This is a genomic window from Algoriphagus algorifonticola (genome assembly GCF_007655305.1).
GTDB classification, from domain to species: Bacteria; Bacteroidota; Bacteroidia; order Cytophagales; family Cyclobacteriaceae; genus Algoriphagus; species Algoriphagus algorifonticola.
This window is the reverse complement of sequence record NZ_VLOG01000066.1, coordinates 1-57,671: the sequence shown is the minus strand read 5'-3', so window position 1 is coordinate 57,671 and position 57,671 is coordinate 1. Positions and strand designations below refer to the sequence as shown.

General features: G+C 39.9%; 57 protein-coding genes and 2 pseudogenes (1 of these 59 running past the window's edge). 22 read left to right on the top strand and 37 right to left on the bottom strand.

What is annotated here, in order from left to right; translation table 11 throughout:
* The 3 genes from guaB to FL972_RS19035 all read right to left on the bottom strand — a co-directional run.
* On the bottom strand, positions 1-397 hold the start of the coding sequence (gene guaB, locus FL972_RS19045; RefSeq protein ID WP_091653184.1) for an IMP dehydrogenase. Its footprint begins 1,082 nt before the window's first position; the window shows 397 of its 1,479 coding nt (coding positions 1-397); its start codon is at positions 395-397; its stop codon lies off the left edge, out of view.
* 218 nt (positions 398-615) lie between these two features.
* Positions 616-1,548 (bottom strand): lytic transglycosylase domain-containing protein, encoded by a 933-nt coding sequence (locus tag FL972_RS19040; RefSeq protein WP_144607563.1) that lies wholly within the window; start codon positions 1,546-1,548, stop codon positions 616-618.
* Positions 1,548-2,270, bottom strand: a complete 723-nt coding sequence (locus FL972_RS19035; protein ID WP_091653188.1) for an LOG family protein — start codon at positions 2,268-2,270, stop codon at positions 1,548-1,550. Before FL972_RS19035 ends, FL972_RS19040 begins: the two co-directional genes overlap by 1 nt.
* Before the next feature lie 171 nt (positions 2,271-2,441).
* Between FL972_RS19035 and FL972_RS19030 the strand changes: the two genes are divergently transcribed.
* From FL972_RS19030 to FL972_RS19015, 4 genes are all read left to right on the top strand, one after another.
* Positions 2,442-3,041, top strand: coding sequence for a YkgJ family cysteine cluster protein (locus FL972_RS19030; protein WP_144607562.1), 600 nt, complete (start codon positions 2,442-2,444; stop codon positions 3,039-3,041).
* Positions 3,042-3,108: 67 nt separating this feature from the next.
* Positions 3,109-3,468, top strand: a complete 360-nt coding sequence (locus FL972_RS19025; protein WP_144607561.1) for a phage holin family protein — start codon at positions 3,109-3,111, stop codon at positions 3,466-3,468.
* Complete coding sequence (locus FL972_RS19020; RefSeq protein ID WP_144607560.1) at positions 3,461-3,844, top strand: hypothetical protein; 384 nt, start codon at positions 3,461-3,463, stop codon at positions 3,842-3,844. The genes FL972_RS19025 and FL972_RS19020 overlap by 8 nt, the downstream gene beginning before the upstream one ends.
* Positions 3,816-4,589, top strand: a complete 774-nt coding sequence (locus FL972_RS19015; RefSeq protein WP_250161397.1) for a geranylgeranylglyceryl/heptaprenylglyceryl phosphate synthase — start codon at positions 3,816-3,818, stop codon at positions 4,587-4,589. Before FL972_RS19020 ends, FL972_RS19015 begins: the two co-directional genes overlap by 29 nt.
* On the opposite strand, the gene FL972_RS19010 is transcribed toward FL972_RS19015, so the two are convergent.
* From FL972_RS19010 to panC, 6 genes are all read right to left on the bottom strand, one after another.
* Entirely contained in the window at positions 4,575-5,501 is a 927-nt protein-coding gene (locus tag FL972_RS19010) for a helix-turn-helix domain-containing protein (RefSeq protein WP_144607559.1), read from the bottom strand. The genes FL972_RS19015 and FL972_RS19010 overlap by 15 nt on opposite strands.
* A 139-nt stretch (positions 5,502-5,640) precedes the next feature.
* A complete protein-coding gene (locus FL972_RS19005) occupies positions 5,641-6,780 on the bottom strand; it encodes an acyl-CoA dehydrogenase (RefSeq protein ID WP_144607558.1) in 1,140 nt (379 codons plus the stop codon).
* A gap of 96 nt (positions 6,781-6,876) precedes the next feature.
* Positions 6,877-7,566 (bottom strand): zinc metallopeptidase, encoded by a 690-nt coding sequence (locus tag FL972_RS19000; protein WP_144607557.1) that lies wholly within the window; start codon positions 7,564-7,566, stop codon positions 6,877-6,879.
* 31 nt (positions 7,567-7,597) lie between these two features.
* Positions 7,598-8,602: a lysylphosphatidylglycerol synthase transmembrane domain-containing protein gene (locus tag FL972_RS18995; RefSeq protein ID WP_144607556.1), complete on the bottom strand. Its 1,005-nt coding sequence runs from the start codon at positions 8,600-8,602 to the stop codon at positions 7,598-7,600.
* The gene (panD, locus tag FL972_RS18990) at positions 8,602-8,949 is read right to left on the bottom strand and encodes an aspartate 1-decarboxylase (RefSeq protein ID WP_091653210.1); all 348 of its coding nucleotides are present in this window, start codon (positions 8,947-8,949) and stop codon (positions 8,602-8,604) included. Before panD ends, FL972_RS18995 begins: the two co-directional genes overlap by 1 nt.
* Before the next feature lie 25 nt (positions 8,950-8,974).
* Positions 8,975-9,823, bottom strand: a complete 849-nt coding sequence (panC, locus tag FL972_RS18985) for a pantoate--beta-alanine ligase (protein ID WP_144607555.1) — start codon at positions 9,821-9,823, stop codon at positions 8,975-8,977.
* 126 nt (positions 9,824-9,949) lie between these two features.
* On the opposite strand from panC, the gene FL972_RS18980 reads away from it, so the two are divergent.
* The 3 genes from FL972_RS18980 to glmS all read left to right on the top strand — a co-directional run bounded on the left by FL972_RS18980 (position 9,950) and on the right by glmS (position 14,046).
* Positions 9,950-10,762 carry a glycogen/starch synthase gene (locus FL972_RS18980; protein WP_091653215.1) on the top strand — a complete coding sequence of 271 codons (813 nt, stop codon included), beginning with the start codon at positions 9,950-9,952 and terminating at the stop codon, positions 10,760-10,762.
* Positions 10,752-12,083, top strand: a complete 1,332-nt coding sequence (locus FL972_RS18975; RefSeq protein ID WP_186300154.1) for a DUF4270 family protein — start codon at positions 10,752-10,754, stop codon at positions 12,081-12,083. Before FL972_RS18980 ends, FL972_RS18975 begins: the two co-directional genes overlap by 11 nt.
* A 121-nt stretch (positions 12,084-12,204) precedes the next feature.
* Positions 12,205-14,046, top strand: coding sequence for a glutamine--fructose-6-phosphate transaminase (isomerizing) (gene glmS / locus FL972_RS18970; RefSeq protein ID WP_091653220.1), 1,842 nt, complete (start codon positions 12,205-12,207; stop codon positions 14,044-14,046).
* Between the two features lie 36 nt (positions 14,047-14,082).
* Here glmS and FL972_RS18965 read toward each other — a convergent pair whose 3' ends face one another.
* The gene (locus FL972_RS18965) at positions 14,083-14,313 is read right to left on the bottom strand and encodes a Kazal-type serine protease inhibitor family protein (protein WP_144607553.1); all 231 of its coding nucleotides are present in this window, start codon (positions 14,311-14,313) and stop codon (positions 14,083-14,085) included.
* Positions 14,314-14,555: 242 nt separating this feature from the next.
* Here FL972_RS18965 and prfA point away from each other — a divergent pair, with 242 nt between their 5' ends.
* Together prfA and FL972_RS18955 are read left to right on the top strand one after the other, a co-directional pair.
* Positions 14,556-15,632 (top strand): peptide chain release factor 1, encoded by a 1,077-nt coding sequence (prfA, locus tag FL972_RS18960; RefSeq protein WP_144607552.1) that lies wholly within the window; start codon positions 14,556-14,558, stop codon positions 15,630-15,632.
* Between the two features lie 84 nt (positions 15,633-15,716).
* Positions 15,717-16,241: a GNAT family N-acetyltransferase gene (locus FL972_RS18955; RefSeq protein WP_144607551.1), complete on the top strand. Its 525-nt coding sequence runs from the start codon at positions 15,717-15,719 to the stop codon at positions 16,239-16,241.
* A gap of 15 nt (positions 16,242-16,256) precedes the next feature.
* On the opposite strand, the gene FL972_RS18950 is transcribed toward FL972_RS18955, so the two are convergent.
* On the bottom strand, positions 16,257-17,480 hold the full coding sequence (locus tag FL972_RS18950) for a cystathionine gamma-synthase family protein (protein ID WP_144607550.1): 1,224 nt from the start codon (positions 17,478-17,480) through the stop codon (positions 16,257-16,259).
* A gap of 214 nt (positions 17,481-17,694) precedes the next feature.
* Entirely contained in the window at positions 17,695-20,508 is a 2,814-nt protein-coding gene (locus tag FL972_RS18945) for a YCF48-related protein (protein ID WP_144607549.1), read from the bottom strand.
* Positions 20,509-20,661: 153 nt separating this feature from the next.
* Between FL972_RS18945 and FL972_RS18940 the strand changes: the two genes are divergently transcribed.
* From FL972_RS18940 to FL972_RS18915, 6 genes are all read left to right on the top strand, one after another.
* Positions 20,662-21,312, top strand: coding sequence for a Tll0287-like domain-containing protein (locus FL972_RS18940; protein WP_144607548.1), 651 nt, complete (start codon positions 20,662-20,664; stop codon positions 21,310-21,312).
* 60 nt (positions 21,313-21,372) lie between these two features.
* Positions 21,373-22,359 carry a formylglycine-generating enzyme family protein gene (locus FL972_RS18935; protein ID WP_250161396.1) on the top strand — a complete coding sequence of 329 codons (987 nt, stop codon included), beginning with the start codon at positions 21,373-21,375 and terminating at the stop codon, positions 22,357-22,359.
* Between the two features lie 49 nt (positions 22,360-22,408).
* Complete coding sequence (locus FL972_RS18930) at positions 22,409-23,692, top strand: Gfo/Idh/MocA family protein (protein WP_394344578.1); 1,284 nt, start codon at positions 22,409-22,411, stop codon at positions 23,690-23,692.
* A gap of 299 nt (positions 23,693-23,991) precedes the next feature.
* Positions 23,992-24,903 (top strand): hydroxypyruvate isomerase family protein, encoded by a 912-nt coding sequence (locus tag FL972_RS18925; RefSeq protein ID WP_144607546.1) that lies wholly within the window; start codon positions 23,992-23,994, stop codon positions 24,901-24,903.
* A gap of 6 nt (positions 24,904-24,909) precedes the next feature.
* A complete protein-coding gene (locus tag FL972_RS18920; RefSeq protein WP_186300153.1) occupies positions 24,910-25,953 on the top strand; it encodes a YCF48-related protein in 1,044 nt (347 codons plus the stop codon).
* Between the two features lie 161 nt (positions 25,954-26,114).
* Positions 26,115-26,849 carry a 1-(5-phosphoribosyl)-5-[(5-phosphoribosylamino)methylideneamino]imidazole-4-carboxamide isomerase gene (locus tag FL972_RS18915; protein ID WP_144607545.1) on the top strand — a complete coding sequence of 245 codons (735 nt, stop codon included), beginning with the start codon at positions 26,115-26,117 and terminating at the stop codon, positions 26,847-26,849.
* 47 nt (positions 26,850-26,896) lie between these two features.
* Here the strand turns inward: FL972_RS18915 and FL972_RS18910 are convergent, their stop codons facing one another.
* Positions 26,897-27,250, bottom strand: coding sequence for a hypothetical protein (locus tag FL972_RS18910; RefSeq protein ID WP_144607544.1), 354 nt, complete (start codon positions 27,248-27,250; stop codon positions 26,897-26,899).
* Between the two features lie 72 nt (positions 27,251-27,322).
* On the opposite strand from FL972_RS18910, the gene FL972_RS18905 reads away from it, so the two are divergent.
* Positions 27,323-27,661, top strand: a complete 339-nt coding sequence (locus FL972_RS18905) for a tRNA-binding protein (protein WP_091653249.1) — start codon at positions 27,323-27,325, stop codon at positions 27,659-27,661.
* Between the two features lie 10 nt (positions 27,662-27,671).
* Positions 27,672-29,177, top strand: a complete 1,506-nt coding sequence (locus FL972_RS18900) for a S10 family peptidase (protein WP_144607543.1) — start codon at positions 27,672-27,674, stop codon at positions 29,175-29,177.
* 3 nt (positions 29,178-29,180) lie between these two features.
* On the opposite strand, the gene FL972_RS18895 is transcribed toward FL972_RS18900, so the two are convergent.
* The 5 genes from FL972_RS18895 to tpiA all read right to left on the bottom strand — a co-directional run bounded on the left by FL972_RS18895 (position 29,181) and on the right by tpiA (position 35,236).
* A complete protein-coding gene (locus tag FL972_RS18895) occupies positions 29,181-30,710 on the bottom strand; it encodes a GH3 auxin-responsive promoter family protein (protein WP_144607542.1) in 1,530 nt (509 codons plus the stop codon).
* Positions 30,710-31,450 carry an LPS export ABC transporter ATP-binding protein gene (gene lptB, locus FL972_RS18890; RefSeq protein ID WP_144607541.1) on the bottom strand — a complete coding sequence of 247 codons (741 nt, stop codon included), beginning with the start codon at positions 31,448-31,450 and terminating at the stop codon, positions 30,710-30,712. Before lptB ends, FL972_RS18895 begins: the two co-directional genes overlap by 1 nt.
* A 181-nt stretch (positions 31,451-31,631) precedes the next feature.
* The gene (recJ, locus tag FL972_RS18885; RefSeq protein WP_091653257.1) at positions 31,632-33,356 is read right to left on the bottom strand and encodes a single-stranded-DNA-specific exonuclease RecJ; all 1,725 of its coding nucleotides are present in this window, start codon (positions 33,354-33,356) and stop codon (positions 31,632-31,634) included.
* Positions 33,357-33,642: 286 nt separating this feature from the next.
* Complete coding sequence (prmA, locus tag FL972_RS18875) at positions 33,643-34,470, bottom strand: 50S ribosomal protein L11 methyltransferase (RefSeq protein WP_144607539.1); 828 nt, start codon at positions 34,468-34,470, stop codon at positions 33,643-33,645.
* A gap of 4 nt (positions 34,471-34,474) precedes the next feature.
* On the bottom strand, positions 34,475-35,236 hold the full coding sequence (tpiA, locus tag FL972_RS18870) for a triose-phosphate isomerase (RefSeq protein ID WP_144607538.1): 762 nt from the start codon (positions 35,234-35,236) through the stop codon (positions 34,475-34,477).
* Between the two features lie 68 nt (positions 35,237-35,304).
* On the opposite strand from tpiA, the gene FL972_RS18865 reads away from it, so the two are divergent.
* On the top strand, positions 35,305-35,805 hold the full coding sequence (locus FL972_RS18865) for a regulatory protein RecX (RefSeq protein ID WP_144607537.1): 501 nt from the start codon (positions 35,305-35,307) through the stop codon (positions 35,803-35,805).
* 15 nt (positions 35,806-35,820) lie between these two features.
* Here the strand turns inward: FL972_RS18865 and FL972_RS18860 are convergent, their stop codons facing one another.
* Genes FL972_RS18860 through crtD form a run of 3 tightly spaced genes read right to left on the bottom strand, consistent with a single transcriptional unit; the run spans position 35,821 to position 37,908 of the window.
* Positions 35,821-36,174 carry a DUF5615 family PIN-like protein gene (locus FL972_RS18860; protein WP_144607536.1) on the bottom strand — a complete coding sequence of 118 codons (354 nt, stop codon included), beginning with the start codon at positions 36,172-36,174 and terminating at the stop codon, positions 35,821-35,823.
* Complete coding sequence (locus FL972_RS18855; protein WP_144607535.1) at positions 36,171-36,413, bottom strand: DUF433 domain-containing protein; 243 nt, start codon at positions 36,411-36,413, stop codon at positions 36,171-36,173. The genes FL972_RS18860 and FL972_RS18855 overlap by 4 nt, the downstream gene beginning before the upstream one ends.
* 31 nt (positions 36,414-36,444) lie before the next feature.
* Positions 36,445-37,908 carry a 1-hydroxycarotenoid 3,4-desaturase CrtD gene (gene crtD, locus FL972_RS18850; RefSeq protein ID WP_144607534.1) on the bottom strand — a complete coding sequence of 488 codons (1,464 nt, stop codon included), beginning with the start codon at positions 37,906-37,908 and terminating at the stop codon, positions 36,445-36,447.
* A 210-nt stretch (positions 37,909-38,118) separates the two neighbouring features.
* Here crtD and FL972_RS18845 point away from each other — a divergent pair, with 210 nt between their 5' ends.
* Entirely contained in the window at positions 38,119-39,132 is a 1,014-nt protein-coding gene (locus tag FL972_RS18845; protein ID WP_144607533.1) for a hypothetical protein, read from the top strand.
* 59 nt (positions 39,133-39,191) lie between these two features.
* Here FL972_RS18845 and FL972_RS18840 read toward each other — a convergent pair whose 3' ends face one another.
* Positions 39,192-40,541 carry a S8 family serine peptidase gene (locus FL972_RS18840; RefSeq protein WP_250161395.1) on the bottom strand — a complete coding sequence of 450 codons (1,350 nt, stop codon included), beginning with the start codon at positions 40,539-40,541 and terminating at the stop codon, positions 39,192-39,194.
* 395 nt (positions 40,542-40,936) lie between these two features.
* On the opposite strand from FL972_RS18840, the gene FL972_RS18835 reads away from it, so the two are divergent.
* Positions 40,937-41,974, top strand: coding sequence for a hypothetical protein (locus tag FL972_RS18835; protein WP_144607532.1), 1,038 nt, complete (start codon positions 40,937-40,939; stop codon positions 41,972-41,974).
* A 171-nt stretch (positions 41,975-42,145) separates the two neighbouring features.
* Here FL972_RS18835 and FL972_RS18830 read toward each other — a convergent pair.
* The 5 genes and pseudogenes from FL972_RS18830 to FL972_RS18810 all read right to left on the bottom strand — a co-directional run.
* A pseudogene (locus FL972_RS18830) lies at positions 42,146-42,427 on the bottom strand (His/Gly/Thr/Pro-type tRNA ligase C-terminal domain-containing protein); the annotation flags it as partial.
* A 159-nt stretch (positions 42,428-42,586) separates the two neighbouring features.
* Complete coding sequence (locus FL972_RS18825) at positions 42,587-42,874, bottom strand: type II toxin-antitoxin system RelE/ParE family toxin (RefSeq protein ID WP_144607531.1); 288 nt, start codon at positions 42,872-42,874, stop codon at positions 42,587-42,589.
* Positions 42,867-43,106: a ribbon-helix-helix domain-containing protein gene (locus tag FL972_RS18820; RefSeq protein WP_144607530.1), complete on the bottom strand. Its 240-nt coding sequence runs from the start codon at positions 43,104-43,106 to the stop codon at positions 42,867-42,869. Before FL972_RS18820 ends, FL972_RS18825 begins: the two co-directional genes overlap by 8 nt.
* A 208-nt stretch (positions 43,107-43,314) precedes the next feature.
* Positions 43,315-44,781 carry a glycine--tRNA ligase gene (locus FL972_RS18815; RefSeq protein ID WP_144607529.1) on the bottom strand — a complete coding sequence of 489 codons (1,467 nt, stop codon included), beginning with the start codon at positions 44,779-44,781 and terminating at the stop codon, positions 43,315-43,317.
* A gap of 628 nt (positions 44,782-45,409) precedes the next feature.
* The gene (locus FL972_RS18810) at positions 45,410-45,847 is read right to left on the bottom strand and encodes an outer membrane insertion C- signal (RefSeq protein WP_144607528.1); all 438 of its coding nucleotides are present in this window, start codon (positions 45,845-45,847) and stop codon (positions 45,410-45,412) included.
* Between the two features lie 274 nt (positions 45,848-46,121).
* Between FL972_RS18810 and FL972_RS18805 the strand changes: the two genes are divergently transcribed.
* Entirely contained in the window at positions 46,122-46,757 is a 636-nt protein-coding gene (locus tag FL972_RS18805; protein ID WP_144607527.1) for a hypothetical protein, read from the top strand.
* Positions 46,758-46,815: 58 nt separating this feature from the next.
* The gene (locus tag FL972_RS18800; RefSeq protein ID WP_144607526.1) at positions 46,816-47,490 is read left to right on the top strand and encodes a hypothetical protein; all 675 of its coding nucleotides are present in this window, start codon (positions 46,816-46,818) and stop codon (positions 47,488-47,490) included.
* Between the two features lie 264 nt (positions 47,491-47,754).
* Here FL972_RS18800 and FL972_RS18795 read toward each other — a convergent pair whose 3' ends face one another.
* From FL972_RS18795 to FL972_RS19485, 10 genes and pseudogenes are all read right to left on the bottom strand, one after another.
* Positions 47,755-48,321, bottom strand: a complete 567-nt coding sequence (locus FL972_RS18795) for a hypothetical protein (protein ID WP_144607525.1) — start codon at positions 48,319-48,321, stop codon at positions 47,755-47,757.
* Positions 48,322-48,592: 271 nt separating this feature from the next.
* The gene (locus tag FL972_RS18790; RefSeq protein WP_144607524.1) at positions 48,593-49,147 is read right to left on the bottom strand and encodes a hypothetical protein; all 555 of its coding nucleotides are present in this window, start codon (positions 49,145-49,147) and stop codon (positions 48,593-48,595) included.
* A gap of 277 nt (positions 49,148-49,424) precedes the next feature.
* Positions 49,425-49,865, bottom strand: coding sequence for a hypothetical protein (locus FL972_RS18785; protein WP_144607523.1), 441 nt, complete (start codon positions 49,863-49,865; stop codon positions 49,425-49,427).
* 67 nt (positions 49,866-49,932) lie between these two features.
* Positions 49,933-50,088: a hypothetical protein gene (locus FL972_RS19490; RefSeq protein ID WP_186300152.1), complete on the bottom strand. Its 156-nt coding sequence runs from the start codon at positions 50,086-50,088 to the stop codon at positions 49,933-49,935.
* A gap of 134 nt (positions 50,089-50,222) precedes the next feature.
* Positions 50,223-50,663: a hypothetical protein gene (locus FL972_RS18780; protein WP_144607522.1), complete on the bottom strand. Its 441-nt coding sequence runs from the start codon at positions 50,661-50,663 to the stop codon at positions 50,223-50,225.
* Between the two features lie 73 nt (positions 50,664-50,736).
* On the bottom strand, positions 50,737-52,308 hold the full coding sequence (locus FL972_RS18775; protein WP_144607521.1) for a hypothetical protein: 1,572 nt from the start codon (positions 52,306-52,308) through the stop codon (positions 50,737-50,739).
* A 210-nt stretch (positions 52,309-52,518) separates the two neighbouring features.
* Positions 52,519-54,228: a GMC oxidoreductase gene (locus tag FL972_RS18770; protein WP_144607520.1), complete on the bottom strand. Its 1,710-nt coding sequence runs from the start codon at positions 54,226-54,228 to the stop codon at positions 52,519-52,521.
* On the bottom strand, positions 54,221-54,781 hold the full coding sequence (locus FL972_RS18765) for a gluconate 2-dehydrogenase subunit 3 family protein (RefSeq protein ID WP_144607519.1): 561 nt from the start codon (positions 54,779-54,781) through the stop codon (positions 54,221-54,223). The genes FL972_RS18770 and FL972_RS18765 overlap by 8 nt, the downstream gene beginning before the upstream one ends.
* A gap of 96 nt (positions 54,782-54,877) precedes the next feature.
* Positions 54,878-56,908 carry an alpha-L-fucosidase gene (locus FL972_RS18760; RefSeq protein WP_144607518.1) on the bottom strand — a complete coding sequence of 677 codons (2,031 nt, stop codon included), beginning with the start codon at positions 56,906-56,908 and terminating at the stop codon, positions 54,878-54,880.
* A 421-nt stretch (positions 56,909-57,329) separates the two neighbouring features.
* A pseudogene (locus tag FL972_RS19485) lies at positions 57,330-57,671 on the bottom strand (REP-associated tyrosine transposase); the annotation flags it as partial.

Here is a 57,671-nt window from a genome sequence, read left to right as displayed (position 1 = left end):
CGCGATCTTCATCGACAACAGGAATACCTCCAATGTGAAATTCACGCATGATATTTTCAGCGTCCCTCACTTTTGCATCGATATGAAGCGTGATAGGATCCAAGATCATACCTGCCTGAGAACGCTTCACCTTTCTCACTTGAGCGGCTTGCTTCTCAATAGACATGTTTTTATGAATGAAGCCTAAACCTCCTTCCAAAGCGATAGCAATGGCGAGTTCGGCCTCAGTCACTGTGTCCATAGCAGCAGAGACAAGAGGAATGTTTAATCTGATTTTTTTGGTGAGTTGGGTAGAAGTGTTGGTCTCGCGAGGAAGAACTTCTGAATACCCTGGGACTAAGAGCACGTCATCGTAAGTGAGTGCTTCGAAGAGAAATTTATCGGAGTTTCGATTCATAGCAAATATCGGTTGTAGGTAACCCTATTTGCCCGTCAAAGATACAAACAAAACTTTTGTCTGAATAACCTTGAGAAAAAAATCTTTTGAAATCTCAGGTTTCTTAAGTCTTTTTTAGAATTTTCTTGAAGAAAGTAGGCTTTTCAGGCTTTACAGAAAGCTTTCTCTAGCATCAATGCTTCCCGAATTTCTTTAGTTCAAATCATTGAAATAGATATTTACTCCGGAAGTAAGACTTCATAGGAATTCCCTCTTCTGACATTTAGGTCTCGATCTCTAAGCCATGGATTGTAGAGCTTTAACTCTTTGTAGGAAGAGCCTTGTTGTTTGGCCCACTCTGCGAGATTTTTAATATCATCAGATACAGTGATGGATTTTAATTTAGGATTGGTATAGTAATCTTCCCTCCTCAATCCGAATCCATATTTCTTGGGGTTTTCAAAGATGACTTTAAAGGCAAGAATTCTGAAAATGTATCTACTCGTTTCATCATTGAGCAATAGGTCGTAATAACCTTCCTGTAATTGCTCGTTCTGACGGCGGGAAAGACCACTTTGTCCCATGTTATAGCTTGCTGCCACGGCGGTCCAATTCCCAAATTTCTGATGGGCTTTATTCAAGTATTTCGCTGCTGCAACAGTTGATTTTTGCCAATGATAGCGCTCATCCACATCTCTGCTTACCTCCAAGCCATACTCTTTAGCGGTATCTTCCATGAATTGCCAGAATCCTTTAGCTCCTGCAGAAGAGGTAGCATTCATCAACGCAGATTCTGCTATTGCGAGGTATTTGAAATCATCAGGAATCCCATTTTCTTTCAATATTTGGCTGATTTCATCCAGGTATTTTCCTGATCTCTTCATCAACAATACCATATTGGATTGCCAATAGGCATTGACATAAATTTCCCTCTCCAACCTTTCATACACATCCTGGATTTCTAAAGGAACTTTCTCACCTGCAAAACTCAATTCCTTGGGTATTTCAAAGATTCGCACAGAGTCTGCCGGTAAGGTTGGCAGACTCATCGGAATCAAAGCTTCTTCTGTGTCTTGTGGAACTGAGCCATCCGTACTTTTCCAGATAACAGCTATTCCAATCAGACAGGTGAACAATAATCCATAGATGATAATAAGGTGGTAGCTCTTCATTAAAAGTTGGGACTCAATAGATACTTGCTGTAGAAATCATCAATTACGCGGACTGCTTCAGTAGCATCTTCCACTACTGAAAAAAGGTCCAAATCCTCTTCATTGATATACTTATGACTCAAAAGAGTTTTTTTGATCCAGTCTACCAGTCCTTCCCAATAATCTTTTCCGACAAGTACGATAGGGAAGCGTCCAATTTTATTTGTTTGAATTAAGGTAAGGGCTTCGAAAAGCTCATCCATGGTTCCAAATCCTCCCGGTAGAACCACAAATCCTTGTGAATACCGAATAAACATTACTTTTCTCACAAAAAAGTAATCAAAGGTGATCAGCTTATCCCGGTCAATGTAAATGTTGTTAAATTGCTCGAAAGGCAAAACAATGTTCAAACCCACTGATTTACCTCCTTCAGAATGGGCTCCTTTATTACCAGCTTCCATGATACCCGGGCCACCTCCTGTGATCACCCCGTATCCATGGCGTACCAGTTTGGCAGCAATGTCCTCTGCCATTTTGTAGTGGCTATGATCTCTTGGAGTCCTTGCCGAACCAAAAATTGACACGCAAGGTCCTATTTTGGCAAGCTTTTCAAAGCCCTCCACAAATTCAGACATTACTTTAAAAATTGCCCAAGAATCCGCGCTTTTGATCTCGCTCCAATCGCGTTCTTTAAATGCTTTTCTGATTTTATCTTCTTGCTGCTTATCCTCTAGATTGCTCATAACATATTTACTTTTAGTAAGAAAACGATGACACACCGAAATAGTCGGCCAAAACCCCCGCAAAAAAGAAGCAGAAACCCTAAGCAATTGATTTTCAGTAATAAAAAATATTACCTGACGGGAATCATACCGGCTTGTTTACGCTTACTTTTGCGTGAAATTAAATAACGCTTGAATTTAGCAGAAAAATCCCTCTTGGTACAGCAATTATTTGCTGAGCTTGAGACAGAGTCCAAACAATTTGCCACAGAGAGTGGACTTTCTTGTATTTCGGGTTGTGGCTTTTGCTGTGCAAACCCAAAGATCCCAGCCTCTATTTTAGAATTTTTACCTCTAGCCTTAGACCTTCATGAAAAGGGCGTTGCTGAAGCAAGCCTTCGCCTTCTGGAAACTCAAGAAAATGGTGGAAACTGCATTCTCTACCGTCCACAAAACGAGGATGGAAGTAAGGGTTTTTGTGGCAATTATCAGAACAGAGGCATGATTTGTAGAGTATTTGCCAGCTCTGCGAGAAGAACTAAAACAGGACAAAAGGAATTGATTATCTGTAAACCCATCAAAGAATCCCAAGTTGATCGATTCCAGGAAGTTAATTTATTGATCAACGAGAATCTGCATATTCCCATGGCAACAGCCTACTACACTCAGCTACGGGATATCGACGAATCTCTTTGTGACCATTATCCTGTCAATGAGGCGATTCGAAGAGCCTTAGAACTTGTTTTGAGATTTAAATTTTACGAAGAAGGGGAGAGAGCTGAGGAAGTATGATTTTTTTGCTCGTCGCAATTAAATTATATTAGTGTTCTTAATAAAAATTACATTTTTAATAATAGGCATGCTCAAAGTATCTGAAATAGTACAAACTGTCAAAAGTTTGATCGAAACCAGGGTCAATATGGTGAAGCAGGAAGTTCAAGAAGAATTTCTTGGAATCATATCCCGGACCATTCTTTTGGTGGTACTTGGTGGCCTGACGCTATTAGTACTTTTGTTTTTCAGTTTGTCATTGGCTTTTTATCTCAGCACAAAATTTGAGTCTCCTTTTATTGGTTTCTTATTAGTTGGTCTGTTTTATCTGATTCTCTTGGTTGCATTGTATTTGGGACGCTACTCCATAGGCATTCAATCCAAAGTGCAGGGAGGTTTAAGGAATTTTATTTTTAGCAAAATCAAACTCAAAAAGAAAGATGAGTAATGAATTGGAAAAACAAGCTGAAGAATTGGAGCAAACGCTTCAAAAACAGCTAGACCTTCTCAAACGAGATTCCGAGGATTGGTTGAAAGTAGGCGGAGCCGTACTGGCTGGGGGCCTACTTGCTTACGCGATTGTGAAAGCCACTAGAAAGAAAAAGAATAAAAAGACCCAAAAAGCCCTTGAGGTATTGGAGCGGGAAGGCCTGTTGGATAAGGATTTGGAAGAAAAATTGACCAAAACAAAAAAATCCAGTTTCTGGCCTAGCATGAGTCAAAGATTGTTGATATTAGGTCTGGCTTTGGCTAAGGAAAAATATTTCAAAGACTTATTTACAAAGGAAAAGGCTGATGGGAAGGAAGAAGAAGGCTCTTTCTAAGAGTTTCCACAGACTTTTTGAAAAAAAACAGAAAGGAATTGCCTGGCTGATTGATCCTGCCAAATTTGACAAAAATCTTATCCCGCATATAAAATCAATCAGAGACTCTCAGCTTGATTTTATTTTTATTGGAGGAAGTAAATACCGGGAAAAAAACTTCGATGAAATTGTCTTTGAAATAAAAAATGCTGCGGGTAATATCCCTGTGCTGATTTTTCCTGGTTCCAAGGTGCAGGTCTCCAATCATGCTGATGGCATTTTATTTTTAAGCCTACTATCCGGAAGAAATCCGGAATTTCTGATCTCCCAACAAATTGCTGCTGCAGAATCCATTTACCATTCCGATTTAGAAGTACTTCCAACAGCTTATCTCTTAGTCAATGATGGAGAGCTCAAAAGTGTTCACAGGGAATCGAATACACTTCCGATTTTGAATAAATCAATCAAAGAAGTAGTGAAGACTGCCTTGGCAGGTAAGTTTATGGGAATGGATCTGTGCTTTTTGGATGCTGGAAGTGGTGCTGCCTCTTCGGTAGCTACGGAAGTAATTCAGGAAGTCAAAAAATATTTGAAGGGCCCACTCATTGTCGGAGGTGGATTAGATAACCTTCAGAAAATTCATTTGGGATTTGAAGCCGGAGCAGATGTCATTGTCATCGGAAACCAAATAGAAAAGGACCCCCATTTTCTAACAGAGGTCCTTTCTTTTAAAGATTGGTATAATCAAAGTTTACACGTTAATTAAAGATTCTCTGCGTCTCATTTTTCCTGCAGGAACTCCATACATCATCTTAAATCGTCTACAGAAGTAAGCAGTATCTTTGTACCCAACTTCCTTTCCAATGTCCCGAATGGATTTTTTGGTTGTTCTCAATAAGTCAACTGCTGCTTCCATTCTTTGGTATTCTATGTAATCCTGAGGATTGATTCCTGTCAGCATTTTGAAATATTGGCCCACATAGTCTTCTGAGACATTGGCCACCTGAGCCAATACTTTATTGGATAAATCTCCACCTAGGTTTGATTTGATGAATTTGAACAACTCAATCAACCTCGGGTCTTTGAAATAGGTAACATTGGTAGAAAGCTCTTCCAGGAACAAACGATTTTTCAGAATATGTCTCAACAGCTCAATCACCAACACCTCTGTTAAGGCTCTTAAAGTTCTCTCTTTTCCTACACTGCTTTGCTCCAGCTCCTTCATGATATCTTCGATCAACATTCCTATTCTATCATTGAATCGTATAATGAAAGCAGGAATATCTAAGGAATTGAAAAAGTTTACAACATCGAAAACCTTGGATTCAAAGCTAACAATCGAAACACAGTCTTCCTGAACATTGCGAATATCCTTAAAACTGATACTCTGAAGATACTTCTTTTTGTTTTCCAGGAAATTGTCCATTGATACCTCAGCCTTTTTGGATCCTCCACCAAAAGTCAGCGAGGTCTTTTTTTCTCCTGGAAGAAAAAGAACTTCGCCTTCATTGAGTATTTCCTGATCCTCTCCAAACTTCAAGCTTCCGTGATGAAGCAAGATGAGCATATTGTCAAATTCCTTGTGGTCGGCTATAGAAATGGGCTTTTCAATCTGAAAATTGTTTCCCCTTAAAAACCTTACATTTACCGATTCGATGACCTTGTTGTAATATTCCATGATTTTATTGCAGAAAAATTGAGATACAAAAATATAATTTTTCCATTTAAAAAAACGAATATTTTTACAGGATCCGTTAAAATAAATTAAAAAAGGCGCAATTATATTCAATTGCGCCCTTCAAAAAGTAAAAAGAAGACTATTTAAGCAGTCCTCGAGATATGACTATTTTTTGAATTTCTGAGGTCCCCTCATATATCTGGGTAATTTTAGCATCTCTCATCAGCCTTTCTACATGATATTCTTTCACATAACCGTACCCTCCATGAACTTGTACAGCTTCCACTGTTACATTCATGGCAACCTCAGATGCATATAGTTTGGCCATAGCGGATGCATGTGCATAATCTTCGCCCTGATCTTTTAACCAAGCCGCTTTGTATACGAGCATTCGGGCAGCCTCAATCTGAGTAGCCATATCAGCCAATTTGAACTGTATGGCTTGATGCTGACTAATTGGCTTCCCAAAAGCTTTTCTTTCCTTGGAATATGCTACAGACATCTCATAGGCTCCGGCAGCGATTCCTAATGCCTGAGCAGCGATTCCAATTCTACCTCCATTTAAGGTTTCCATGGCAAAATTGAACCCAAATCCTTCCTCCCCAATTCTATTGGAAGCAGGAACTTTCACATCCGTAAACATCAATGAGTGGGTATCACTTCCTCTGATTCCGAGTTTGTCCTCTTTCTTCCCAATTACAAATCCTTCCCATCCTTTTTCCACGATGAATACCGAGATCCCTTTATGTCCCTTGCTGGCGTCTGTTTGGGCAATAACCAAATAAACACTTGCAGAAGAACCGTTTGTAATCCAGTTTTTGGTTCCGTTTAGAATATAATAATCACCCTCTTTAGTGGCTTCTGTTCTTTGAGAAGTAGCATCTGAACCTGCTTCCGGTTCGGAAAGGCAGAATGCACCTAAAACTTCGCCCGTAGCTAGTTTCTTCAGGTATTTTTCTTTTTGTTCTTCTGTCCCGTACTTTTCCAAACCCCAGCACACCAAAGAATTGTTTACTGACATAGAGACTGAAGCAGAGGCATCGATTTTTGACAACTCTTCCATAGCTAGGACATAAGCAATGGTATCCATTCCCCCACCGTTATATTTTGGGTCCACCATCATTCCCATAAATCCAAGCTCGCTCATTTTTTTGATTTGCTCAGTTGGAAACTTAGCTTCAGTATCTCTTTCTATTACCCCAGGCAAAAGTTCAGTATTTGCAAATTCTCTTGCCGCCTCCTGCACTGCTAGGTGCTCTTCTGTCAGTTGAAAATTCATTTTTATTTATCGGGTTTATTTTCGTTTGCGGAATTTATAGTAAAAAAAGAAAAGGGGCAAAATGTTGCCCCTTTCCGAATTTTATTTTGATTTGAATCAATCCCGATTGCCAAAGAAAATAAATATGTAGTAAGCTAAAGTAGCTAATGATGCAAGAGCAGCAACCACATAAGTCATGGCAGCCCATTTCAATGCGTCTTTAGACATGGCATATTCAGTTCGGGTGACGATGTTTCGGTTTTGAACCCATGCCAGAGCTCGGTTAGATGCGTCAAATTCAACAGGAAGGGTAACCAAGGTGAATAAGGTCATGACACCATAAGCACCTACTACAATATATCCGATGAATTGATAGGGCAGACCTAAGGCAAATCCACCGAACAAAGAGGCAATTAAGACTACGTTAAGAATCTTTCCGGAAATATTCTGCAAAGGAACAAGCTTGGATCTAAGTGTGAGCCAGGTGTAAGAGGTAGCATGCTGTACTGCGTGTCCACATTCGTGAGCTGAAACAGCAGCTGCGGCGGCATTTCTTCCATAATATACATCAGGACTCAAGTTTACTGTTCTATTCATAGGGTTATAGTGGTCTGTCAATTGCCCCTCAACAGAAACCACCTGAACATCATGAATATTATGATCTGCCAACATAAGTTTGGCGATCTCAGCACCCGAAAGGTTGGCCTCCAGAGCAGTCTGAGAATACTTTTTAAACTTGCTTTTCAGCTTGCTGCTGACTACAAAGCCAGCGATTGCAAATACGACTACAATTAATATCAGTAACATAATTTTTTTGTTTGCAGAAATGAATACGAAGTTAGCTTTTGTCAGGTTTTATCCAAGCTGGTTTTTGAATCATAATGACCCAGCTAATTAAGCCGGCCACCAAAACCAAAATTACCTGTGTGCCATGAATAATGGCTGCAAAGATTTTCCCGTCTACTTCTGATATTCCCAACTGTATCAAAATAAAGGCCACCAATGCATGAAAGGTTCCTATACCCCCTTGAACCGGTGCAACCATGCCAATACTTCCCATTACCATGACTAGGAGCACTTCGCCGCTGGACAAATTGGCAGTACTTTGAATCCCTAATGCAACTGTATACATGGTTAAAAAATAAATCAACCAAATGACTACAGAGCTCAACCAAAAACCCATGGGATTTTTTAGAGTCGAGATTCCTTTTATGCCTGAATACAATTCTCGAAGAAAGTGCTGGATCTTTTGTATAAATCCGTTGTCTCGAAAACGTCTTAGAATGAAATAAATGACCAAACAGAAAACCAAAATTCCGCCCAGCAGCAAAGGAAGGTTTTGAACTAGTTTAGCTCCTAAGTTATCCAGGTCTACCAATTGACCAGCTAGATTCAAGAAAAGCTCATTTTCCACCAAAAAAGCCAATAGAATAGTAGCAATCAAAAATAATAGGTCTATAGATCGCTCTAAGATGACCGTCCCTAAAAGATGACCAATGGAAATCCCATTGGTTCGGGATAGGACCCCGCATCGTGCTACTTCTCCGGCTCTCGGAACAATCATATTGGCCAGATAGCCGACCATTACGGCATGATAGGCGTCGGAAAGAGTTACTTTTTTTCCTTCATTTTCTTGAATGAGCAGTGTCCACCTCCAGCCTCTCAAAGCATAACCTCCCAAAGCAATGGCTAATGATAAACCTATCCAAGCCCAATTACTGGAAAAAATCTGTTCCACCAGGCTATTGAACTCAATGTCCTTATACAAAAACCAAAAAATCCAGACTGCGATCGCCAAAGAGATCAAAATCTGGATTGTTTGTTTGATTCTAGGGTGTAACATCAGATCAATCGGTTTTGATCATCTGGAAAAATCACCACTGGTTTAAATTTCTTCGCTTCTTCAAAGTCCATTCCTGCATAGCTGATAATGATGACTATATCTCCAACAGCAGCTTTTCTTGCTGCAGGACCATTGAGGCAGATCTGTCCACTTCCTCTTTCCCCTTTGATCACATAAGTTTCCAGCCTTTCTCCATTATTAACATTGACGATTTGGACTTTTTCGTTTTCAATGAGATTGGCCGCATCCATCAAGTCTTCGTCGATGGTAATTGAACCGACATAGTGCAATTCCGCCTGAGTGATTTTCACCCGGTGGATTTTTGACTTCATGATTTGAATTTGCATTGGCTTAGTTTTTCCGGCCGCAAAATTAAGAATTAATTATGAGGTTATCGATCAATCGAATTTCTCCCACATAAGCGGCAGCACAAATTGCCATTTTTTGATGTGGGTCAAACTGCTTTTTTATTTCAAAAGCCTCTCTTTCTACCAATTCGAAATACTCGAGTTTCACGGATTCTTGTTCTTGAAACTGTCGGAAGATTTGTTCTTGTACAACTAACCACTCCTTGCCTTCTTTCAGTTCCTTCGCCGCTACCGATAAACTTTCAAAAATGATTAAGGCTGTTTTTCTCTCCAGATCAGATAAGCGTCTATTTCTTGAAGACATGGCAAGTCCATCCTCTTCTCTTCTGGTAGGCACTACAATTATTTCAATAGGAAAAGAAAGGTCTCTCACCAAGGTTTGAATGATTGCCACTTGCTGTAAATCTTTTTGACCAAAAAAGGCAAGATCGGGACGAATGATGTGAAACAGCTTGGACACAATCACTCCAACTCCATTAAAATGTCCTGGGCGAAAGGCCCCCTCTAAAATCCTTTCAAGGTGGCCAAAATTTAATTTGAGCACCGGAGAACTGGGGTACATCGTGCCAACTTCTGGTAAAAACACATAATGGACTCCTGCTGATTCCAAAAGGTCGAGGTCCTCCTTTACACTGGAAGGGTATTTTTCGAAGTCTTCCTGATTATTGAACTGAGTAGGATTGACGAAAATGGAAACTACTGTACAATCTGCCTGAGCTCCACATTTTTTTACTAAATCCAAATGCCCTTGATGCAGGGCACCCATTGTCGGCACGAGACCTATGGATTTATTTGATTGAATGAATTGGAGCCTGATTTTGTTCCAATCGGCCCCTGTACGGAATACCTGCACGGGATAGGGGATACTTTTGGGTAAATAGAGGCAAAACTAGATTAATATCCAGAAAAACAAGGCATTTCAGGCTTTTTTTATTATATTTGTGCCGTTGTTTATCACTTTACATAAAAAATATATAGCATGTCTAAATTACGTATCCTCTACGTTGCCAGTGAAATCAACCCTTTTCTCCAGACTTCAGAAGTAGCCAATTTCCTACGAACACTTCCTCAAGCCATGCAAGAGCGTGGTATGGAAATCCGTATTTTGGTACCTCGGTTTGGATTGATCAATGAGCGAAAAAACAGACTTCATGAAGTTGTAAGACTTTCTGGAATTAACATTGCTGTTGGTGAAGAAGAAAAGCCGTTGGTGATCAAGGTAGCCTCCATTCCGAATGCTAAGCTTCAGGTTTACTTCATCGATAATGAGGACTACTTCCAGCGAAAGAGCGTATTCCATGACAAGCAGCAAAAATTCTATGAAGACAATGACGAGAGAGCCATTTTCTTCTGTAAGGGAGTAATCGAAACTGTCAAGAAATTGGGATGGGCACCAGATATTGTACATTGCAATGACTGGATGACTTCCTTGATTCCAATGTATTTGAAGACGACTTACAAGAATGAGCCATTATTCAAAGACACTAAATCAGTTTTTGCTATCTACAACAACGGATTTTCTCATACCTTTGGCGATGATTTGTTAAACAAGGTTAAGATGGTGGACATTGATGACACTATTTTAGCACCTTTGGAAAGCAAAGACTTCGAAGGCTTTATTCGTATGGGTATGGAATATGCCGATTTAGTAGTGAAGGGCGGAGAAGTTTCTGACGAATTAACTCAATTAATAGAAGATTTCTCAAAAGATAAGAAGTTTGAAATCAGCATTGACGAAGAAGAACAAGCTCACGAAGAGCTTTACGGCATATACACAAATCTTGCGGGCTAAATTAGCCTGCTTGGGATTACTATTTACAATTCTAATTAGTTCTTGTTCCGATCCAGCTTCCGTAGGACTCGAATTAGCTCCGGGAAACAACCAAGTGGGTGTTTTTTTCGCTGAATTCGATCTACCTGCGGAAGTTGTGTTATTGGACTCTTTTAACACCACCAATCAAGGATTATTGGTAGTTGGTGAAGAAGTTGATCCATATTTTGGAAAAACCACAGGAATTGGATACTCGAGAATGTATTTCGATTCCAGAGCGGAAAGACCAAAAAGCGAAGCCATTTTGGACTCTATTTTTTTCCGTTTGGATGTGGTTAGTGTTAATGGTCGGAACTTAGATCAACCAAAATACTTTAGTATTCATAGGCTGGCAGAGCCAATTTTAGACACCTCCTATTATAATTTCAACGAATTACGATTTGAGGAACAGCCATTGGCCTTTTCTAGTGTAAATTTTGGTGAAACAAAAGATACAACCTTAACATTTCCAGTAGATCAAGATTTCGCTGAGGATTTATTTGGAAAATTAAAAAGGGGAACAGAATTCAATGATATTTTCAGTTTTAGAAGATACTTTCCAGGAATTGCAGTCAAATCTGGGGAAGGTCAGAATACGACTATTGGAGTAAACCTTGGGTTTGAAACCAAATTCGATATTTATTACCATTATCAGGGAGATACGTTATCTCAAGTTTACGAAATCAATACTTCCTCGTCTAGGAGTTTTAATGGAGTAAAAAGTGACAGAAATGGTACTCCAACATCGATAATTACTGAACCTGGTAAAGCTTACAATACCGGAGATTTAGTTGGGCTTAAAGCGAATCTCGGGATTGCCATGAAAGTTAATACAGCTCCGTTTGATAATTTCTTAGACACTTTAAATGGGGCTATTTTCCAGCAAGTAGAATTTGTTTTAGGAGAAATAAATGAAGTTCCAACTGGTCAAAACCCTCCTTCTTTTTTTGTAAGCTACTTTACAGATGGAACTAACGAGCGATTAAGCCGGGCAAGTGATAAGCAGCCATTGACAGTTCAAAGGGATGGTCAACCTCAGATAGAGTTGATTTCAGAAGGTAATGAGGAGCCTGCTGTAAGGGCACCAGCAATAGGCCGATACAACTCAAATGATAAGGTGTACAGTATGTTAATTACTTCTTATACCAACGCATTATACAGAAATCAGCTTCAAAGAAAAGACTGGTTATTGTACGGTAACTCTCCAGAAACAAATGGAGATGACTTTAAAAGATCTTTCAGACAATTTATTGTCAATAAGAACAGAATCAAAGTCAAAGCCATCTATTCAAAAATCAAATAAAAAACTGCTTTTTAAGAAGCTAAAAGAGTCCACTTTCAAATTTTAAGAAAGTGGATTCTTTTTTTTGGCATGAAAGCTGTTTCTTTGTGCAAGTTCTAGAAAACAAAAAGAATTTTTCAATATGTGTGGAATTGTAGCATATGTGGGGCAGCAAGAAGCTCTTCCCATTATTATCAAAGGTCTAAGAAGATTAGAGTATAGAGGATACGATAGTGCAGGCGTTGCTTTGCTGGATCATAATGGCCTTAGTATTTATAAAAAGAAAGGAAAGGTCTCTGAGTTGGAAAAACACTTGGAGTCCAATGGTGATATCAAATCCAATATTGGAATCGGTCATACAAGATGGGCTACTCACGGTGAACCTAATGATGTAAATGCTCACCCTCATTATTCTTCTTCCGAAAAACTAGCAATGATCCACAATGGGATTATTGAGAATTATGAGGTCCTAAAGAAAGACTTGATTCAGAAAGGATATAAGTTTCATTCAGAAACTGATACTGAGGTATTCATCAAATTCATTGAGGACATTCAGCTTCATAATAAATGCTCTTTAGAAGAAGCATTGCGGCTGGCACTGCACAAGGTGGTAGGCGCTTATGCTATCGTTCTGATCAACAAAGAAGAGCCTGATACCCTCATTGCAGCTAGAAAAGGTTCTCCTTTGGTTATCGGTGTTGGAGAAGATGAGTATTTCCTGGCCTCCGATGCAACCCCTATTATTGAGTATACCAACAAGGTGGTTTATTTGGATGATTACGAAATAGCTGTAATCCGTAATAATAGGCTTCAGGTAAAAACCATAGAAAACGTAGAGACCAATCCATACATCAATCAATTGGAGATGGAATTGGAAGCGATTGAAAAGGGAGGCTATGATCACTTCATGTTGAAGGAGATCTATGAGCAGCCCAAATCCATCGCTGACTGTTTGAGAGGAAGATTGGATGCAAAATCCGGAAGATTGGTTTTAGGTGGTCTACGTGATTACATGAACAAATTCCAAAATGCTGAGCGGATTATCATCACGGCTTGCGGTACATCCTGGCATGCAGGCTTGGTTGCTGAGTATTTGTTCGAAGAATTTGCCAGAGTTCCTGTAGAAGTAGAATATGCATCTGAATTCAGATACAGAAACCCAGTCATCAATGATAAAGACTTTGTAATCGCAATTTCTCAATCAGGAGAAACCGCAGATACCTTAGCTGCTATTGAACTGGCAAAGTCAAAGGGAGCAACCATATTTGGTGTTTGTAATGTGGTGGGTTCTTCTATCCCAAGAACAACCCATGCCGGATCCTATACTCACGCGGGACCAGAAATCGGAGTAGCTTCAACAAAAGCATTTACGGCCCAAATCTCAGTTTTGGCTATGATGGCTTTGAAGTTAGGTTACCAAAGAGGAACGCTTCCGGAAAGTCGTTACATCCAGTTGCTGCATGAACTTGCGGCTATTCCATCCAAAGTGGAAAAAGCTTTGCAGACAAATAAGCAAATCGAATATATCGCTTCCGAATACAAGGACGTGAGAAATGCACTTTATCTGGGAAGAGGTTACAACTTTCCTGTAGCCTTGGAGGGCGCTTTGAAACTGAAGGAAATCTCTTATATCCATGCGGAAGGTTATCCTGCAGCGGAAATGAAGCATGGTCCTATTGCCTTGATTGATGAGGAGATGCCAGTAATCTTTATCGCTACTCAGGATAGTTCTTATGAGAAAGTGGTAAGTAACATTCAGGAAGTGAAAGCAAGAAAAGGAAAAGTAATTGCAGTAGTGACTGAAGGAGATACTCAGGTGAAAAGTATGGCTGATCACGTCATAGAGATACCGGAAACTCACGAAGCTTTTGCTCCATTGGTTTCAGTAATTCCTCTTCAATTGCTATCCTATCACATCGCAGTGATGAGAGGCTGTAATGTAGACCAACCTAGAAACCTCGCAAAATCAGTGACAGTTGAATAATATCCAAGGCCTTCATTTCTGAAGGCCTTTACTTTTTTAATCCCCACAAGTACCTTGGGTAAAGGAAGTAATCCCTCTGGACCTAGCCTCACAATCATTGCCATAGGTAATCCCATTACACCCACATACAGGTGCATAGATTTGGTAGCAAGCTGCAGTATCCTTGACTAACCTTGAATCATAACAATCAGGTGGAAGCTCTTCATCGCATTGAAATGCTGAAAAGAGGAGAACGCAAATCGCTGATATAAAGGATAATCGTTTCATCTGTTTATAATTTGTTTTTTCAGTGGTCAGATGGAATGCCCAGGATAATCATCCCCCTCCCGATCCGCCGCGGCGGACGGGACAAGTTGTGTGAGATTTTTCCTCATGGGCATTTCATAATTTCAATAATAATATCAATGCAGGAGACGAAAAATCAAATCGAAACGATACAAATACAATTATAAGGAAAGGAATCAGCAACTAAAGATAAATCCTTAATTTTGCCTTGCGAATAAAATAGTATGCTGGACAAATTACAATCAATAAAAGAACGGTTTGAAGAAGTGGGTCAACTGATCGTGTTGCCTGAATCCATGGCGGACATGAGTAAGTATGCCAAGCTAACCAAGGAATATAAAGACCTTGAAAAAATTGTAGCTGTATACGATGAGTATAATCTAGTCCTTCAAAATATTTCGAGTTCTAAGGAAATTCTGGATAAAGAAAAAGATCCTGACTTTCGAGATATGGCCAAGGCTGAGTTGGAGGAGTTAAAGGAAAGAAAAGAAGAGCTTGAAAATGAATTGAAGCAATTACTCATCCCCAAGGATCCCAATGATTCCAAAGACTGTATTCTTGAAATTAGAGGAGGAACCGGTGGGGATGAAGCCGCAATTTTTGCTGGAGATTTATTTAGAATGTATGAGCGTTTCTGCGAAATGCAGAATTGGAAGCTTACTGTTTTGGATTTAACTTTTGGATCAGCAGGTGGATACAAGGAAATTATCGCTACCATTTCCGGTGCAGATGTATATGGAATGATGAAATATGAATCGGGAGTTCATAGAGTTCAGCGAGTTCCAGCTACCGAATCTCAAGGGAGAGTTCATACTTCAGCAGCTTCAGTGGCAGTTCTACCTGAAATGGACGAAGTGGAGGTACACTTGGACATGAATGATATCAGAAAAGATACTTATTGCTCATCCGGGCCTGGAGGACAATCTGTCAACACCACTTATTCTGCCGTAAGACTAACTCACAATCCTACAGGATTGGTTGTGACATGTCAGGACGAAAAGTCTCAAATCAAGAACTTCGAGAAAGCATTGAAGGTACTTCGTTCGAGATTGTATGAAATTGAGCTGGCAAAACACAATGAGTCTGTTGGAGCTCAAAGAAAATCTATGGTTGGCAGTGGAGATAGATCGGATAAAATCAGAACCTATAATTATCCACAATCACGAGTGACGGATCACAGAATCAACAAAACCGTATACAATCTACCCGAGGTAATGGACGGTCACATTGAGGAATTTATCTCCGCTTTACGCTTTGCAGAAAACTTGGAGAAGATGCAGAGCTCGGGTTTGGAGGAATAATTTTTCCTTTTGCATAATTGTTGAATGAATATTGCAGAATGTGATTTTTGACTAGTATCTTGAAGAAATAACTGAAAAGTTCTTATGATCATTGCCGGAGAAAGAGATATCAACCTAGTGACATGGAATGAGGCCCATTTCCATCAGCTATATCCTCTTGCCAACAACCCAAAAATAGCCATGAATCTGAGGGATAGTTTTCCTCAGCCTTATACCATTCACGATGCCCGGCATTGGATCGAACACAATCAAAAGTTTAATCCCCCTCAGAATTTTGCTATAGAGTTTCAAGGAAAACTAGCAGGAGCAATCGGCTGTGAAAGAGGGAAGGATGAATTGAGAACCAATATGGAATTAGGTTTCTGGGTTGGTGAACCTTTTTGGCGAAAAGGAATTGCTACGGAGGCTGTGCGTTTATTTACCAAGCACCTGTTTGACAAATTCGACATTCAGCGAGTTTATGCTCAAGTATATGATTTCAACGGGGAATCTATGAATGTGCTTGAAAAAGCAGGCTATATTCCTGAGGCAATTTTGAAAAAAGCATTTATTAAACGAGGAGTAGTCGGCGACTTATTTCAATATGTAAAAATAAGAGGCGAGGAATAATCCTCGCCTTTTTTCTTAAACCTGCTCTAGAGCCTGGCTGACGTCGGCAACCAAGTCTTCATAATGCTCCACTCCTATGGAAAGGCGAACCAACTTTTCTGATATTCCCAACATTTTTCGGTCTGCATCACTTACATCCGAATGAGTCATAGTAGCCGGATGCTGTGCTAAGGACTCCGTACTCCCTAGGGAAACGGCCAGTTTGAATAATTTGAGATTATCCAGAAAACCAAAGGCCTCTTTTTCTCCTCCTTTAATATCGAAAGAAACCATCGCCCCGGCACAGCTAAGCTGTTTCTTATAAATATCGTATTGCGGGTCTCCTTCTTGTAAATGCCCAAGGAAATATACTTTTTCCACTTTTGGATGAGCTTTCAAAAAATCTGCCACATTTCGGGCATTTTCAGCCTGCTGAGTCATTCGAACCTTTAGAGTTTCCAAACTTCTCATCAATAACCAACCTGTCCAAGGTCCGGCCATATTTCCCAAAAATGTCCGAAGGGTTCTGACTCTTTTCATCAGCTTGGCATTTCCCAATACCGCTCCGGCTATCAGATCAGAGTGCCCACCGATATATTTGGTAGCGGAATAAACAACCAAATCCGCTCCGTGCTGAAGTGGGTGTTGCCACAATGGTCCCATATAAGTATTATCCACTACAAGCTGAGCGGGAGATTCTTTGTCTCCTAATTGCTTTGCTACTTTGCTGCATAGCTCCAAGTCAAAGAGAGAGTTGGTAGGATTGGCGGGAGATTCTACATATACCATTTTGACTTGATGCCCTTTTGCTTTCGCCAAAAGTTCATCTTCTGTCTCATTCTCCGTAAATCCGATTCCTTTGATCCCATATTCTGGTAAAACTTTGTTGATAAAGTGATCTGTTCCGCCATAAACAGGCATACTGTAAAGCAGGGCATCTCCCGGCCTCAGGAATTCAAGAAAAACAGTAGATATAGCAGACATGCCGCTCTCAAAAACGCAACACTCTTCCGCTTGATCCCAGAGAGATAGTCTTTCTTCCAAAATCTGTAAATCCGGATTATTAAGGCGAGAGTAAATCAAACCAGGTTGCTCGCCTACATTTCTTTCCCGCTTGCCATAAGCAAGCTCAAAAAACTCTTTTCCCTCTTGGGCGCTTTTGAATACGAAAGTGGACGTCTGAAAAATTGGGCATTTGACTGCTCCCTCAGACCATTCCGGCTTGTATCCATAGGACATCATTAAACTTTCTGGGTGCATGGGTATTTGGGTTTATATTTTACCCAAATCACCATAAAAGTTTTTACTTTTTCAATTCCTAATTCCTTATTTTATTTTGTATCAAAAGTTCATTCAGTCCTATATTCTGAATTTTTTGAAATAAATTAGATATTGTTCTTTATTGACAGAATATTATTTGGAATTCTTAAGCAATGAAGCGCTTCTCCTTTAACTAATTAGGAATTGGATAATTTTAACGAATCCAGATTTTCTTACTGATCAATCTATCCTTATTCGAAAGTCTAAAAATCAATAAGCCTTTTGGCAAGTCTGTTAATCTTATACTTTTCAAACCTGGAGAAACAGGTGTAGAAAAAACTACCTGACCTCGCTGATTGGAAACTTCCACCCAGTTCCATGTATCCAAGAAATCAGATTCTATAAATACATCCCCTTCACTTGGATTGGGAAAGATTTTTAAAGTACTGTCTCCGCTGTTTGGTTCCAAGGCTGTGATCAAACTTACTTGAACGACCAATTTAATTTCCTCGCTAAAATTACAGGAATTCTGCGCTCTTACCTGAACTTCAAAATTACCTTCACTTTCCCATCTAACTCGAACTTTCCCAGTTCCTTGACCCTCAAGGATTCTACCACCCGCGCTTAATGACCACTGATAATTATGGCCCTCATTGACTGCTACTGAATAGGTTTGTTCTCCTGGAGGCACTAGGTTCTCTCCTGAAATTTGGTCCGGAGCAGTAGGTAATGCATTGATTTGGATGGGAAGAGTGATTGTTTCCCTTTGACCACAAGCATTTTCTGGGGTAGCTTTCAAACTTCCAAGTCCAGGGTTTATCCATTTAACTAGAACAGTCGAGGTACCCTGTCCGCTGAGTATTTCTCCGCCATTGGCTTCCCAAGTGTAGCTGATACCCTGCAGATTTGGAAGCTGGTAAGACTCCTCATTCGTCTCACAAACAGTCCCATTTCCATCAATTTTCAGATTAGCTGGAGGTAATTGAGATACATTGACCTCCAGAAAAGAGGTTTCACCTGCTCCGCAAAAATTGCTTCTACTTACAAAGATGGCTTTTCTTCCCGGGTCTGTCCATTCGACTTCAACCGTATTGGTTCCTTGCCCGTTGATGATTTGCCCTCCATCAACTCTCCATACCAATTGAGTTCCGGCTATTTGGTTATCTGTAATTCGGTATATCTGGCTTTCTAGGCAGGTCTGCAAAGCGCCCGATATATTACTCAATGCTCCGGTAGGAGGAACACAATTGTATGTAAGGATACTTCCATCATCCCCGGCTGCATAAGCTATCAAAGGAGTTCCTGCACTGATAGCATTCAGATTTCTACTGGTTCCTGTCTCGATTTTTGTCCAGGATTCTCCTCCATCCTTGGTTACTAGCGCCAATCCATTCTTGCCGGAAATAAAACCAAATTGGCTATCGAAAAAATCAACTGAAAGTAAATCTTCGGTAGTTCCACTGTCAATACTTCTCCAAGTCTCAGACTTGTCCTCAGTTTTGATAATAGTACCTCCATCCCCCACGGCTATGGCTTGAAATTCCCCAAGTTTTGCTAACCCATTGAGATTCCTGCTTGTACCCGAATTGACCGGCTCCCATTGACTTCCACCAAAAGAATATAGAATTAAGCCGTTTTCGCCAATTGCAATTCCAATAGCAAAATCAAAAAACATCAAATCTTTCAAATTGGTCGTGGAATTAGAAGTAACACTTAAATCCCAAGTACCTCCAGAATCGGAAGATCTAGTAATAAAGCCATTAGTCCCTGCCAGGTAAAGAACCGAAGGTGCAAAAAGATAAAAGCCATCTACTCGTTGGGTAGTGTTAATACTAAATTCTCCCCACGCTGAGCCTGAGTTACTAGTTCGATAAATCTTACCCCCAGGACCTGATATATAGCCAAAGGCAGTATTCCAAAAATCAATTGCACTGATGGTAAATTGTTCTGGTATAGGTCTTGAAACAAAAGTTCTGCCTGAAGTAGAGCTAACCAAAAACTCTCCTCTTTCACCAGCCACAAATCCAACCCTGTCAGTTTTGAAATCTACTGAGGTGAAGTTATTTCTATATCCTGCCAACCTTTGGGTATATGTGCTTCCGGCATTGGCGGAAGAAATCAAGTACCCATCTTGACCGGACGCAAAAACCGTATTGGAACCAGGGATAAATGATAATCCTAAAATATTTCTGGTGTTGGTTGCACCCAAATTAGCTCGCGCAAAACTCGACCCCGAATTCGCAGACCTGACCGAAGTAGCATTTTCACCGACAGCAACAATAATTCTAACATCCCTTGGAGCAATTTTCAAATCATTCAATTTGACCGTTGTACCAGTATTCAATAGTTGCCAGGTATTACCCCCATCAATGGTTTTGATCATTCTTCCATTGTCTCCAGCTGCATATCCAATTAATGGAGAGGAGAACCTGACAGCATACAGAGATTCCGTTAGGCCGGAATTTAGGCTTGTCCAGGAAGCTCCTTTATTATAACTCCTGAGTACCAAACCCTCCTGTCCAACAGCAAATACAGTGTCTTTATTGACAAACTCCACTCCAAAAATATCTTTCGTTTGGCCGGTGGAATTTTCTTGCCAAGAAGTCCCGTCATCTGTTGACTCGAATACTTTCCCGGATGAACCTGAAATAATCCAAGTATTTTCACCGTTATAGCTGACGTCGTGTAAATCTGAGGATTGGCCAATGTTTATGTTGGACCATGAGTTTCCTCCATCAGCGGTTTTCAAAATCAAACCAGATTTACCTACTGCAAGTCCTAAATTTTGATTTTTAAAAGCCAGGGCAACAACCCTTCCATCGAATTGATAAGGTACTTCTTCCCAAGTTTGGCCGGCATTGCTTGTTTTGATCAATAACCTTTCCCCTCCTGCATAGGCAATGCTATCATTCACCCAAAAAACAGCTTCCAAGTCCAAACCCCAACTTTGCAATCTAGTCCAGGTCTGGGCCTGTGCACAGTGGTACGAAAAGAAAAAAGTAAGGAGTAAGAAAGAGATTTTTTTCATGAAGCTGAAAATGTACTAAAACAAAAATAAGTCATTTACGCTCATGTCAAAGCAGTTTAGTAGAAAGCCTTAAATCCAAACCAAAAAAAACCAATTTTACTGGCCTGTGTTTGATCAAGGTTGGGTATTTTTAATAATACAAATTCGCATAAGATGAAAAAGCAAGTCATATTCTCTCTTTTCCCGGTACTGGTAGCATGTGGATCAGGTGAAAGAGTTTCTAAAGAAGTTTTTGAAGAAGTAAACCAAGCCATGGAGGTGAAAAAGCTGAATGAAGCTGAAATTATTGAAGCAGCCATGATTTGGGGAGACTCAATTAGCCAAGAGGCACAAAACCAACTTATTTCAAATCTCCAAAACGCAATCTCTGAAAAAGGGGTGGCAGGTGCTATCGAGTTTTGCAATGTAAATGCCCTCCCAATTTTACAAGAGGTAGCGAAAAAATACGATGTTAAAATAAAGCGAGTATCCAATCAGTACCGTAACCCCAAAGATCAGCCGGATGAGATGGAAAAAAGGATTTTAGAAACCTATGAGTATGATATGGAGAATAAAATTGAACCATCCCCCAATATTCAAAAAATTGAAAATGGGGAGGTCTATCTCTACAGTAAATCCATCATCATACCAGGAGGACTTTGTCTCAATTGCCACGGCGAACCCGGTAAGGACATAAACGATGAAACATTAAAGAAGCTAAATGAGCTTTATCCACAAGATCAGGCAAAAGGTCATCAGATCGGTGACCTGAGAGGAATGTGGTCCATTAAAATCCCCAAAAAGGAGGTTGTTAAAAGGATGTAATCAATCCAAGAAATTTTATTTTTTATTTGGGGACTTTCCCCTAATTTGATTGACTCATTCATGATTCAGTCAAAATTTATGCTTTTCCGGTATCGAATTCTTTTGCTTTTTATTGCGGCCCTTTTTACAGCATGGATCCTGAAAAACCGTGAACTGTTTGAAGCTTATACTCAAGTCATTCCTGGAACTCAGGTAAAGTTTACCATGGTTCCAATTCCGGGGGGAAGCTTTTTGATGGGTTCGGCTAATGAAAAATATTCGGATGAAACCCCCGCTCACCGGGTCGAGATAGAACCTTTTTGGATGGGCACACATGAGGTCACCTGGGATGCTTTTGAGCTTTTTTTAGACAAAAATTATGAAACAGCGATTTCAGAGGGCCCGATCGGGCAAGTTGTAGACGGCCTTAGCCGTCCAAGCCTTCCTTATCTGGATATGACATTCGGAATGGGAAAAGAAGGAAAGCCGGCGATTGGAATGACTCAATACGGGGCCATTCAATATTGTCATTGGCTATATTTGAAAACAGGCATTTTTTACCGGCTCCCAACAGAAGCAGAGTGGGAATACGCTGCAAAAGCAGGAACTAAGTCAACCTGTTTTTTTGGAGAGGATGCAAAGAAGCTCTCCGAATACGCCTGGATAGCAGAAAATTCCAATGAAAGCACTCAAAAAGTTGGCTTAAAAAAAGCCAATCCTTGGGGGCTTTTTGATATCTATGGAAATGTCATGGAATGGACTTCCGACCAATATGAAGCGGACTTTTATGAGAGATCGCCGGAAAAGAATCCACAAAACCCCTCGATAAAACTCTATCCCAGAGTAGTCAGAGGCGGAAGCTATAAGCACAAGGCGGAAGAAATCAGTAGCGCCAGACGATTCCAAAGTGAACCAAAGTGGAAGCAACTGGATCCACAAATACCAAAAAGTCAATGGTGGTTCCCTGAAGCACCATTCCTGGGAATGAGACTTGTCAGACCTCTCAACCCACCTAGTCCGGAAGAAATCAAAGCCTATTATACCAAGGCTCCAATAGATGATTATTAAACCTAAAAATAACCTGCTTATGAAACCTGAACATTCACGCCGGAATTTCATGAAAACTTCGGCAATCATTACAGGAGGAATATTAACATCCCCCTTCATTTTGCCCAAGGCCTATGCTGCGCCTGACAATCACCTCAAACTAGCCCTGATAGGATGCGGCGGTAGAGGCACCGGGGCTGTATTTCAGGCATTCGAAACCGGTCATCCCATCAAACTGGTTGCTATGGCTGATGCCTTCCGGGATAGGCTAGACGGAAGCTTGAAACCAATTTTGGATAAATATGGAGCAGAAAAAGTAGATGTGCCGGAGGAAAGGAAGTTCGTGGGCTTCGATGCATACAAACAAGCCATTGCTGAAGCAGATGTAGTGATTTTAGCCACACCTCCAGGTTTTAGGCCATCGCATTTTGAAGAAGCAGTAAATCAAGGAAAGCAGATTTTCATGGAAAAGCCGGTAGCAACAGATGCTGCAGGAATCAGAAGAGTTTTGGCTGCGGCTGAAATAGCAAAGGCTAAGAAATTAAATGTGGTGGTTGGACTTCAAAGACACTATCAAAGTAATTATAGAGAAACCATTCAACGAATTTACGACGGTGCGATAGGGGATATTACCGGAGGTCAGGTTTACTGGAATGATGGAGGAGTCTGGGTAAGAGAGCGGCAGCCCGGACAAACTGAAATGGAATATCAAATGAGGAACTGGTATTATTTCAACTGGCTCTGTGGAGACCACATTACTGAACAGCACGTCCATAATATCGATGTGGCAAATTGGGTAAAACAAGGGTATCCCGTGAAGGCTGAAGGCACAGGAGGCAGGCTTGTCAGAACAGGAAAAGAGCATGGGGAAATTTTCGATCATCATGTAGTCACTTTTACCTATGCTGATGGTTCGGTAATTCACAGTGAATGCAGGCATTTCCCAGGCGCAGCAAACAGAGTAGATGAATCTTTTCAAGGAACCAAAGGAAAAGCCTATTTAAGCGCTGGAAATCATGGTAACCTATCCGATTGGAAAGGAAATGCTATCTATTCTCATAATAGGGAAAACAATGTCAATCCCTATCAGCAAGAACATAATGAACTTTGGGATGCACTTTTCAAAGGTGAATACAAATTTTCCGATGCCGAGAATGCTGCCAAAAGTACCATGACCTCTATTATGGGTAGGTACGCTACTTATTCAGGAAAAGTATTGACTTGGGAAGAAGCCTTAAATGGCAAAGTGGACCTTTTCCCTGAAAAATTAGCTTGGGATGCTTCGCCTAAAGTATTGCCAAATGAAGATGGCTACTATCCTCATGCGATTCCAGGAAAGACCCAGGTGATTTAATGCAAAAAAATTATCAGGTAGTAAAAGCCCTTGATTGGAAAAACAATTTCATACTTGACATAAAAAATTGATCTACACATGAAATGTCCATGAGGAAAAATCTCACACAACTTGTCCCGTCCGCCGCGGCGGATCGGGAGGGGGATGATTATCCTGGGCATTCCATCTGACCTCTAAAAAACAAATTATAAACAGATGAAATCGAGCACGACCCAAAGGACACACAGAGAGACGCCCCGATGTATCGGAGAATCAATGCGAAGATTCCATCTGACCTTTGAAAAACAAATTATAAACAGATGAAAAGACGAGGATTTATAAAAAAGCTGGGTTTAGGAGGAACAGTCATGAGTGTTTCAGGGGCATTAAGCTTTCCAGCTTACTCCGAGAGACTTGAAGAAGAGCCTTTCAAAATGGATTTTGCCCCGCATTTTGGGATGTTTAAGAATTCAGCCCCTGGAGGTTTAGCCGATGAACTGAAGTTTATGGCGGATCAGGGATTTCGCTCCTTGGAAGACAACGGGATGCTAGGTCGATCCATCGATGATCAGAACCTAATTGCCAAGACCATGGAACAATTAAATATGAGAATGGGAGTATTTGTTGTGGATGGTGGAGATAATTGGAAAACATCCCTGACGACTGGCAAGCAAGAGTTTCTGGACAACTTTCTGAATACTTGCAAAAAATCCGTTGAGGTTGCAAAAAGAGTCAATGCCAAGTGGATGACTGTTGTGCCAGGCTTTTATGAAAGACGAATGCCAATCGGAATCCAAACAGCCAACGTGATAGAAGCTTTAAAGCGAGGAGCGGAAATATTCGAACCCCATGGTTTGACTATGGTTTTGGAGCCCCTAAGTGACACCCCAGAGCTTTTCTTAAGAAATGCAGATCAAACTTATATGATATGTAAAGCGGTGGGCAGTCCTGCTTGTAAGATACTTTATGATATCTACCACATGCAGCGAAACGAGGGAAACCTTATTGCCACCATGCAAAACACCTGGGATGAGATTGCCTATATTCAAATCGGAGATAATCCAGGCAGAAAGGAACCAGGAACAGGCGAAATACATTATGGTAATGTTTTTAAATTCATTCATGAAAAAGGATTCGACGGAATTCTAGGAATGGAGCACGGCAATGCCATGCCAGGAAAGGATGGAGAGTTGGCATTGATTGATGCTTATCGAAAAGTAGATGTTCAATAAATAAAAATGATTCAAAAAAAATTGTTGGCGCTTGCCTTAGGGCTAGCGCTTTTTTCCTGTCAAAAAGTAAGTCACGAAGTAGTACCAGAAAAACCTCAAGGTTGGGAGATCTATTCCACACCCAAGGAGAGCTCTTTGAGAGGTCTTTCACCCGTTACAGGTGATATTGTATGGGTTAGTGGAAGCCAGGGAACTTGGATGCGCACATTAGATGGTGGCAAAACCTGGGATTCAGGTACCATAGCCGGATTAGATACCGTAGATTTTAGATCCATTTATGGTTTCGATGCAGAAAAAGCAGTAGCAGTATCAGCGGGTCAACCTGCTGTCATTTATAAAACCCTGGATGGAGGAAAAACTTGGGTGTTAAAGCATCAAGCCTCTGATAAGGCCTTCTTAGACGGAATATCATTTGCCACTGAAGAGCGAGGCTATGTCTTCGGAGATCCAGAAGACGGGCGATGGACAATTTTGGAAACCGTAGATCAGGGAGAAAGCTGGAGATTGATAGATTCCCTACCCCAAGCAGCTGAGGGAGAGGCAGGATTTGCTGCCAGTGCATCTTCTTTGATCGCTGAAGGTGATCACCTATACTTAGGCAGTGGCGGAAAAGAGGCCAACCTTTACGTCTCAAAAGATCGGGGAAATTCATGGGAAAAATTTAAAAGCCCATTACAACAAGGTGAATCTTCTCAAGGTATTTTTGCTTTGACCTCGACAGGTAAAGGAGAAATTATTGTCACAGGTGGTGATTATCTTCATGAAAATCAAAATGAAGGTAACTTAGGGATTTTTCTACCAGAAGATAAAAAATGGATCAATTCGGAAACTAGTGTTTTTGGATATAGATCGGGAATTACTTTTTTCCCGAGATTTCAGTGGGTAGTGGCTGTAGGTCCTAATGGTACTGATTTTTCCAAAGATGGAGGTTTAAATTGGGAGAAAATTAGCTCAGAAAATGAGGGCTTTCACGCTGTGAAAATGAGTCAGTCAGAAGGTACCCTATGGGCATCTGGTGCACAAGGAAAAGTAGGAAAATTGACATTTTGAAAACAAACAGGTGAATTTATTAACCTATTTGGAGAAAATGCACGTATCCTATTAAATATTAGTAAAGAATTAAAGGATATTTATGAGTAAAGACAGACTCTGTATTATCTTTGATTGAAAATTTTTATCTTATCCAACTAATCCCAGTAAATAGAATCAATATGTTTGAAATTATTCCTTCAATATGGCTTATCAATGGCAAGTGCGTTCGTCTAAAAAGAGGCGATTTCGCTACTGAAGAGGTAATTTCCAATAACCCTCTTGCTATAGCGCAGGAGTTTGAGTCTATCGGACTTAAAAGACTTCATCTCGTAGACTTGGATGGAGCCAGAAGAGGCGAGCCTAAAAACTATCATATTCTGGAAGCAATCACAGGCTATACGGACCTGAAAGTTGACTTTACAGGAGGGGTTACCACTGATGGAGACGTGATTAAATGTTTCGAATTTGGAGCAAAATCAGTTACTATTTCCTCAGCAGCCGCGAATTACCCAGAGCGGTTTGCACAATTTATCCTTTCCTATGGCAGGGAAAAAATCAATCTTGCTGCTGATACTAATCCGGTAGATAATAAAATTAAAATCCGTGGTTGGTTGAAAAAGACCAGTATTGATTTATTTGATCATATTGAGTTTTTCTATGATAGAGGACTGAAGTATCTTAAATGCTCTGACGTTTCCAGGGATGGAGTGATGGAAGGGCCAAACTTAGAACTATACCAAAGAATTATTGATCGATTCCCTACAATTCACCTTGCAGCTAGTGGTGGTATTAGAGGAATCGACGATTTTAAAAAAATGAGAGATATCGGAGTCAGGTCCGCTGTTTTTGGAAGAGCCTACTATGAAGGTAAAATCACCTTAAAAGACCTGGAAAACTTTATACAAGAAGCATAAAAAAAGAGGCCAAAAAGCCTCTTTCTTTGCTATTAAGAAAACACAAATTAATCTGCTTTGAATTTGTCCACTACATAAAGAAAAATGTTGAACGATAATGTTGACGGTAGTGGCTCAACTTTTTTACCCTCTGGATTCAAAACAACTTCTCTTCTGATAGGAGTTGAAGGAATTGGAAGAGGGTTTGAATTGGACTTAGATGGACTAAGCACTTTCGGAATTATCACTTCTTGAACATTTTGTTCGTCAAAAAGTGGTTTTTCCAAGATTTTAGCCGATTCTGGTTCAATTTTATCACGATCATTCTGAGCGAAAGATTCTTCTGCCATCAGGCACATTCCCAAAACAGCCCCCGTGAAGAATCCGATTTTTTTAAAAGGAAATGGTGAATAATTGAACATTTGTAGAATTGGATTACCAGTGTTTAACTCTTAGGTTTGTAAAAGGTTTCTAAAAATAATAAAAATTTTTTTATGCAAACGATTGATTACAAAGATTTCGAAAAAATAGATTTTCGGGTTGGGACAATTATCCAAGTCGAAAATTTTGAAAAAGCCCGCAACCCTTCCTATAAAATTTGGATTGACTTTGGAGAAGATATTGGAATAAAAAAGTCATCTGCTCAGGTAACTCACCTGTATTCTCATGAAGATTTGATGGGAAGACAAGTAGTTTGTGTAGTAAATTTCAAGCCTCGCCAAATTGCAGACTTCATGTCAGAAGTCTTGATCACCGGATTTTCAAATTCAGATAACGCAATTGTCTTAACCTCGGTGGAAAGACCTGTTCCCAATGGATCAAAACTTCATTAATAAATCAGCCATGATCAAAAAACTCAGCCTTATCCTACTTTTGCTTCAAAGCACTTTAATTAATGGGTTTTCCCAAGACAGTCTTTCTGTAAATCGAAGCCCTCAGGCTTTTGCAACAATTCACAGCGGTACTTTTAACGGGAAGCAGATTTCTTACAAAGCCTTGGTCAAAGAAACATTTTTAACCAACAAAAAAGGGGAGGTCACCGCATCGATGTGGAGCACCTCTTATTTAAAAGAGAACTCGGATCATAAAAAAAGACCTGTCACCTTTATTTTCAATGGCGGCCCTGGATCTGCCTCTATTTGGTTACACATGGGATTTTTTGGCCCCAAAGTAGTCAAGGTAGACTCGGAAGCGAATCAAGATGATGGAGCTGCTCCTTTTAAATTTGTCGACAATAAACAAGCATTGCTTGATATCACAGATTTGGTATTTATAGATCCAATCGGTACAGGATTCAGTAAAGTGATGGGTAAGGGAAAAAATGAAGATTATTGGGGCTTAGTAGAAGATGCCGAATCAATATCCCAATTCATCAGACTTTGGCTTAAAGAACATAAAAGATGGCAAGCCCCTAAGTTCATAGCAGGTGAAAGCTTTGGCACAACCCGGGCTGCTAAGGTTGCGGAGGTGCTGGAAGAAGGAGGTCAACATGTAGCCCTTAATGGCATTATTCTGATTTCTCAGGCCTTAGATTATCAAGGCTCCTCTTCTTGGCAGGATAATCTGGTTTCAAATTTTACATACCTCCCTTCGATGGCACTCACTGCTCGCTACCATGGAAAAGCAGGAAAGGGTAAATCTATTGAGGAATTTGCACAGGAAGCTAGAACATTTGCTTATGAGCAATATTTACCCTCCTTATTTAAAGGTGAGCTTCAATCTGCATCGGAAAAGGAGGAAATAGCAGAGAGGCTATCCTATTTCACTGGTCTGGAAAAAGATTATATCCTTCGCTCGGATAATCAAATCTTGATGCACCGATTCAAAAAAGAATTATTGAGACGGGAAGGAAAAGCCATCGGAACTTTAGATGGAAGATTTGCGGCAGTAGAGACTGATCAAGTTGCGGAAGGCCCGGTGTTAGGGGATCCCAGCGATTACATGACCGAAGCAGCCTATTCTGCAGTTTTCAACCAGTATCTATTAGACGATTTGCAAGTAAAGCTAGATCAGCCTTATCTGAGTTCAAATAGTACGATTGGCTCATCATGGAGATGGAGGCCAGTACCTGACGGAGCTTACTGGGAGCCAAGCTATGTCAGTACTGCCAGATCACTGAGCGAGGTGATGCACAGAAATACTGCTCTCAAGGTAATGGTCGCAAATGGATATTATGATTTAATTACTCCATTCTTTGATGCAGAATATACTTTTGCTAGACATAATTTCCCCCAGGAGAGAATTCAAATGAAGTATTACGAGGCTGGACACATGATGTATAATCGTCAAGAAGATTTTGATGCCCTCGCAAGGGATATCAGAGCTTTTTTGGAAAAGCTGATTCCTTAACCTCTACTCTTGCTCCTTCAATAAGGGAAGGAGCTCTTCTAGATATTCTCGATTATTTGCTAATCTAGGCACTTTGTTTTGGCCTCCTAATTTCCCTTTTTTTCCCAGCCAGCTTTCAAAAAGGCCTTCTTGGGCAAAATGGATCAATGGCTGGGTTAATGCCAAGTCTTTATACCTTTTGGCATCATAATCAGAGTTAATCTCTCTCAAATGTTGATCTAAAAGCTTTTTAAACTCCTCCCCGTCTTTGGGTGGAGTTTTAAATTCAATGATCCACTCATGTGCACCTTTAGACCCGCTACTTTCAAAATAAACAGGTGCTGCAGTAAAATTTAAAATTGTTGCCTGAGTTTTTTCTGCTGCAAAGGCTATGGCATTTTCTGCATTTTCCACAATCACTTCTTCCCCAAAAGCATTGATAAAATGCTTGGTTCGACCGGATATTTTGAATCGATAAGGATAGGTAGAGGTAAATCGAATGGTATCACCGATTTTATATCTCCATAATCCGCCATTGGTTGTGATGACAACTGCGTAGTTTTTACCAACCTCCACATCGCCTAATGGAATTAAGGTTGGATTTTCGCTACTCCATTCTTCCATCGGAATAAACTCATAGAAAATCCCATAATCCAAAAGCAACAATAACTCGTCTGAATCAGGCCTATCCTGTAATCCAAAAAATCCCTCCGAAGCATTGTAGGTTTCCATGTACCTCATTTTCTCTGAAGGAATCAATTCTTTAAAAAGAGATCGATATGGGCCGAATGCCACCGCACCGTGGAAAAAAACTTCTAAGTTTGGCCAAACTTCTAAAATATTTTTAGCCTTCTTTAGCTCCATAATCCGCTTCAGAAGAACAATAGTCCAAGTAGGAACTCCTGCTATTGAAACCACATTTTCATCCATGGTTTCTCTGGCCATTTTCTCGATTTTTTCCTCCCACTCACTCATGAGTGCTGTTTCAAGGGATGGTGTCCTGACAAACTGAGCCCAAATAGGAAGGTTTTGCATAATGACAGCCGAAATATCTCCAGCTTTAGCGGTTCCATTAGGATTAAGTGGATTTTTCTCGAGCGTTCCTCCAATAGATAAACTTTTGCCTGAAAAGAGTTTGGAGTCAGGAAAATTGTTGACATAGATAGAAACCATGTCTTTTCCCCCCTTATAATGACATTCCTCTAAACTCTCTTCCGAAACAGGGATATATTTGCTTCTACTAGAGGTAGTGCCGGAGGACTTGGAAAACCATTCTATTTCTGAATTCCAGAGCACATACTGCTCCCCTTTCATGATTTTATCGATATAGGGTTTGATCCCATCATAATCGAGTACAGGTACATTTTTCGCAAAATCCTGATAAGTTCGAATGCTTAAAAAATTAAACTCTTTCCCGAATTTGGTTCGCTTACCTGCTTCTATCAGATCTAAAAAAATCTCGTGCTGAACTTCAAGTGGATTTTCTTTAAAATTTTCAATTTGACCTAATCGATTTTTGAAAATCCAGGTCATGAAGCTATTCAGTACTTCCATTATTGGTTAAAAATTTTCCGTTTTAATTCAAATTGACTTCCCAAATATACCTTTCTAACCTGCTCATCGGCAGCCAATTCCTCAGCTGTTCCGGCTTTCAAAAGCCTCCCTTCAAACATCAAATAAGCTCGATCTGTGATAGATAGCGTTTCATTAACATTGTGATCCGTGATCAAAATACCAATATTTTTGGTTTTCAGCTTAGCTACTATGGTTTGAATTTCTTCAACTGCAATAGGGTCCACTCCGGCGAAGGGCTCATCCAACAAAACAAACTTCGGATCCACTGCCAGAGCTCTGGCTATTTCAGTTCTTCTTCGCTCACCACCTGAGAGGACCATTCCCAAGTTTTTTCTGACATGGGTCAAGCTAAATTCTTCCAATAAACTTTCAACTTTTTCCCTTTGCTGCTGCTTGGGCATTTTGGTCATTTCCAAAACCGCCATGATATTTTCCTCTACAGATAGTTTTCTGAAAACTGAAGCCTCCTGAGCCAGATAACCAATCCCCAATTGGGCTCGCTTATACATGGGAAGGCTGGTGATATTGTCATTTTCTAAAAATATCTTTCCCTCGTTGGGCTGAATCAAACCAACAATCATGTAAAAAGAGGTCGTCTTTCCAGCTCCGTTTGGACCTAAAAGCCCAACAATTTCTCCCTGTTCTACTTCTACGGAAATGTCATTCACGACTCTTCTTCCCTTGTAGATTTTCACCAAATGTTCAGCCCTTAGTTTCATCTCTTAATAATTGTCTATAATAATCAAATGGAACCTTCAGATGATGTACTTATCACTCTAATTTTTGAGGTTTTGATCATGCTCGGTTTTATAAGATTACAATTTATTTTTTGAGGAATCTCTTAATTCACACTGCTCTTTTTATTTAGGATATTGTATCAAATTTAAGCTAGCTGAGTTCTCAATCAAATTTGATATCCTTCACATAAAGCTGCAAGCTACTCTTATCTCTGAAAAAATTCTCTCTCAACTCGGCAACTATATCAAACCGCATTCTTCCCCTAAGCATATTTACTGTGGTTAAATCCGGATCTTTTGCTCGGTCAGCCATTCCAAAACCCAAACAAACGGGAGTCGTGAGTTGGCCATCTTGGACAATTTTAAAGCGAAGGTGTTTGTCTTTTAGAACCGCCACATCTTCTGCATATACATTGGATATTCTAAATACTGGCTCGGTGTTTCCGGGGCCAAAAGGAGCCATTTGCTTTAGAATATTATGAAATTTATAATTGATCTGATCGAGTAAAAGCTCATCGTCTACTTCAATTACGGGCTTGCGATGAACCTCTTCAATCCGGCTCTTGACTACCTGCTCGAACTTCGCCTGAAAAGCTGGTACATTATCCACAGAAAGGGTCAATCCCGCCGCATATTTATGTCCCCCAAATTGATCCAATAAATCCGAGCATTCAGCGATAGCTTCATAAATATCAAAATCCACCACCGAACGTGCGCTTCCTGTAGCTTTGGCATTGGATTCGGTCAGGATAATGGTTGGCCGATAATATTTTTCAATGCAACGACTCGCTACAATCCCGATAACTCCTTTGTGCCAATCTTCCTTGAAAAGAACTGTTGAATTCCACTCCGCCTGTTCTTCTCTTTCGGCGATCATTTCAAAGGCTTCCCGAGTAATATTTTCATCAAAATTCCTTCTAGTTGCATTGACCTCATCCACTACTTTAGCTCGCTCAATTGCCTCCTCCAAATCAGTAGAGATTAGCAATTCTACTGAAGCTTTGGCATGTTCTAATCTTCCAGAAGCATTGATTCTTGGTCCGATTTTAAAGACTATATCCGAGATCCCTATTTCCTTTTCGATTTTGCTTCGCAAAATCAAAGCTTTCAGTCCAGCCCTTGGGGTATTATTAATTCTATCTAGGCCGTAATAGGCAAGAATTCTATTTTCTCCCGTAATAGGCACAATGTCCGCTGCTATACTTACTACCAAAAGATCCAAGTAAGCATACAGGTTAGACTCATCCATTCCCCTGCTTTTTGCAATGGCTTGAATCAGTTTAAAGCCAACGCCACAGCCACTGAGCTCTTTATATGGATAATTGCAGTCCTCTCTTTTTGCATCAAGAACAGCAATAGCTTTAGGTAGCTCCTCGCCCGGAGTATGATGATCGCAAATGATAAAGTCCACATCGAGCTGGGAAGCTAAATTGACCTTGTCTATGGCCTTGATCCCGCAATCCAAGGCAATTACCAAAGCAAAGTCATTCTCGGCGGCATAGCGGACTCCTCTTTCACTGATACCATAGCCCTCTTTGTATCTATCCGGAATGTAAAAATCCACCAAAGGATAAAAGCCTTTCAAAAAGCTGTAAACCAAAGCCACTGCCGTAGTCCCGTCCACATCGTAATCCCCATACACCAGAATCTTTTCCTGATTGGCAATCGCTTTTTCAATTCGGGTAACTGCCTGATGCATATCCTGCATCAAAAATGGATCATGCAGCTGGCTCAAGCTGGGGCGGAAGTAATCTTTTGCCTGATCAAAAGACTCCACCCCTCTATTGATCAGCATATTTGATAAAATGGGATTGACATTAATCTCTTTCCCCAGTTTTTCAATTGTGCTTTGTGAGGCTTTGGGTTTTTGTTTCCAGACGTACTCCATGTGACTAAATTACAAAAGTATTTAAGATGAAAATCTCTTCAAATTGAATAGATCGTAGCATTTCAAGCCCTTGAAAACCGAAATAGTTCAGTCCTGAGCTTTTTTTAGTTTTTTGTACTCAAACCAAAAATACGCGGGAAAGATCAGGGATTTCAGTTTCCATTCATTCTTCTCAGTAATCGTCAGACTTTTATCTGAATGCACAGTTCGGTACATTTTTCCTGCAAGCAGACAATGACCAATCAGTGCCAAAAAAATCAACGCATAAATGAGTAATTCTTGCATATCAACTATTCCTCAATACTAAAGCTGCCCATTGATTTCGCTCGGACTGCTTTTCCAGTTTTAACCCCAAGGGACTTGCTATCTCCATCAGGTCATCCACATCCGGAGTGTAAAATCCACTCAAAAACAAAAAGCCATCGGGCTTTAATAAGCCGGCATATATAGGAATCTCATTCAGCAACACGTTCTTATTGATATTGGCCAATACGATATCAAATAGACCTGAAGGATTTACATCTCTGATAGTTCCCAAACCCATTTGAATATCCATCCCGTTCAGGGCGAAATTCTCATTGCCATTGTCCAAACACCAATCATCGATATCAAATGCCTGAACTTCCTTTGCTCCCAACAAATGCGCCATGATGGCTAATATGCCTGTTCCGGAACCCACGTCCAAGACTCTTTTCCCCTGATGATCTACCTCGCCCTGAAGTTTCAGCATTTGGTAAGTAGTGGCATGATGACCTGTACCAAAAGACATTTTGGGATTGATCACTATCTCATGTTGAAATCCTGCTTGGGATGGGTGAAAAGAGGCCCTGACATAAACTAGGTCTCCTACCGATATGGGATCATAGTTTTTTTCCCATTCTTCGTTCCAGTTGACTTTTGCAACTTTCCCTTCTTTCACCGAAATGCTCGCCGCATCTTGGTATTGGGACAATACACCTTCAAAACTTTCCCTGTCAAAAGAATCCGATGGGGCATATACATCAATTCCTTCCTCTGTCTCGAGGAAGGAATCAAAACCTATTTCGGATAATTCAGCTATGAGGATTTCCCGGAATTCTTCCCGGCAACTGATTTTAAACTCCAGGTAATCCATAGAATCAATAAGATTTTACGATTTCGATAAAGTCTCTTGACTTCAATGAAGCCCCGCCAATCAAGCCTCCGTCCACATCTGGCTTGGAAAGTAAATCAGCGGCATTTCCGGCATTCATACTACCTCCATAAAGGATTGAGATTTCTGCAGCTACATCTTTGCCATATTTGGAACCTAAATGTCTTCTCAAAGCAAAATGCATTTCCTGAGCTTGGTCAGAGGTTGCGGTTTTACCTGTTCCGATCGCCCAAATTGGCTCATAAGCAATTACTACTTTTTTGATCTCATCTGCGCTCAAATCAAAAAGAGAGTCTGTCAGCTGAAACTTAACATTAGGCTCGTGAGTACCGGCTTCTCTGATTTCTAAAGATTCGCCACAGCAGAAAATTGGAGTCAGTCCATGCTCTAAAGCCTGTTTTACTTTTACAGAGAGCAGCTCATTGTTTTCTTTAAAATATTCTCTTCGCTCCGAATGTCCAATAATGACATATTGCGCGCCGAAGGAAGCCAAAATTTTTGCAGAAACTTCACCAGTAAATGCACCTGATTCTTTGTCCGAACAGTTTTGTGCTCCCAAATAAACTCCCGGGGTATCCCCAATCAGTTTTTTTACTGGAAAAAGGTGAGGAAAGGGTGGATTCAGCACTATGTGTACATCCTGGATATTTTCGTCCTTGAACATGTTTATGATCTCAGAGGTCAATTTTTGGCCTTCATCAAAAGTCATATTCATTTTCCAGTTACCGGCTATTATCTTTTTGCGCATGATAGAATTAAAATTTTATTAGGTTTGGGATATTCAAATCGTCATAATCTCGAATAAAATTAAGGAAAATGTCCGGTTGGGGAAAAAATAACCTGAATCAGTCTGGAAAAAAGTCCTGGACTTTTACTGAAGCCCAGGAAAAGCTTTCCACCTACTGTGCATATCAGGAGCGCTGTTCTTGGGAAGTTCGAAGGAAATTGTTTGAGAAAGGAATCACAGACGAAAGGGCAGAAGAGCTTATTAGCTATTTGGTCAAGGAAAATTTTTTAGACGAGGAGCGTTTTGCTAGAGCCTTTTGCAGAGGGAAGTTCAGATTGAAGCGATGGGGAAAGAACAGGATCAAAATGGAATTGAAAATGCGTCAGATTCCTGAAGAATTAATCAGAAAAGGCCTTTTGGAAATTGACCCGGAAGAATATTACGATACTTTATTGACAGAAACAGAAAAAAAATGGGCCAAAACGAATGAGTCCGATCCATATAAAAAGCGGTACAAGGTCATTGGTTATCTGATGCAAAAAGGATTTGAGCAAGATCTGATTCAAGAAGCCTTGGAAAGTCTTAAGTGAGAAATCTCAATCAGTTCAAAATCTTTTCTGCCTAATTGAATTTTGATCAATCACAGTCAAAGCAACTTCAAATGAAATATTTTTAGAGTTCACCACTTTTTCCAATAGCCTTCCAGTAAATTCAGGATTTTCTGGTTTCTGACGTATAAAGATCACACCAACCTTAGGCCTAAAGCCATATTTAAAGATCAATTCTCCATAATCACTATCATGGGTAAGAATTGTCCGGTATTGTTCATTTGAGATTTTTATTACTTCTTCATCACTTATCCCTGAAAAATCCAAGCCAACAGAAATTATATCCCAGCCCTTACTTAGAAGGTATTTCACACTGGCTTGAGGAATAATTTCATTAGCTAAAAACTTCATTTACCACTTTCAGCAGCTTCTGAGAAAAGAAACCCATCCTTCATCATTTCCTGAATGTAGGCAAAAACTGCACGAATTGAATTGGGCGTTAATCTTGGGTAATTCTCCAATAAGTCCTTCTCAGACCATCCAGAAGCCAAAAGATCTAAAATATGCTCAATAGAAATCCTGGTTCCTTTGATGGTAGGTTTTCCTAACAAAACACGATTATCAAATGTGATGTGTTCTCTCCAGTTCATACTTCAATTTACGATAAATTTAAATTATTGGCTATTTTATAAAACCAATCATAATTTTCGCTGAAAGAAGGGAAAGAGGAATTCCTCCTCCAGGATGAACAGAGCCTCCACAGAAATACAAATTTTTGATAAAGGATGAATAATTTGCATGCCGGAGAAAAGCAGCAAACTTATTATTGGAGCTGTTTCCATAAAGTGCTCCTTGGGCACTGGAAGTTTTGGATTCAATGGTTCTTGGATCCAAAATCTCTTCTACCTCAATCAATGATTCTATATCAGTTTGAAGCACCCTATTCACTTTGGAAATGATATTTTTCTTGGCCACTTGAATCAATTGATCCCAATCTTGCCCTTGATTATTCGGCACATTGATCATGGTAAACCAGTTCATACTACCTTCAGGGGCATCATCGGGTTTACAGACTGAGGTAATGTTGATATAGACAGTCGGATCCTGGTATATACTGCCCTTTTCAAAAATATGCTCGAACTCAGCTTTATAGTTTTCAGAAAATAAGATGTTGTGTAGACCTAGCTGCTTAAACTCCTTCTTGACTCCCCAATAAAAAATCAAGGCAGAGCTGGACTTGGGCTGATTCAATAGCCTTTTGGGTTGCTTTTGCTTTTTCAAAAGGCTCTTATAGGCATTAACCATGTCCATATTATTGATCACTAAGTCGGCTTGCTTTTCCTTTCCAGAAACGATTATTCCCACTGCCTTACCTTTTACAACGATGATCTCTTCCACTTTTGAATTGAAGTGAAACTGTACACCCATAGACTTCGCGAGTTTGTAAATACTCTGAGTGATGTCATGCATCCCTTTTTTGGGGAAATATGCTCCCCGATTGAATTCCAAATGAGGGATAATATTCAAGGTAGCTGGAGTCTGATAGGGGTCAGAACCATTATACGTAGCATATCGGTTGAATAGCTGAACCATTTTTGGGTTTTCGAACAGGGTCTCGTTAGCCTGATTCATAGTCGAAAAAATACCCAGTTTACCCATTTTTAAATAAGATTTGAGCGCTTGGGCATTGGTCCAGGTACTGAATTGATGCAAAGACCTATGCATAAAAAGAGGAGACAAGTTCTCATAGATAAAGGCTGAATTTTTTAAAGCCTTTCTCACATGAGAAGCAGGTTCTCCTAATTTCGTCTCCACTTCCTCCGCAAATTGATTGATATCCGCGAATGCTTTGATTTGCTTGCCATCTTCCCAGAAATAATGGCAGGCTATATCCAGCTTTTGGTATTCAAAGTGGTCTTTGGAATCCTTTCCCGCAAGCCTAAACAGCTCTTCAACTTGCTCAGGAAGTGTAAAAAGAGAGGGCCCTGCATCAAAACGGTAAGCTCCTAATTGAATTTCTGAAAGTTTCCCTCCAGGGTATGAGTTAGCCTCAAAGACTTCTACTTCGAAGCCTTTCGCAGCCAAACGAACGGATGAAGCAAGCCCCGCTATTCCGGAACCTATAATGATTGCTTTTTTAGACATAACCTTAATCAAAAAGCAAACTACAAAAAACAGCTTGGAGTTATATTCATTTCAAAAACTCTTTCAAAAAAGTACTGCTTGGGTTTAATAATTGAATCTAATTTCAGGAAAAAAATAAACTACAAATAACTGATAATCAGAAACTTTTTTTATGATTTAAAATACAATCTATCCAATTTTTATGTATTTTTATTGAGAATTCTATTCACTATGAAAATCAAAAAAACCGCCAATTTTTCCATCGGGTTATGGAGCTTGGCAATTGTCCTTTTTACTTTTGGGTGTAGTCAAATTGAAGATCCTGATTTTTTGGATCAATTAGAGATTCCTGAAAGAGTTGATTTTATCAAAGGTTCTCCTTATGGAGATATGAATGCCAGAGTGATTATCAGTGAAGCTGAAGTATGTGGAGAAAGTTCTGAGACCTGTTTATTAGCGGGAAGGACTATTGAAGTCGGAAATGTCGAAGTATACAATGATGAAGATTTTGTATATATCACTGCTTCTACTGAAGGAACAGACTGGTATTTTTTCGAAAGCCATTTAAAAATCTCTGAAACAGCTCAGGGTTTGGGTACTGGAAAGAATCCGGCGCCAGGAAAATTTCCATACAAAGAGACCTATGACCCAGTACTTCAGGTAGTTACCTATGAATTTGAAATTGGAGATATTCCAAGTACCTTCTTTTGGGCATTTCATGCCGTAGTCTTACGAATAGATGAAGAAACTGGCGATGTGCTTCAAAGCGAAAGTGCGTGGGGCTGTGGACCAAGGTTTGTAAATAAGGGTAGCTGGGCTACTTATTCCGGTCCCTTTACTATTCAAGAGTGTGAGGAAGACGAGATTGAAGAAATAGACGATGAGTGTTATGAAGGAGAAACAGGCTGGGCGGGTGCTAGTTCAGGTGCTGGCAATGCCTGGTGGTATTATTTTGATACTGAGGGAGATGCTACCCAGATGATTTATGCAGGCCAAAACGCCACAGACGGATCTATCGAATGGGATGGCGTGAATCTTACAATTGATTTAGGATCCATGATTCTTCAAGATGTATCTGATCCAGTTAAAGTTCAGGGATATGATGAGCTCCCCTCCAAAAGACCAGCTGCGGGATTATTTACCACTTATAAAGGTGAAGATTTGACCATAGCAGGTGACGGCTCCAGATATTACGCTATTCATTTAGACCTATTAGTACCTGTAGAGTGCCCTGAAGAGCAATAGTTTATCCTTCAGGAATATAAAAAAGCCTCCAAAATTTAGATTTTGGAGGCTTTCTTTTTTTACCGATCAGCCCTGAAAGCTATTGGATCAGCAGTGGAATCTTTGTCCCCTATGACAAAACCATTGGACCTGATACCATTCAAAAGGAGTATTCCTGCAACGTGCGGGGTTGCCATGGAGGTACCGCTTTTAGAAGCATAACCACCTCCAGGAACAGTTGATTTGACTCCCCTTCCCGGAGCGGCATAGTCAATCGGGGGATTGCCATAATTAGAAAAAGAAGATAGTGCCCCATTGGAGTCCATAGAGGAAATGGTAAAAATATTAGTTCCATTAACTCTGGCAGGAGAATAATTATTGGCATCCGCGGCACTGTTTCCGGCTGCGATAGCAAAATAGATACCTTTCGCGGCTGCATTGAGCACTGCTTGATCTTGAGTAGAGCTTGCTGATCCTCCCAAACTCAAATTAGCAACGTCTCCCGGTTTACCCACAGCCGCCACATAATCTATCCCTGCAATTACCCATGATTTTTGGCCGGAACCTGTCGGTCCCAACACTTTAATAGGAACCACTTGCGCCCCTGCAGCAACACCAACTACGCCAAAAGTATTGTTGATTGCTGCAATAGTACCTGCCACATGTGTTCCATGGCTATGCTCATCATCTAATGTTGTGCTTACCTCATCGGGAACTGCCTTAAAGCCTAAGCTAGCATTCACATTCAAATCCGGATGGTCCAAATCTATCCCAGTATCAATCACAAAAGCTACATTGGTCCCTCTATAAGTAGAAAAACCTCCAACTCTATTTATTCCCCATGGAACTTCCTGATTAGGATCAGATATCTCGGGCTCATAATCAGTCCCTGGATTAGGATCTGGCTCAGGGTCCGGGCTTGGGTCTGGCGTTGGGTCAGGTGTAGGCTCTGGAGTCGGTTCTGGATCTTTATTTTTTGGTCCTTTGTTGGTGTTTCCACCACCACCTCCGCCTTTTCCGGGACTATCCGGTTTGCCCAAAGCAATGATTTCATCGGGTTCTATAGATATTATTCGGGGATCATTTTTGATCGCCTCATATTGTGCGGGTTCAAGGTGAACAGAGAACCCGTCAATCGCAGCACTGTAAGTGAACCTTACATTGGAGGCAGCAATTTTATATTGAGCCAGTAAATCATGAGAATATTTTCTCATTGCGGCCTGATTGGCCTGATAATCATTCCCTTTTCTGAAGTTTAGGGAAGTAGGCTGCAAACGAACAATAAATTCGCCTTCAATGATTTGGGAATTATAATTTACCAGATCTTGAGTAGAAAGTTCCATGTTTGGAGCTTCTGCTTCCTGACAGCTCCACACTATCGCCGATAAAGCTAGCGTGAGAATCAATTTGGTTTGGAGTGATTTTTTCATAGCTATTTGATTGATGGTCAATTTTTTATTGCTGTTATACACTTAAATGAATTTTGAATTTGAGGCAAGAAAAAAGCCTTCTCGTTGGAGAAGGCTTTGCAGCAGACTTGAAGCCTGAACATTTATTTGTTACCCTATTTTCTTTCATTAATTTTTAAATCAGGGTATAAATATAATATAGAATATACAAGACATCCAAATTTTATTATGTATTTATTTATTCTACAAAATATTATTTTTCAAAAACAATTAAGTGATAATGAAATCGTGCTAATGCTGGATATTTGACATAAACCGAAAACTATAAAGGAACTATTTATTTTGTAACAAATTTTTTGAATGGCGTTTTTTTGTATTTGAATTACACTTATATTTATATCATAAATTAAAAAACTATGAAAAAAACTTTTACATCAAGCCTTCTGGGATTAGTGATCTCATGCTTGCTTTTAGCTTCTTGTAGCCAATTGGCTACTTTTGAAAATGAAGATCTGATGCTGGAGCAAACCAGCGCAGACAAGGCGGGATTCAAATTGAGTCCTTTTGGAACAGGTATTGAAAATGCAAGAACATACGCAGCTACTGACTGTGAAAACTTCTGCATTGATCCAGCTGATCCTGAGTATTCGGTGCAAACCTCTACTATATCTAATAATAGTGGGCCTCAAACACGTGTATTTACCTACTCAGTTTACAACACTCTGACAGGATTTCAATTAGATTGGAGTTATACGGCAAATAACAATGCTGGAAGAAAGCTAAAAATAACTGTTTCTGGAGCAGGATTAACAATTCCTCAGAGTTATACCACAAATCAGTTGAATGGTTCAGGAGGAACCAATCAAAACCCCGGAACTATTACTGACTCATATAATTTTCCATTTAATTCCTCTTGGGCTGCATGTGGGATTGTTACCATTGAAGCAGAAATTCTAGACGGGGAAAACGTATTAGTATCTGGACCAGTAATATCTAATTACAACTTGATTGGTGAATGTGAAGGATGTGATATAGACGGCAATGAATTTTCCGGTGATGCTGTTTCCTGTGCCCAGAATGGACGTGAAGCAGTTTATACCTTTGGATCTGAGGATGGAGTAGGCTACTTTAAAATGCAAGGTGGATTAACCAACTTCACAGGTGACAATGCATCAATTTATATCAACGGTGCTCTAGTTGACTTCAATACTACTTCATCTGATGGATGGGCTACTGGAACAGTAGAAGGATACACCGTTGGACAAAGAACTCCTGGCGGTTCGTCAAACCGAAATATAAGAGTTGAGGGAGGTCTTAATTCTTGTGAAGAAGTTGAAGTAAGAATTGTTTGGAGTTCCTCCAACTCAGGAAGTACTATCACGGGTGATTGGTCTGTAAAAGATGAGGCTGGCGTGGATCTTGCACCAGAAGTTGCAGGACTCTCTTGTTCTTAATACTTGGTTAGACACAAAGACATAAAAACCCTTCGGTATGCCCGAAGGGTTTTTATTATGTATTTTTTTAGATGAGCTTGTAAGCAAGTGGTATCAGCAACAACACAAAAACCTTGAAAAATTTAATCTCAAGGCTATTTTCATCAATCAAACGGCATCAAGCACCCAACATTATATCTTCTCAAATATCCTCCTGAAGCTTGTTGCCTCGGCGATTCTTCCCCGAAGTTCTGAGGTCGCTACACGCTCCTGTTCAGTGGTATCCTAATGACGGATAGTAACTGTATAATCTTCTAAAGTCTGCTGATCAACGGCAATACAGAAAGAAGTACCAACTAAATACTGTCTTGCAGAACGTTTACCAATAGAAGCAGCATCTTCATAAATGATATTGAAATCATACTTCAATAAATCCAAAATCTCTTGTGCTATTTCAGGCAAGCTATCCTTTTCGCCTTACTTTGATCCTTCAGAAGCAATATTCCAGGATATAAATGATTTTATATCACAAGCTGGCAAAGGTCTCTTTTTCGATTCATGGCTGGACGGAACTTACCAGTGAGTGGACATCCTCACTGAAGAATTAAAAAAACTTAGAGAGCAGTGAAGTTTTTACAAAACAGAATTCAAATCTTGTCTCCCAACGATTGCCATGATTTCTACTTTCCCGTTTTTAATTCGAAAATAAATACTATCAGACCCACAAACACAACGTCGGTATCCTTCTTTAATAAAATCTACAGATTCGAACGAATAAGGCCTTTGGGCAATAATTTCGAAATACTGGAAAAACGAATTAAAATACTTGTCTGCCTGAGCCAGTCCAAATCGCTGAACTCCGAAATGGTGTATTCGAATCAAGTCCATCTTAGCTGCTTGACTCAAGCGATATTCAGCCATTTAACAAATTCTTTGATTCAGCTAAAATGTCTTCCTTGCTTTCAGAAGTAAATCCGCTGGATTCAGCTTTTTCGAGCTTTTCTCGGATCCAATCTATTTCTACTTGCTGCTTCCTGGCCTGACGGATCAAATCATTCACCAATTCGCTTTTGCTAGAATACTCTTCTTTATCCACCTGGGACTTGAGCCATTCATCATTTGGTTTGGTTAATGTAATACTTTGCCTAGTCATTTTAATTTCATTTGATGTAAATATACACCAAAAATGAATCACAGGGTATTCTGGATTCAGAATATTTTAAATGGGTTTTAGAAAAAAAGGCAGCAGAAAAGAAAAAATTGCCTTAGGCATAGTAATTTTTTAATAAGCATAAAAAAAGCCTTGAAAAATTTAATCTCAAGGCTTTTTTCATCAATCATCGGGCATCAAGCACCCAACATTATATCTTCTCAAATATCCTCCTGAAGCTAGTTGCCTCGGCGATTCTTCCATGAAGTTCTGAAATCGTTACACGCTCCTGTTCTGTGGTATCCCGATGACGAATAGTTACCGTATTATCTTCTAAAGTCTGATGATCAACTGCAATACAGAAAGGAGTACCAATTAAATCCTGTCTAGCATAACGTTTCCCAATAGAAGCAGCGTCTTCATAGATGATATTGAAATCGTACTTCAATAAATCCACGATCTCCTGTGCTTTTTCAGGCAAGCCATCCTTTTTGGTCAAAGGTAATATCGCTGCTTTCACAGGAGCAATGGCAGGATGGAACTTCAAATAGGTTCTGCTTTTCTCTTCTGTCTTTTCTTCAGTATAGGCATTGCAAAGGGTCAACAAAAACAAGCGGTCAGCACCTATTGAAGTCTCGATCACATAAGGAATGTAATTTTGATTGACTTCAGGATCGAAATATTGCTGCTTCTTCTTGGAGAATTCTTGATGGGATTTCAAATCAAAGTCAGTTCTGGAATGTATCCCTTCCACTTCTTTGAAACCAAAAGGAAATTCATATTCTATATCCATGGCCGCATTAGCATAATGTGCCAATTTTTCATGGTCATGCTTTCTGAGCTTTTCGGCAGGAGTACCCAATGCAAGGTGCCAGTTCATTCGAGTTTCTGACCATTGCTTATACCAATCTAATTCAGTACCAGGGCGTACAAAAAACTGCATTTCCATTTGCTCAAATTCACGCATACGGAAAATAAACTGACGGGCTACAATCTCATTTCGGAAGGCCTTTCCTATCTGTGCAATCCCGAAAGGAACCTTCATCCTAGCAGTCTTTTGCACATTCAGGAAATTCACAAAAATCCCCTGAGCTGTTTCAGGACGCAAGTAAATGGTCGAAGCATCTTCTGCTACAGATCCCACTTGCGTTGAGAACATTAAGTTGAATTGACGTACATCCGTCCAATTGGTCGTTCCGCTGATTGGACAAGTTATACCCGTATTCACGATCAAGTCACGCACACCGGCCAAGTCCTCTGCTTCCAACAAGCGAGCTAGAGCAGCTGTGAGTTGCCTCGCTTCTTCAACTTTTCCCTCATTCTCCATTTTGGCAGCATGCTCCTCCACCAAGACATCCGCTCGATAGCGCTTCTTGCTGTCCTTATTATCAATCATGGGATCATTGAAGGAATCCACGTGACCGGAGGCTTTCCAAGTGGTCGGATGCATAAAAATCGCCGCATCGATCCCCACGATATTCTCGTGCACTCGGGTCATGGTCTCCCACCAGAGACGCTTGAGATTATTCTTCAATTCCACTCCATAAGCACCATAATCATAGACAGCTTGCAAGCCATCGTAGATTTCGGAACTAGGGTATACAAAACCATACTCTTTAGCATGGGAAATAATATCTTTCAATTGGGCGTTTTCCGCCGGTGTCGCTGTCTTTGCCATAGGGCGCAAAATTAAGGAAACAAATTAATTTCAGCTATTAAATGAGTAATATGAATCTCTTTCAGCATGAAGAACCTATTTCTCTTGGGAATTAAAATGAGGTGCTAGGTAATTTGAAAAATTAAGTGAATTGATGACAGGAGACCGAAGATTAGAATCTTGATTTTGAAGATTTGGTCTTTAGAAAAGTTATGAGGAATTATGGGTCTTCTACTCCGATTCAACTTTCATTTTGCCACAAAACTCTTTTGGGAACGGCGCGGTGGGCTGACGCAGCAGCGGGCCAGCGTCATGCCAAGTGCGCCTGCCTGGCGGCGAGACAGGGTTGGAGCTTCCCCCTGCACTCACTGGCTCAAAAACTATCGTTTTTGCCCTGTCTTGTCCCGATTCTCGGGATGGTTCTTTTGGATCAAGCCAAAAGAACAAAGAAAATTTAAGAGCGATTTTTACTAAACTACGGCAAAGCAATGCTTTATTAAAGCAAGCTTCTCTTTCCTTTCGAGTCTAAGATATCAAATCCTAAATCTATCAAGAACCAATATATGGCTAAAGGTATGATTTTGGATAACCTTAAAACAAAAAAGGCTACAACCCTTTGAGATTATAGCCTAATTTTCTTTTTCAAATTCTACCTGATAGTATACTTAAATCCTACTCCTCCACGAAGGTAGCTGCCGTACTCTCCGTAGAAAACAGGGGCGGCTTCGATTACGAAACCAAACTTTTTATCATTGAATGGTTTCAAAAACACCCCAAATGGAATAGCTAAATAGGTATCATCATAATATCTGTCCCTTCTGGGGTGGTAGTGGTCAAAAAGCCCCAAAGCGGCGCCAACGTACACATTGACATCTGATTTTCTGACAAAATTATACCCTCCCATCAATTCCAAACCGGTTCTTCTCCCCAAACCGAGGCGAGCTTCCCCAAATAACTCCTTGTCTGTGTCCGTGCCAACTGTGATAAAATTTCGTGAGTTTTGGATATTTATCCCGACACTTACCTGTGCTTTAGCCAAGGATATCATTCCAAAAACGAATAGGCATAGTACTGTTATTTTTTTCATAGTAAATAAATGTTGGTATATACTGAAACTTGGGCAAACTCCAAGCCAATTACAAAGTTTGAAGCTTGCCGTAAAAATTTCAATCGACATAAAATTAGATTCAAAAAAGTTAGGAATAATTACAATCGAAAACTGAAAGCCTCATATTGAATTTTTTATTTTTTATGGCTGATTTTCAAATAGTTACTCAGGCGTGTAGAGGATTTTTAGTTGAGAAACAACCAGAGTTTTTCATAATACGTTTTTTCACCCAAGTATTTAACTCTATCCTATCATGAAAAAACTATTTCTATTCTTTTCCTTATTTTTCAGCTACTTCAATACAATTGCCCAAACAGAAAAAGGTTCTGTTTTTTTAAGCGGGCAACTCAATATCTCTAGTCAGACAATAGAAAATAACAATGCTACATTAAAATCAAATAATTTCTCTTTTAGACCTTCTACAGGTCTCTTTATTTCCGATAACTGGCTACTAGGAGTTCAAACAAACCTGAGTTCCTCCAGGATCAAGGATTCTTTTAACTCAGGTAGAGAAATACAAACCCAATCTAATCGAGTTCTGATCGGACCATTTGTCAGAAGATATTTTCCAATTGAAGAAAAATTGGCATTCTTCGGAGGGCTGAATGCAGCTTATGGAAACTCAAGGTTAAAGAGAGATCAAAATACAGCAGGTGTCTTAGAGTTATTTTCTAAAGGCAGAAATTTCTTTACTCATATCGATGTTGGTCTTACTTATTTTCCAAAAAAATGGTTGGGAATTGAATTATCTGCTCAACCCTTATCCTATGTCTATCAAATAGAAGAGAGCGTACAGAATAATTCCTCTACTAACTCTAATATCTTTAGCTTCGATTTAAATACAAGTTCTATTTTCTTGGGAATTAACTTTTTTTTAAATAAAAAATAAAGAAGAATTAAGGCTTTAATCCAGCTCTAAATCAATCTTGGATACCATTCAACTCATTATGAAAAAAGTTCTTTTTCTTTTCATTATTAGCTTATTTACCTGTCAAACTTTAAGCTTTGCTCAATTTGATAAAGGTAAATTTTTGGTAATTGGATCTCTTGATTTTACAAATGAAACATTGAGGTATGATAACAATCAGATTGCAGGTTCAAACTCGACTATAATTTATCCAATTTTCGTAAGAGAAACTTCATTTGAAATAAATCCAACGCTAGGGTATTTTGTGTCGGATCTTTGGGCCATTGGACTTTCTGGAGGAATAGGTTTTGGCAAGGGATTGATCAAATACTCTCCGTCTTCAGTAGTCGAAGAATCAGTTGGGAAAACAAATACAGCTAGTCTCGGAGTCTTCATGAGAAAATACTGGGTTTGGACTGATAAATTTTCCTTGTTTGCCGAATTAAGTGCAAAACATAATTGGGGTTCTACCAGGCAAAAAATGAATAATAGTAGTTCGCAAGAAGCTAACATTTTACCCCATACATATACTGCTCAGACTGGCCTTGGAGTTAACTATCAAATATTTCCTAAGCTAGGAGTAGAGCTTAATATTCCAATATTATCCTTTTCTAGTGTTCTCAATGGTTATAATTATGGGATGGACCCCAAGTCCAAATCATGGAATTTTGCTTTCGCAGATAACATAAGACTTGGGTTCAACCTTCTATTTTGAAACTATAATCCCCCACTGGGATTGGAATAGGATGGATTTATAAAAAGACGTTGACTAGGTGTAGTTTGTAACTACACCTTTCTATCAATACAAATTTGTAATTGGACATGGTCTAAGCGGATAGGTTTTACAGCTGGATACCAATTATAAATTGGTTAGGATAAGAGGGTGGAATTGCAAATTCCACCCAGCCTCAACTGGAATTTCAAAGCCTGTTGAAGAGATTTTGCGCCCAGATGGGGGATGGCCTTACTAATTTAATTTTTAATGGAGTTCACCATAAATAGTCACTCCACATTCAGGTTCCCAATTTCCATCTGAATTTTTCTTTTGTACATAAAGACCCTTATCCTTTTTCGACCTAAAGAAAAAGAAAGCGTAATTTCCCAAAATTATCGGTTCTGAAAGCATCAATCCATTATTAGAATTTGTAAAACGTTTTATTTGAAATCTATCATCAATAAGCTTTTTTGAAAGCTTTTTTACTTGGAGACTTTTAACTGAAACCCTTAAGTCTTCAAAGGCTTTAGCTAGATTTTGGTCTTTTTCAAAGAGACAAAATCCAAGACCATGTGAATTTGAAAATTCTTCTCCCCAGACCTCATTCATCCAAACTTCAAATCCAATAGTCTTCTTGTTAATTGTTATTATTCTCTCATTTGAATGGGGCCATGCACTAGAAATCACTAAATACTTTTCTGGACTAATTCCAAATTCCTTCTGAGCAAAACAGTTTATTGAAAGAATAAATGATAAGAAAAAAACTACAATTTGGAGTTTTAAATAATTAGCATTTTTCACCATTAGATTTATTGTTTCCTGTGGCCTCATTTTCAATAATTTCTTTAATTCCTGACCAGCTACTACCTGTCGGAATTAGTTCATTCGCCTCATCTAGTAATTCAGAAGTATTATCTTTTATTAATCCAGCAAATGACAACTTGTAATAATAGTCAAACCCTAAACTACCACCTGTAGGTCCATATTTTTTATCCCAATTGTAACGATTTCAGCCAAGCTAATTCCTGAAAATCTTCAATTATGCGCATTTCCAGTATTTTGGCAAAAAGCCACCCCTAAATGGCATGGCTTTCTAATCAAATTAATCAGTGAAAACTACATACAACGGGATCGAGCATTCATAGACCCATTCTCCTTTTTCATTCTTTTTTTGAACATCTAAACTTTCTGAATTGGGATATTTAAACAATACAAAAGAGAAGTCTCCTATAATGATCGGCTCTGTAAGGGACAAATAGGGTTGCTCTGTCAAATCTTTGACCAAAACAAATCTTTTTCCCAGCTTCCTAGGATTAAACTCTTTGACCTTAATATTCCTTACATGATCGATTAATTGATCGATGGCTTGTTCTAATTTGGAATCCTCAAAAGAGCAAAGTGCAATGCCCCAATCCTCCCTGTAGTAGTCCCCATACAATAGGTGGACCCAAGATTTGTAATCGATTGTCTGAAAGAAAATCCGCGTTTGATCTTTTCCGGAATTTCTGAAGGCTCCTTCGATCACCTCATACTGTTCTTTTGTCAGCCTATCTTTTTGTTGAGCTTCGCAAACCAAAGAAGATCCGAGTAGGACAAGGAATACAAATCCATTAATTACATTTCGTGCCATTTGCTTGATTGCTTCCAGATGCTTCATTTTTCAGAATTTGATCGATTTCAGCCCAGCTACTTCCTGATGGAATGAGTGGTTTTGCTTCATCGATTAGTTGCGTATTATCAGAAGGATTGACTAATCCTCCAAAGGCCATTTTGTAGTAGTAATCGAACCCTAAATTCCCACCCGTAGGCCCATATTTTTTATTCCAATTGTAACGATTTCAGCCCCGTTGATTTCTGACAATCTTCAATTAGGCGCGTTTCCAGCGTATTGGTGAAAAGCCATCCCTAAATGGCATGGCTTTTATTAGAATCAATTAATGCAAATCAAATTGGAGAGGAATTCCGCACTCATAATTCCAATTTCCCAATGTGTCTTTTTTTAGAACGTGAACACTTTTTTGATCTAAACTTCTACTAAAAACAAAAGAATAATCGCCTATGCTAATTGGCTCAGAAAGAAAACTAGCTTTTGATCTTTTTTTTCTCTTCGAAGTTTTAATTTTATCCGAAAGTTTTTTCCTATTGATTTCTTTTTCTTCTAAGTCAAATACCTGTTTTTTTAATTCAGAAAAAGCCAGTTTAATGTCCGATTCTTTGAATGAACAAAAACCGACTCCTATATCTGAGTAATTATCTTCATTCCATAACGACTGCATCCAAGATTCAAATGGTATGGTATGATAATAAACATAAATGGTCTTTTCTTTTGCCTTTCTATATGCACTTTCCAAGACTTTATATTGTTCCTCTGTCAACTCTGCCTTTCTTTGACCGAAGCTCTCATTTTGAAGTATTAAGAGAAAGACGAAGGATAAACATATTTTAATTACACTTTTCTCCATTTGCATTATAATTTCCGGTCGCTTCGTTCTCTAATATTTTACTAATCTCACTCCAACTGCTTCCAGAAGGAATAAAGTCTTTTACTTCATCCAATGGATCTTCCGTTCCGTCTTTCAAGAGTCCTCCAAAAGCCATCTTGTAATAATAGTCAAACCCTAAACTACCACCTGTAGGTCCATATTTTTTATCCCAATAATTAAAAGATACTGCGATAGGAAATAAGAAAGGCTGATACTAATTAAGTACCAGCTTTTCTCAGGATTACAAGCTTACTGCAAATCTATAGGGAAATATATTCCACAAGCATAATCCCAGTTACCTTGGTCGTTTTTCTTTTGAACATTAAGCGCTCTCCCGTAAAATGATTTAATAAATTGAAAAGAGTATTCATTAATAATGATTGGCTCAGATATAGCTGAAACATTCTTGCTAGGAATTATTTTGACCTTGAATTTAGAATCAAGCTCTTTCGAATTAATCTTTTTCGAACCAAGGTTTACCATTACATTTTTGAATTCATTAAACTCTTTCTCAAATTCAGAATCTTTGATCAAACAATTGCCAATTACCTCTAGATCTTCAAAATTAGTAGTCTTAATAAACCCCATCCACGACTCGTATTCAAGAGTTTTCTTGTATAACTTAATCTGTTTTTCAGAAGAGTATTTGAAAATACTATTAATTACTAGGTGCTGTTCCTTTTTAAGCAATTTGACTTTTTGGGAATACACATTTTGAAAACCCAAGAATAGGAAAAGAATTAATCCGAGGTTTAAATAAGTTTTAATCGCACTTCTCACCATTTGCTTGATAGTTTCCAGTTGCTTCGTTCTCCAAAATTTTTCTTATTTCATCCCAGCTGACTCCATCAGGAAGATATGGTTTCGCTTCCAGTATCAATTCTCTAGTACCATTTTTTACTAATCCACCAAAAGCCATCTTGTAATAGTAGTCAAAACCTAAACTACCACCTGTAGGTCCATATTTTTTATCCCAATTGTATAATGAGACAGCCATACCTAAAATAAATTGACTCATTAGAGAATGGTGGGCGTCATTTATGATACCTGGATATTTTCTTCCATATTCAACAAGTAATTGATGTGTGTTCATGTCTGTGGCAGAACGATATGATGTTTGTTTTCTCAGATAGGCATGGACCGTTTCGTGAATAATTGTTCTGGCTATACTCAGAGATGTTGCTTTTAGCAGATAATCGTTACTCAATGTTATGGTGATGATACCATTTACAATAGGAGAAGTAGATCCACCAGCCTCTGAACCTGTATTTCCATTTTGAATCCGATAGTCAAATTGTCCACTTTGTTCAAATAGATCCAGCATTCCCGGAAAGATATCCAAGCTACCCAGCCCTGTTATATCAGTGAGATACGCATTCCCTTTAGAAAGCTCCAAGAAAATATCTGCAGCGCAGGGGTTAGTCAGTTGATTGATGATCGTCGAGGGTGCTGGTATCGAAGGGGGATCATAAGTAGGTTCATCTCTAGGAGGAACTGGAATAGGGTCATCGCAGCATGGAGGACGTTGATAGTCATCTCCGCCTCCTGATCCTGAGCCTCCTTGACTTCCTCCTCTTTGCCACTCACAGGTATGGGCATGAGTCGTACCGAGATACTCCCCTGTGTTTCCATCATACCAATCGGTAGCTACAACATAACAATGGATGGCCTCATCCATATTTTCTGGTCCAAAAGAACCCTTTTTACCATTTACCGCACTCACCTGCATTTCTCTGGTATGGGTAATTTGCCCTTGGTCTATCTTATACCCGATAAGGTAGTGCTCATCGTATGTCCAAATATCCAAGGTGCCGGACCAGTCAAATGGAAGACCACTGAAGCTTATATTATTAAATTTTTCAATAGAGTTGAGATTATCTGGATAATACCTGGCAATAAGCGGATCAAAGCGATCCAGTGTGGGATGCCTTACAAACATGATATTCTGAATCATCAGCTCAGCGGGGTTTTGATTGGGAAAACTATCGAGCAAGGTTTTTGGATAATACTTGGTGGCATTCTCTAGAGACACCTCAAACACCTCCCTGCCATCGGGAAAGTAGTAATGATGAAACTGATCCCAATCCGGTTCCTTTTCGAAGAAAGGTAAAATCAACTCCTGAGATTCACTGCGATAGTTACTCCCTCGCTCAGGTAATCTCAAATTGGTTTTGTTGCTCTCAAACCAATCTCTCACCTGAGAAATTTCTGTAACCTCTAGCTCGCGAAGCTCTGGGCTTTCAGGCTCTTCTATACAAGATGTGAGCAGTAGAAAAATTCCAAAAATAAGCCCAAAACCTAATCTAATCAGATTTTTGTACTTGGGGGGAGGCAAAAGTGTTGTTCATAAATTTTTAACTTAGTTGATCGATTAAATGATACGTCAATCTAAAACTTAAAATCTAATTTTCAAACTCTGAAACCAAAAAAAACCCAAATCTTTCGACTTGGGGATTCAAAAAATACGGGTTGATTTTAGCCATTAACTAAAAATCCCAAGCCTAACGACTTGGGATTTTCAGATTTCTCACTTTAGCTTTCTGACTTATTTCTTACTTTCAGCCACTGCGTGATGCGCTGCTCTCGCCGCAAAGGCCATGTAAGTCAATGATGGATTTTGTGTGGATGTTGAAGTCATAGAGGCTCCATCTGTCACATAGACATTGGGAACTGCATGCAGCTGATGATGGGCATTGAGAAGGGAGGTTTTGGGGTCTTTACCCATTCTTACGCCGCCCATTTCATGGATGTCCAAGCCTGGAGCCCTATGGTCATCCCGAGTGCGGATATTAGTTACCCCGGCTTTCTCAAACATCTCCGTCATTTGCTCCAGATAATCTTTGACCATTTTTTCATCGTTATCATCGTATTCCACTGAGATTTTCAACTGAGGCATGCCCCACTCATCCTTCAGATTCGGGTCCAAAGCCACATAGTTGCTTTCTTTAGGAATGGTCTCACCCATCATATGGGATCCTACATACCATGGGCCATATTGGTCTGGATTGAGAAGGCTGTTTTTCAAATCCATTCCCAAACCTTCTGTATTGGGGCGTACTCCACGTCCGGCAGAAAAGCCTGCTGCATATCCCCGCAAAAAGTCTGTTTCCTGCTTATAAACATTCCTAAACCGTGGGAAATAGCCACTAGTAGGTCTTCCTCCTGTGGTAGTGTACTCCTCCAAACCTTCGAATTCCCCAGACACTCCTGCTCTATAGTTGTGGAAAGCTACATATTTGCCCAAGAGTCCATTGTCATTGCCCAAACCATTAGGGAATCGGCTGGAAGTGGAATTCATCAGGATCAAATTGGAATTCAGTGCTGCGGCATTTAGGAAAATCACATCCGCGTAGAATTCTTCCATTTCTTTGGTCAGTCGGTCAATAATTCGAACCCCACTTGCTTTCCCCTTTTCTTCATCATAAATGATAGAATGAACCACAGCTTCTGGTCTTAAAGTCAGGTTTCCTGTTTTCAAAGCCCAAGGAATCGTCGATGAATTGGAGCTGAAATAACCTCCAAATGGGCAGCCACGTTGACAGAGATTCCTGTTTTGACACAGAGCTCTTCCCTGCTGCGCAAAGAAATCTGCATTTCCATGAATATGCGCACAACGGGCGGAAATCATATGTCGATCTCCTCCATAATGCTTTTTGAGTTGCTCCTGAAAATATTTCTCCATCACATTCAACTCATAGCCTGGCAAAAATTCCCCATCAGGCAAGGTATCCAGTCCATCTCTATTTCCAGAAACCCCGGCAAACTTTTCCACATGGCTATACCATGGCGCTAGATCCTTATAGCGAATTGGCCAGTCCACCGCAAAACCATCCCTAGCAGGACCTTCAAAATCAAAATCTGACCAGCGCTGCACTTGCCTTGCCCAAAGCAATGATTTCCCTCCCACCTGATAGCCACGAATCCAATCAAAAGGCTTTTCCTGTACATAAGGGTGCTCCGTGTCCTTCACAAAAAAGTGTATGGCGTCTTCCCGGAATGCATAACATCTGCTGACCACGGGATTTTCTTTTTTGATATCCTCAGGAACCTGCCCCCTATGCTCAAATTCATATGGAAGCATGTTGGTAGTGGGGTAATCCTTGATATGCTCCACATTTCTACCACGCTCCAGCATCAAAGTCTTCACGCCTAAATCACATAGTTCCTTAGCAGCCCAACCACCACTGATACCCGAGCCGATTACAATGGCTTGATAGGTTCTTTCCTGCTTGCTTTTAATATTCAGATTAGCCATTGATTCTTGGTTTTTGAAAATCAGAAATTAGCACGGCTCCATTGTACTCTCCGGGAATCAGAGAATAAGGGATGATTTCTGTTTGAATGTATTCGGATGCCATGTACCCTTGTATGGTCAGGCGCTTGGTTGTATTGAGAAAATACTGAATATCTTGTTTCACTTTTCCTTCCTCGGTGTCGTCGCCCTCTAGCATCAAGCCTTCTTTGACCTTGGCTTCTTTTTCTTTGGGAGAAAGTTGATCAAATTCCTTTCCTGCAAATTCAGGAAACGCTCTTAATCCTTTCATAAATCTGGACTGAGACTCTTCCTCCATACAATCATTGACCATGACTAAAATGAAATCGGGAACAGCCAATTCAAGTGCTCCTTTGATTTCACCTGCCGGAATTATGGTATTGGAGATGGCACCTAAAAGCTCTTTCTCAGAACTCTTCACTTTTAATTTTTGATAGGCGGCCAAGATATCGTCACTACTGAAATCACAGGATGGAATCAAAGCCAGCCCACCTGAAATCAGCGCAATATGCCGTAAAGCATGACGTCTATTCATAGGTTTAAATTTTGGGTTTTATGCAAATCGAAGCAGAAAGTAGGGAATTTTCATCCAATATCCCAGATAAGATAGGATACTGGAATTCCTATTTGATCAGCGGGTTAAAATGCCCAACTCCGCAAGAGTCGCAGCCTTACCATCTGCCGTTTTCAAGGCTTTTAGTTGAATATACCTGGCGTTAACTGGATTGAATCTTTTGAGCTGTTCAACTGGACTATTGACCACATTGGAAAATTCTCCGGAGCTGACTTCTTTCCAGTTTTTCCCATCAGCACTGATTGAAAAAGAAAAGTTGGTGATATGACCGCTGGGATATCTGGCCTGCATCGGTAAATAGCTAAAGCCTTTTATTGCTTTTACCTCTCCCAAATCTACGCTGAATACATTCTGCTCCAGGGTCACAAATGTTGAAGCCTTTTCATCAATTCCTTCTTCCTGATCCGCCTTCCACAAAGCCTTTGAGGGGCCCAGATTTTCTGTTAACACTTCGCTTGATTCTTCTGTTGTCTGGTCATAAGACCGAACTGTTAGCGTAATTGCATTTTCTGCCAGAAAAGGTTGACTATAAGTAATATTCGGTTCCGAACCATCCACAGAATACAATAAATCGAGCCCTTGATCTGGTGAAATCAGGGTGACCATTCCTGACTTTTCTCGTTGGATTTTGGGAGCTTCCAACAATTTGGGAGCATGATAAAGCTTAACTTCGGATATCACCGGGATATCTTTTCCATCAGTAAATCGCACTCGGATTTTCTCGGCTGTTTGGTCTTCAAAACGAAGTATGCGCTTATAGCCCACTGTAGTTCCATCCGCTATAATTTCCCAAACTCCATTCACTTCCTTTTCTAACACAAAAGATTTTACGCGCTGTCCCAATGGCGTATATTCCTGAATCAGAAGACGGTTGAATGTAGTTTCATCATTAAATTCCAGCTCTAAATCTGCCTGAATCTGCCCATCTGGAACAGTCCAATAGGTGGAATAATCTCCATCAGCAGCCAAACTAGCCTCGAAGCCATCTCCCCGTTCTGCACTTCCAGTGACGCTAGCCCCTAGAGCCAAATTTCTTTTAAAATCTTCCCGGATTTTTTCAGCAAATCGCAAAATAGCCTCCTCGTCATTTTCGTGTATCAAACCCCTTCTATCCACAGGAAAATTGATTAATAGAGAAGAGTTTCGGCCAATGCTTTTGTAATAAATCTCTATCAGTTCCGGCAAGGTTTTGACCTTATGATCCTCATAGGCATGATAGTACCAACCCGGCCGAATGCTAACATCTGATTCTGCAGGAACCCAGTGCGTTCCATTTTCTTGTCCAGCTGCCCATTTTTCAGAATACTCCGGCATACCTGCATATACCGAATCACGGTAGAGATTTGACCAAGTAGTTTCGTAAGCAAAGCCATGCTCATTTCCAACCCATCGAATATCAGGACCGGCATCACTAAAAAGTACAGCATTGGGTTGAAGTTTTCTAACCAAGTCATGGGTATTCTCCCAGTCATAATAGGTCAATTTATCTACCTTCCGGGTTTCATTGGCGCCTCCATACCAACCATCCCCACCATTGGCACCATCAAACCACACCTCAAAAATATCCCCATAATTCCTCAATAATTCGGTGAGTTGATTGCGCATATAGGTGATGTACTCAGGTTTTCCATAATCTGGGTGATTTCTATCCCAAGGGGAATAATAAATCCCTACTTCCAAACCATATTCCCGACAGGCATCCACAAATTCCTGAATCAAATCTCCTTTCCCTTCACGCCAGGGACTATTTTTAACTGAATGCTCTGTGTAAGCGGATGGCCAAAGACAAAAACCATCGTGATGTTTTGCAGTAATAATTAGGCCCTTCATCCCTGCCTTTTTTGCTATTCTTGCCCATTGTCGGGCGTCCAACTCGGTCGGATTAAACTGCTCAGGAGACTCGTCACCAAACCCCCATTCCCTGTCCGAAAAAGTATTCATATTGAAATGAATAAATCCATAATACCCCATTTCTTGCCAGACGATTTGCCGTTCATCGGGAATAGGATAGACGGGTTCCGGAGGGGATACTTTTTGCTGGCAAAAGCTAAAAATCAGCAAGAAAGCAATAGGAAGTAGATTTCTCATAAAGGCTATTTAATATGGAATACTACATATTTTTTAAAGAAAAGGAAAGAAGGAACTTAAAGGCTGCCCTTTCGTAAATCTTTCTCTATCAATGTCACGGGTAAAATCATCAACCCACTGATGCACAGTAAAAGTTACAAAATGAACTGCCCCCTGATCCAGAATTTGATATGAAATGCCCATGAGGAAAAATCTCACACAACTTGTCCCGTCCGCCGCGGCGGATCGGGAGGGTATGATTATCCTGGGCATTCCATCTGACCACTGAAAAACAAATTATAAACAGATGAAAAAGCCATAACAAAAATTAAATCTTTCGGATTGAAAATTCTTTTCACCATGTTCCTCGGAATTTGCAATCCATGTTCCTCGGAATTTGCAATTCCGAGGCAGTTTTGTAGGATTTGTAATCCGCTTTTTATTATCCAAACACCTCTATTTCTAGCTTACCTTTTCTAATACCATAAAAATCAGCGGCACTACTCCAAATGTATTCCTCCTCTTTTTCTACAAACCCAGCTCTTACGGGGTTTAAATGGATATAATTTGATTTTTGAGCAAAAAATTCTCTAGAATAAATTTCCTCTCCATGATATCCTTCCTCCCAAAACCAAATTCTATTCTCTATACTAAACATTTTGCTGAGCCATTCCCGCCTGCTTTCAAGGGGATTTTCTTTGATTAAAGAAAAAAGACTTTTAGCAGTAAACTTTTTAAAATCCCTTATGATATCACTTAGATTTTCTTCTTTGGCTCTTAAAAT

Coding starts and splice junctions, on each gene's coding strand:
- FL972_RS19040 (WP_144607563.1), bottom strand. CDS start 1,548: ATGAAGAGCTACCACCTTATTATCATCTATGGATTATTGTTCACCTGT.
- FL972_RS19035 (WP_091653188.1), bottom strand. CDS start 2,270: ATGAGCAATCTAGAGGATAAGCAGCAAGAAGATAAAATCAGAAAAGCA.
- FL972_RS19025 (WP_144607561.1), top strand. CDS start 3,109: ATGCTCAAAGTATCTGAAATAGTACAAACTGTCAAAAGTTTGATCGAA.
- FL972_RS19020 (WP_144607560.1), top strand. CDS start 3,461: ATGAGTAATGAATTGGAAAAACAAGCTGAAGAATTGGAGCAAACGCTT.
- FL972_RS19015 (WP_250161397.1), top strand. CDS start 3,816: ATGGGAAGGAAGAAGAAGGCTCTTTCTAAGAGTTTCCACAGACTTTTT.
- FL972_RS19010 (WP_144607559.1), bottom strand. CDS start 5,501: ATGGAATATTACAACAAGGTCATCGAATCGGTAAATGTAAGGTTTTTA.
- FL972_RS19005 (WP_144607558.1), bottom strand. CDS start 6,780: ATGAATTTTCAACTGACAGAAGAGCACCTAGCAGTGCAGGAGGCGGCA.
- FL972_RS19000 (WP_144607557.1), bottom strand. CDS start 7,566: ATGTTACTGATATTAATTGTAGTCGTATTTGCAATCGCTGGCTTTGTA.
- FL972_RS18995 (WP_144607556.1), bottom strand. CDS start 8,602: ATGTTACACCCTAGAATCAAACAAACAATCCAGATTTTGATCTCTTTG.
- panD (WP_091653210.1), bottom strand. CDS start 8,949: ATGCAAATTCAAATCATGAAGTCAAAAATCCACCGGGTGAAAATCACT.
- FL972_RS18980 (WP_091653215.1), top strand. CDS start 9,950: ATGTCTAAATTACGTATCCTCTACGTTGCCAGTGAAATCAACCCTTTT.
- glmS (WP_091653220.1), top strand. CDS start 12,205: ATGTGTGGAATTGTAGCATATGTGGGGCAGCAAGAAGCTCTTCCCATT.
- FL972_RS18965 (WP_144607553.1), bottom strand. CDS start 14,313: ATGAAACGATTATCCTTTATATCAGCGATTTGCGTTCTCCTCTTTTCA.
- prfA (WP_144607552.1), top strand. CDS start 14,556: ATGCTGGACAAATTACAATCAATAAAAGAACGGTTTGAAGAAGTGGGT.
- FL972_RS18955 (WP_144607551.1), top strand. CDS start 15,717: ATGATCATTGCCGGAGAAAGAGATATCAACCTAGTGACATGGAATGAG.
- FL972_RS18950 (WP_144607550.1), bottom strand. CDS start 17,480: ATGCACCCAGAAAGTTTAATGATGTCCTATGGATACAAGCCGGAATGG.
- FL972_RS18945 (WP_144607549.1), bottom strand. CDS start 20,508: ATGAAAAAAATCTCTTTCTTACTCCTTACTTTTTTCTTTTCGTACCAC.
- FL972_RS18940 (WP_144607548.1), top strand. CDS start 20,662: ATGAAAAAGCAAGTCATATTCTCTCTTTTCCCGGTACTGGTAGCATGT.
- FL972_RS18935 (WP_250161396.1), top strand. CDS start 21,373: ATGATTCAGTCAAAATTTATGCTTTTCCGGTATCGAATTCTTTTGCTT.
- FL972_RS18930 (WP_394344578.1), top strand. CDS start 22,409: ATGAAAACTTCGGCAATCATTACAGGAGGAATATTAACATCCCCCTTC.
- FL972_RS18925 (WP_144607546.1), top strand. CDS start 23,992: ATGAAAAGACGAGGATTTATAAAAAAGCTGGGTTTAGGAGGAACAGTC.
- FL972_RS18920 (WP_186300153.1), top strand. CDS start 24,910: ATGATTCAAAAAAAATTGTTGGCGCTTGCCTTAGGGCTAGCGCTTTTT.
- FL972_RS18915 (WP_144607545.1), top strand. CDS start 26,115: ATGTTTGAAATTATTCCTTCAATATGGCTTATCAATGGCAAGTGCGTT.
- FL972_RS18910 (WP_144607544.1), bottom strand. CDS start 27,250: ATGTTCAATTATTCACCATTTCCTTTTAAAAAAATCGGATTCTTCACG.
- FL972_RS18905 (WP_091653249.1), top strand. CDS start 27,323: ATGCAAACGATTGATTACAAAGATTTCGAAAAAATAGATTTTCGGGTT.
- FL972_RS18900 (WP_144607543.1), top strand. CDS start 27,672: ATGATCAAAAAACTCAGCCTTATCCTACTTTTGCTTCAAAGCACTTTA.
- FL972_RS18895 (WP_144607542.1), bottom strand. CDS start 30,710: ATGGAAGTACTGAATAGCTTCATGACCTGGATTTTCAAAAATCGATTA.
- lptB (WP_144607541.1), bottom strand. CDS start 31,450: ATGAAACTAAGGGCTGAACATTTGGTGAAAATCTACAAGGGAAGAAGA.
- recJ (WP_091653257.1), bottom strand. CDS start 33,356: ATGGAGTACGTCTGGAAACAAAAACCCAAAGCCTCACAAAGCACAATT.
- prmA (WP_144607539.1), bottom strand. CDS start 34,470: ATGGATTACCTGGAGTTTAAAATCAGTTGCCGGGAAGAATTCCGGGAA.
- tpiA (WP_144607538.1), bottom strand. CDS start 35,236: ATGCGCAAAAAGATAATAGCCGGTAACTGGAAAATGAATATGACTTTT.
- FL972_RS18865 (WP_144607537.1), top strand. CDS start 35,305: ATGTCCGGTTGGGGAAAAAATAACCTGAATCAGTCTGGAAAAAAGTCC.
- FL972_RS18860 (WP_144607536.1), bottom strand. CDS start 36,174: ATGAAGTTTTTAGCTAATGAAATTATTCCTCAAGCCAGTGTGAAATAC.
- FL972_RS18855 (WP_144607535.1), bottom strand. CDS start 36,413: ATGAACTGGAGAGAACACATCACATTTGATAATCGTGTTTTGTTAGGA.
- crtD (WP_144607534.1), bottom strand. CDS start 37,908: ATGTCTAAAAAAGCAATCATTATAGGTTCCGGAATAGCGGGGCTTGCT.
- FL972_RS18845 (WP_144607533.1), top strand. CDS start 38,119: ATGAAAATCAAAAAAACCGCCAATTTTTCCATCGGGTTATGGAGCTTG.
- FL972_RS18840 (WP_250161395.1), bottom strand. CDS start 40,541: ATGAAAAAATCACTCCAAACCAAATTGATTCTCACGCTAGCTTTATCG.
- FL972_RS18835 (WP_144607532.1), top strand. CDS start 40,937: ATGAAAAAAACTTTTACATCAAGCCTTCTGGGATTAGTGATCTCATGC.
- FL972_RS18825 (WP_144607531.1), bottom strand. CDS start 42,874: ATGGCTGAATATCGCTTGAGTCAAGCAGCTAAGATGGACTTGATTCGA.
- FL972_RS18820 (WP_144607530.1), bottom strand. CDS start 43,106: ATGACTAGGCAAAGTATTACATTAACCAAACCAAATGATGAATGGCTC.
- FL972_RS18815 (WP_144607529.1), bottom strand. CDS start 44,781: ATGGCAAAGACAGCGACACCGGCGGAAAACGCCCAATTGAAAGATATT.
- FL972_RS18810 (WP_144607528.1), bottom strand. CDS start 45,847: ATGAAAAAAATAACAGTACTATGCCTATTCGTTTTTGGAATGATATCC.
- FL972_RS18805 (WP_144607527.1), top strand. CDS start 46,122: ATGAAAAAACTATTTCTATTCTTTTCCTTATTTTTCAGCTACTTCAAT.
- FL972_RS18800 (WP_144607526.1), top strand. CDS start 46,816: ATGAAAAAAGTTCTTTTTCTTTTCATTATTAGCTTATTTACCTGTCAA.
- FL972_RS18795 (WP_144607525.1), bottom strand. CDS start 48,321: ATGAGGCCACAGGAAACAATAAATCTAATGGTGAAAAATGCTAATTAT.
- FL972_RS18790 (WP_144607524.1), bottom strand. CDS start 49,147: ATGAAGCATCTGGAAGCAATCAAGCAAATGGCACGAAATGTAATTAAT.
- FL972_RS19490 (WP_186300152.1), bottom strand. CDS start 50,088: ATGGCTTTTGGAGGACTCTTGAAAGACGGAACGGAAGATCCATTGGAT.
- FL972_RS18770 (WP_144607520.1), bottom strand. CDS start 54,228: ATGGCTAATCTGAATATTAAAAGCAAGCAGGAAAGAACCTATCAAGCC.
- FL972_RS18765 (WP_144607519.1), bottom strand. CDS start 54,781: ATGAATAGACGTCATGCTTTACGGCATATTGCGCTGATTTCAGGTGGG.
- FL972_RS18760 (WP_144607518.1), bottom strand. CDS start 56,908: ATGAGAAATCTACTTCCTATTGCTTTCTTGCTGATTTTTAGCTTTTGC.